This window comes from Sediminivirga luteola (assembly GCF_014639315.1).
In the GTDB taxonomy this organism is placed as follows: Bacteria; Actinomycetota; Actinomycetes; order Actinomycetales; family Brevibacteriaceae; genus Sediminivirga; species Sediminivirga luteola.
Map to the genome: position 1 here is coordinate 55,716 of NZ_BMFY01000003.1, position 56,384 is coordinate 112,099.

49 protein-coding genes and 1 tRNA gene (1 of these 50 only partly in view) are annotated in these 56,384 nt (G+C 71.0%); 26 read left to right on the forward strand and 24 right to left on the reverse strand.

Features of this window, described 5'->3' with window-relative positions; translation table 11 throughout:
* The first annotated feature begins 37 nt into the window (after positions 1–37).
* Both adhP and IEW13_RS03715 read left to right on the forward strand, forming a co-directional pair.
* Positions 38–1,060 carry an alcohol dehydrogenase AdhP gene (gene adhP / locus IEW13_RS03710; protein WP_188549597.1) on the forward strand — a complete coding sequence of 341 codons (1,023 nt, stop codon included), beginning with the start codon at positions 38–40 and terminating at the stop codon, positions 1,058–1,060.
* A gap of 218 nt (positions 1,061–1,278) precedes the next feature.
* Positions 1,279–1,860 carry a GNAT family N-acetyltransferase gene (locus IEW13_RS03715; protein ID WP_188549598.1) on the forward strand — a complete coding sequence of 194 codons (582 nt, stop codon included), beginning with the start codon at positions 1,279–1,281 and terminating at the stop codon, positions 1,858–1,860.
* A gap of 41 nt (positions 1,861–1,901) precedes the next feature.
* Here the strand turns inward: IEW13_RS03715 and IEW13_RS03720 are convergent, their stop codons facing one another.
* Positions 1,902–2,540, reverse strand: coding sequence for an O-methyltransferase (locus IEW13_RS03720; protein ID WP_188549599.1), 639 nt, complete (start codon positions 2,538–2,540; stop codon positions 1,902–1,904).
* Between the two features lie 292 nt (positions 2,541–2,832).
* On the opposite strand from IEW13_RS03720, the gene IEW13_RS17750 reads away from it, so the two are divergent.
* The gene (locus IEW13_RS17750; RefSeq protein ID WP_188549600.1) at positions 2,833–3,606 is read left to right on the forward strand and encodes a twin-arginine translocase TatA/TatE family subunit; all 774 of its coding nucleotides are present in this window, start codon (positions 2,833–2,835) and stop codon (positions 3,604–3,606) included.
* Between the two features lie 10 nt (positions 3,607–3,616).
* Here IEW13_RS17750 and IEW13_RS03730 read toward each other — a convergent pair whose 3' ends face one another.
* Entirely contained in the window at positions 3,617–4,351 is a 735-nt protein-coding gene (locus tag IEW13_RS03730; RefSeq protein WP_188549601.1) for a maleylpyruvate isomerase family mycothiol-dependent enzyme, read from the reverse strand.
* Between the two features lie 80 nt (positions 4,352–4,431).
* Here IEW13_RS03730 and IEW13_RS03735 point away from each other — a divergent pair, with 80 nt between their 5' ends.
* Entirely contained in the window at positions 4,432–4,611 is a 180-nt protein-coding gene (locus tag IEW13_RS03735) for a glycine zipper domain-containing protein (protein WP_188549602.1), read from the forward strand.
* 59 nt (positions 4,612–4,670) lie between these two features.
* On the opposite strand, the gene IEW13_RS03740 is transcribed toward IEW13_RS03735, so the two are convergent.
* The 3 genes from IEW13_RS03740 to IEW13_RS03750 are packed head-to-tail and all read right to left on the reverse strand — an operon-like array spanning position 4,671 to position 7,632.
* Positions 4,671–5,792: an Mrp/NBP35 family ATP-binding protein gene (locus tag IEW13_RS03740; RefSeq protein WP_188549603.1), complete on the reverse strand. Its 1,122-nt coding sequence runs from the start codon at positions 5,790–5,792 to the stop codon at positions 4,671–4,673.
* Positions 5,789–6,355, reverse strand: coding sequence for a DUF1003 domain-containing protein (locus IEW13_RS03745; protein ID WP_188549604.1), 567 nt, complete (start codon positions 6,353–6,355; stop codon positions 5,789–5,791). Before IEW13_RS03745 ends, IEW13_RS03740 begins: the two co-directional genes overlap by 4 nt.
* Entirely contained in the window at positions 6,355–7,632 is a 1,278-nt protein-coding gene (locus tag IEW13_RS03750) for a magnesium transporter MgtE N-terminal domain-containing protein (protein ID WP_188549605.1), read from the reverse strand. Before IEW13_RS03750 ends, IEW13_RS03745 begins: the two co-directional genes overlap by 1 nt.
* Positions 7,633–7,674: 42 nt before the next feature.
* On the opposite strand from IEW13_RS03750, the gene IEW13_RS03755 reads away from it, so the two are divergent.
* Positions 7,675–8,157, forward strand: coding sequence for a YflT domain-containing protein (locus IEW13_RS03755; RefSeq protein WP_188549606.1), 483 nt, complete (start codon positions 7,675–7,677; stop codon positions 8,155–8,157).
* Between the two features lie 4 nt (positions 8,158–8,161).
* On the opposite strand, the gene IEW13_RS03760 is transcribed toward IEW13_RS03755, so the two are convergent.
* Entirely contained in the window at positions 8,162–9,718 is a 1,557-nt protein-coding gene (locus IEW13_RS03760) for an aminopeptidase P family protein (protein ID WP_188549607.1), read from the reverse strand.
* 70 nt (positions 9,719–9,788) lie between these two features.
* Between IEW13_RS03760 and IEW13_RS03765 the strand changes: the two genes are divergently transcribed.
* Entirely contained in the window at positions 9,789–10,631 is an 843-nt protein-coding gene (locus tag IEW13_RS03765) for a PHP domain-containing protein (RefSeq protein WP_188549608.1), read from the forward strand.
* Positions 10,632–10,723: 92 nt separating this feature from the next.
* Here the strand turns inward: IEW13_RS03765 and IEW13_RS03770 are convergent, their stop codons facing one another.
* A complete protein-coding gene (locus tag IEW13_RS03770) occupies positions 10,724–12,367 on the reverse strand; it encodes a DEAD/DEAH box helicase (protein ID WP_229744916.1) in 1,644 nt (547 codons plus the stop codon).
* 256 nt (positions 12,368–12,623) lie between these two features.
* Between IEW13_RS03770 and IEW13_RS03775 the strand changes: the two genes are divergently transcribed.
* Positions 12,624–13,313 (forward strand): ferritin-like fold-containing protein, encoded by a 690-nt coding sequence (locus IEW13_RS03775; RefSeq protein ID WP_188549609.1) that lies wholly within the window; start codon positions 12,624–12,626, stop codon positions 13,311–13,313.
* 70 nt (positions 13,314–13,383) lie between these two features.
* Here the strand turns inward: IEW13_RS03775 and IEW13_RS03780 are convergent, their stop codons facing one another.
* Positions 13,384–13,605, reverse strand: coding sequence for a DUF3107 domain-containing protein (locus IEW13_RS03780; protein ID WP_188549610.1), 222 nt, complete (start codon positions 13,603–13,605; stop codon positions 13,384–13,386).
* Between the two features lie 32 nt (positions 13,606–13,637).
* Here IEW13_RS03780 and IEW13_RS03785 point away from each other — a divergent pair, with 32 nt between their 5' ends.
* Genes IEW13_RS03785 through IEW13_RS03795 form a run of 3 tightly spaced genes read left to right on the forward strand, consistent with a single transcriptional unit; the run spans position 13,638 to position 20,730 of the window.
* Positions 13,638–14,054, forward strand: a complete 417-nt coding sequence (locus IEW13_RS03785; RefSeq protein WP_188549611.1) for an MGMT family protein — start codon at positions 13,638–13,640, stop codon at positions 14,052–14,054.
* On the forward strand, positions 14,051–17,464 hold the full coding sequence (locus IEW13_RS03790; protein WP_188549612.1) for a UrvD/REP family ATP-dependent DNA helicase: 3,414 nt from the start codon (positions 14,051–14,053) through the stop codon (positions 17,462–17,464). Before IEW13_RS03785 ends, IEW13_RS03790 begins: the two co-directional genes overlap by 4 nt.
* 2 nt (positions 17,465–17,466) lie before the next feature.
* Positions 17,467–20,730, forward strand: a complete 3,264-nt coding sequence (locus tag IEW13_RS03795; protein WP_188549613.1) for an ATP-dependent helicase — start codon at positions 17,467–17,469, stop codon at positions 20,728–20,730.
* Here IEW13_RS03795 and IEW13_RS03800 read toward each other — a convergent pair.
* Positions 20,714–22,027, reverse strand: a complete 1,314-nt coding sequence (locus IEW13_RS03800; protein ID WP_188549614.1) for a phosphotransferase — start codon at positions 22,025–22,027, stop codon at positions 20,714–20,716. The two genes, IEW13_RS03795 and IEW13_RS03800, sit on opposite strands and share 17 nt — an antisense overlap.
* Positions 22,028–22,211: 184 nt before the next feature.
* Between IEW13_RS03800 and nudC the strand changes: the two genes are divergently transcribed.
* Entirely contained in the window at positions 22,212–23,210 is a 999-nt protein-coding gene (gene nudC / locus IEW13_RS03805) for an NAD(+) diphosphatase (protein WP_188549615.1), read from the forward strand.
* A 49-nt stretch (positions 23,211–23,259) separates the two neighbouring features.
* Positions 23,260–25,359, forward strand: coding sequence for an ATP-dependent DNA helicase UvrD2 (locus IEW13_RS03810; RefSeq protein ID WP_188549616.1), 2,100 nt, complete (start codon positions 23,260–23,262; stop codon positions 25,357–25,359).
* A gap of 24 nt (positions 25,360–25,383) precedes the next feature.
* On the opposite strand, the gene IEW13_RS03815 is transcribed toward IEW13_RS03810, so the two are convergent.
* A complete protein-coding gene (locus tag IEW13_RS03815; protein WP_188549617.1) occupies positions 25,384–26,301 on the reverse strand; it encodes a hypothetical protein in 918 nt (305 codons plus the stop codon).
* Positions 26,302–26,674: 373 nt separating this feature from the next.
* Between IEW13_RS03815 and IEW13_RS03820 the strand changes: the two genes are divergently transcribed.
* The gene (locus IEW13_RS03820) at positions 26,675–27,223 is read left to right on the forward strand and encodes a M48 metallopeptidase family protein (protein WP_188549618.1); all 549 of its coding nucleotides are present in this window, start codon (positions 26,675–26,677) and stop codon (positions 27,221–27,223) included.
* Here IEW13_RS03820 and IEW13_RS03825 read toward each other — a convergent pair.
* Both IEW13_RS03825 and IEW13_RS03830 read right to left on the reverse strand, forming a co-directional pair.
* Positions 27,190–27,774: an NUDIX hydrolase gene (locus IEW13_RS03825; protein WP_188549619.1), complete on the reverse strand. Its 585-nt coding sequence runs from the start codon at positions 27,772–27,774 to the stop codon at positions 27,190–27,192. The two genes, IEW13_RS03820 and IEW13_RS03825, sit on opposite strands and share 34 nt — an antisense overlap.
* Positions 27,758–29,290, reverse strand: a complete 1,533-nt coding sequence (locus IEW13_RS03830) for a zinc-dependent metalloprotease (protein WP_188549620.1) — start codon at positions 29,288–29,290, stop codon at positions 27,758–27,760. The genes IEW13_RS03825 and IEW13_RS03830 overlap by 17 nt, the downstream gene beginning before the upstream one ends.
* A 243-nt stretch (positions 29,291–29,533) precedes the next feature.
* On the opposite strand from IEW13_RS03830, the gene IEW13_RS03835 reads away from it, so the two are divergent.
* Both IEW13_RS03835 and IEW13_RS03840 read left to right on the forward strand, forming a co-directional pair.
* On the forward strand, positions 29,534–30,700 hold the full coding sequence (locus IEW13_RS03835; RefSeq protein ID WP_188549621.1) for a YlbL family protein: 1,167 nt from the start codon (positions 29,534–29,536) through the stop codon (positions 30,698–30,700).
* A gap of 22 nt (positions 30,701–30,722) precedes the next feature.
* The gene (locus IEW13_RS03840) at positions 30,723–33,794 is read left to right on the forward strand and encodes a UPF0182 family membrane protein (protein WP_188549622.1); all 3,072 of its coding nucleotides are present in this window, start codon (positions 30,723–30,725) and stop codon (positions 33,792–33,794) included.
* A gap of 87 nt (positions 33,795–33,881) precedes the next feature.
* Here the strand turns inward: IEW13_RS03840 and IEW13_RS03845 are convergent, their stop codons facing one another.
* On the reverse strand, positions 33,882–34,469 hold the full coding sequence (locus IEW13_RS03845; RefSeq protein WP_188549623.1) for a TetR/AcrR family transcriptional regulator: 588 nt from the start codon (positions 34,467–34,469) through the stop codon (positions 33,882–33,884).
* A 92-nt stretch (positions 34,470–34,561) separates the two neighbouring features.
* Between IEW13_RS03845 and IEW13_RS03850 the strand changes: the two genes are divergently transcribed.
* From IEW13_RS03850 to IEW13_RS03870, 5 genes are all read left to right on the forward strand, one after another.
* A complete protein-coding gene (locus IEW13_RS03850) occupies positions 34,562–35,350 on the forward strand; it encodes an SDR family NAD(P)-dependent oxidoreductase (protein WP_188549624.1) in 789 nt (262 codons plus the stop codon).
* 72 nt (positions 35,351–35,422) lie between these two features.
* A complete protein-coding gene (locus IEW13_RS03855) occupies positions 35,423–36,022 on the forward strand; it encodes a TetR/AcrR family transcriptional regulator (RefSeq protein ID WP_188549625.1) in 600 nt (199 codons plus the stop codon).
* Between the two features lie 92 nt (positions 36,023–36,114).
* Positions 36,115–36,840: a haloacid dehalogenase type II gene (locus tag IEW13_RS03860; protein WP_188549626.1), complete on the forward strand. Its 726-nt coding sequence runs from the start codon at positions 36,115–36,117 to the stop codon at positions 36,838–36,840.
* Positions 36,841–37,022: 182 nt separating this feature from the next.
* Positions 37,023–37,490: a GNAT family N-acetyltransferase gene (locus IEW13_RS03865; RefSeq protein WP_188549627.1), complete on the forward strand. Its 468-nt coding sequence runs from the start codon at positions 37,023–37,025 to the stop codon at positions 37,488–37,490.
* A gap of 20 nt (positions 37,491–37,510) precedes the next feature.
* The gene (locus IEW13_RS03870; protein WP_188549628.1) at positions 37,511–38,245 is read left to right on the forward strand and encodes a GNAT family N-acetyltransferase; all 735 of its coding nucleotides are present in this window, start codon (positions 37,511–37,513) and stop codon (positions 38,243–38,245) included.
* A gap of 119 nt (positions 38,246–38,364) precedes the next feature.
* Here the strand turns inward: IEW13_RS03870 and IEW13_RS03875 are convergent, their stop codons facing one another.
* From IEW13_RS03875 to IEW13_RS03885, 3 genes are read right to left on the reverse strand one after another with little or no spacing between them, the layout of a single operon-like run.
* The gene (locus tag IEW13_RS03875) at positions 38,365–40,482 is read right to left on the reverse strand and encodes a PTS fructose transporter subunit IIABC (RefSeq protein WP_188549841.1); all 2,118 of its coding nucleotides are present in this window, start codon (positions 40,480–40,482) and stop codon (positions 38,365–38,367) included.
* Positions 40,460–41,512 (reverse strand): 1-phosphofructokinase family hexose kinase, encoded by a 1,053-nt coding sequence (locus IEW13_RS03880; protein WP_188549629.1) that lies wholly within the window; start codon positions 41,510–41,512, stop codon positions 40,460–40,462. Before IEW13_RS03880 ends, IEW13_RS03875 begins: the two co-directional genes overlap by 23 nt.
* Positions 41,509–42,318 (reverse strand): DeoR/GlpR family DNA-binding transcription regulator, encoded by an 810-nt coding sequence (locus IEW13_RS03885; protein WP_229744917.1) that lies wholly within the window; start codon positions 42,316–42,318, stop codon positions 41,509–41,511. The genes IEW13_RS03880 and IEW13_RS03885 overlap by 4 nt, the downstream gene beginning before the upstream one ends.
* Positions 42,319–42,721: 403 nt before the next feature.
* On the opposite strand from IEW13_RS03885, the gene IEW13_RS03890 reads away from it, so the two are divergent.
* A complete protein-coding gene (locus tag IEW13_RS03890; protein ID WP_188549631.1) occupies positions 42,722–43,261 on the forward strand; it encodes a DUF1990 domain-containing protein in 540 nt (179 codons plus the stop codon).
* Positions 43,262–43,398: 137 nt separating this feature from the next.
* Here IEW13_RS03890 and IEW13_RS03895 read toward each other — a convergent pair.
* From IEW13_RS03895 to IEW13_RS03920, 6 genes are all read right to left on the reverse strand, one after another.
* Positions 43,399–43,475: transfer RNA gene (locus IEW13_RS03895), tRNA-Met, on the reverse strand.
* 116 nt (positions 43,476–43,591) lie between these two features.
* Positions 43,592–44,800: an aminotransferase class I/II-fold pyridoxal phosphate-dependent enzyme gene (locus tag IEW13_RS03900; RefSeq protein WP_188549632.1), complete on the reverse strand. Its 1,209-nt coding sequence runs from the start codon at positions 44,798–44,800 to the stop codon at positions 43,592–43,594.
* Positions 44,797–45,582, reverse strand: a complete 786-nt coding sequence (hisN, locus tag IEW13_RS03905; RefSeq protein ID WP_188549633.1) for a histidinol-phosphatase — start codon at positions 45,580–45,582, stop codon at positions 44,797–44,799. The genes IEW13_RS03900 and hisN overlap by 4 nt, the downstream gene beginning before the upstream one ends.
* Positions 45,583–45,755: 173 nt before the next feature.
* Complete coding sequence (rsgA, locus tag IEW13_RS03910; RefSeq protein ID WP_188549634.1) at positions 45,756–46,799, reverse strand: ribosome small subunit-dependent GTPase A; 1,044 nt, start codon at positions 46,797–46,799, stop codon at positions 45,756–45,758.
* Positions 46,800–46,809: 10 nt separating this feature from the next.
* On the reverse strand, positions 46,810–48,108 hold the full coding sequence (gene aroA, locus IEW13_RS03915; protein WP_188549635.1) for a 3-phosphoshikimate 1-carboxyvinyltransferase: 1,299 nt from the start codon (positions 48,106–48,108) through the stop codon (positions 46,810–46,812).
* A complete protein-coding gene (locus IEW13_RS03920) occupies positions 48,098–48,640 on the reverse strand; it encodes a DoxX family protein (protein ID WP_229744918.1) in 543 nt (180 codons plus the stop codon). The genes aroA and IEW13_RS03920 overlap by 11 nt, the downstream gene beginning before the upstream one ends.
* 234 nt (positions 48,641–48,874) lie before the next feature.
* On the opposite strand from IEW13_RS03920, the gene IEW13_RS03925 reads away from it, so the two are divergent.
* The 3 genes from IEW13_RS03925 to IEW13_RS17800 all read left to right on the forward strand — a co-directional run bounded on the left by IEW13_RS03925 (position 48,875) and on the right by IEW13_RS17800 (position 49,976).
* Entirely contained in the window at positions 48,875–49,522 is a 648-nt protein-coding gene (locus IEW13_RS03925; protein WP_188549843.1) for a sigma-70 family RNA polymerase sigma factor, read from the forward strand.
* Positions 49,519–49,806 (forward strand): mycothiol system anti-sigma-R factor, encoded by a 288-nt coding sequence (gene rsrA, locus IEW13_RS03930; protein WP_188549636.1) that lies wholly within the window; start codon positions 49,519–49,521, stop codon positions 49,804–49,806. Before IEW13_RS03925 ends, rsrA begins: the two co-directional genes overlap by 4 nt.
* A 95-nt stretch (positions 49,807–49,901) precedes the next feature.
* Positions 49,902–49,976 (forward strand): 50S ribosomal protein bL37, encoded by a 75-nt coding sequence (locus IEW13_RS17800; RefSeq protein ID WP_145493031.1) that lies wholly within the window; start codon positions 49,902–49,904, stop codon positions 49,974–49,976.
* A gap of 90 nt (positions 49,977–50,066) precedes the next feature.
* Here the strand turns inward: IEW13_RS17800 and IEW13_RS03935 are convergent, their stop codons facing one another.
* Together IEW13_RS03935 and IEW13_RS03940 are read right to left on the reverse strand one after the other, a co-directional pair.
* Positions 50,067–50,666, reverse strand: coding sequence for a GDSL-type esterase/lipase family protein (locus IEW13_RS03935; protein ID WP_188549637.1), 600 nt, complete (start codon positions 50,664–50,666; stop codon positions 50,067–50,069).
* A gap of 3 nt (positions 50,667–50,669) precedes the next feature.
* Positions 50,670–54,458: a multifunctional oxoglutarate decarboxylase/oxoglutarate dehydrogenase thiamine pyrophosphate-binding subunit/dihydrolipoyllysine-residue succinyltransferase subunit gene (locus IEW13_RS03940; RefSeq protein WP_373283541.1), complete on the reverse strand. Its 3,789-nt coding sequence runs from the start codon at positions 54,456–54,458 to the stop codon at positions 50,670–50,672.
* A gap of 223 nt (positions 54,459–54,681) precedes the next feature.
* On the opposite strand from IEW13_RS03940, the gene guaB1 reads away from it, so the two are divergent.
* Together guaB1 and IEW13_RS03950 are read left to right on the forward strand one after the other, a co-directional pair.
* Positions 54,682–56,151, forward strand: coding sequence for a GMP reductase (gene guaB1 / locus IEW13_RS03945; protein ID WP_188549639.1), 1,470 nt, complete (start codon positions 54,682–54,684; stop codon positions 56,149–56,151).
* Positions 56,152–56,348: 197 nt separating this feature from the next.
* Positions 56,349–56,384: the 5' portion of a hemolysin family protein gene (locus tag IEW13_RS03950; protein ID WP_188549640.1), read on the forward strand. Its footprint extends 1,278 nt past the window's final position; only the first 36 of its 1,314 coding nucleotides appear in the window; it begins with the start codon at positions 56,349–56,351; its stop codon lies beyond the right edge, outside the window.

Sequence of the window (56,384 nt, forward strand, 5' to 3'; positions counted from 1 at the left end):
CGGTCAGGAATGCTCGAGGAAAGGAGAGGATGACGTTATGGCTGCGATGAAAGCCGCGGTGGTGGAGGAGTTCGGGAACCCGCTCAGAGTGACCGCCGATGTGCCGGTCCCGGAGCCGGGGGAGGGACAGCTGCTGGTGAAGCTGGTCTCCAGCGGCGTGTGCCACACGGATCTGCATGCCGCGGAGGGCGATTGGCCGGTCAAGCCCAGTCCGCCGTTCATTCCCGGCCATGAGGGCGTCGGCCGGGTGGAGAAGGTGGGACCGGGAGTCTCCGGGTACGCCGAGGGCGATCTCGTCGGCAATGCCTGGTTGTGGTCCGCCTGCGGGCAGTGCGAGTACTGCCGCACCGGCTGGGAGACGCTGTGCGAGTCCCAGCAGAACGGCGGGTACTCGGTGGACGGCTCCTTCGGGGAGTACATGCTGGTGGACGCCGGCTATGCCGCCCGGATCCCCGAGGGCGCGGACCCGTACGAGGTCGCGCCGGTGCTGTGCGCCGGGGTGACGGTGTACAAGGGCCTGAAGCAGACCGAGGTGCGGCCCGGGCAGTGGGTGGCGATCTCCGGCATCGGCGGCCTCGGGCACGTCGCGGTGCAGTACGCGGTCGCGATGGGCATGCGGGTCGTCGCGGTCGATGTCGCCGACGACAAGCTGGCCCTGGCGCGCCGGCACGGCGCCGAGGTCACCGTCAACGCGTTCGGCCAGGACCCGGCCGAGGCGGTGCAGGAGGCGACGGGCGGCGTGCACGGGGTCCTCGTGACGGCGGTGCATCCGGCGGCCTTCGGCCAGGCGATCGGGATGACCCGGCGCGGGGCGACCATCGTGTTCAACGGTCTGCCGCCCGGCGATTTCCCGGCACCGATCTTCGACATCGTGCTGCGCGGTCTGACGATCCGCGGTTCGATCGTCGGGACGCGGCAGGACATGGTGGAGGCGCTGGAGTTCTACGCCGAGGGGAAGATCCACCCGACGGTCTCCACTCGTCCGCTGGAGGACATCAACGCGGTGTTCGACGAGATGCGCCACGGCAAGATCGACGGCCGGGTGGTGATCGAGTACTGAGGGCCGCAGGCGGCCCGCACCTGCCGCGGCGGTGCAACGTGGCAGCACGCGGTGCCTGGAGTTGAGGACGTGGCGCCGCCTTCCACCCGGGAAGGCGGCGCCACGTCGTGCGGGCCTGAAGGGAGGCCGAACTGCGGGGCGCGCGGGAGCTGGCCGCACCCTTCAAGTTCAGCGGACTGATTGTAAAGCCTCGCGGCGGCTGTGGAAGAGTGCCGTGTATGAAGGTCGTCACATGGTCCCTGCAGATGCTCGAACGGCCCCTAGCGCCTGCGCGTCCGTTCCCGGAGGGGGCGCGACTGGAACGCGCCACGGGGATCGGTCCGGAGTACGCGCGGTTCCTCTACGGACTCGTCGGCGGTCCCTGGCGCTGGACGGATCGCCTGCATTGGAGCCGTGAGCAGTGGGCCGAGGAGCTCGCGGTGCCGGGCACCGAGTTCCACGTCCTCTACGCGGAGGGCGTTCCACGCGGTTATGTCCAGTTATACCCCCAGCCGGGAGGCGACGGCGGCACGGACGTCGAGATCCGGTACTTCGGGCTCGCCGAAGAAGCGCTCGGGCGCGGGTTCGGCGGACGCCTCCTGGAGCACGGCATCCAGGCGGCCTGGACGCTGCCGGAGCGATTCGATCTGCCCGCCGTCGCGCGGGTGTGGGTGCACACCTGCTCACTCGACGGCCCGGCAGCCCTGGCGAACTACCGGGCCCGGGGCCTCGTCGTTTACAAGACCGAGGAGACGGAAGAACAGGTGCCTGAGGAGCCCCTCGGCGCCTGGTGTTCCACCGGTGGGCCGGTGCCGCGCTGAATCCTCCGCCGGGCTGGGGCAGGCTGCGTGCGTGCAGGGCCTCAGGTCGTGGTGCGCCGGGCGACGAGCAGGCCGTCCCCGGCCGGGAGCAGCACCCGGCTCAGGCCGTCCTGCCGCGCGATCCACTTGAGCGTGGCGCGCACCGCCTGAGCGCGCGGATCGCGGTTCGCCGGGTTCGCGACGGCACCGCGCAGCAGCGCCTGGTGGACGATCAGCAGTCCGCCCGGCGCCAGCAGGGGGACGGCCCGGCGGACGGTGAGCTCCAGCCGCAGCGGCTCGGTGTCGATGAACGCCAATTCATAGCCGTTCGGCGCCAGCCGCGTCAGCACGTCCTCGCCGGGGCCGCAGATGGTGCGGAAACGATGCGACTTGATCCGGGCCACGGTGATCAGATCCTTGGCGGCGGCCTGCCGGTCCGGGTCCACGTCGATGCTGGTGAGCACTCCCAGCGGAGACATGCCCCGCAGCAGGGCGAGTGAAGAGACCCCCACCCCGGTGCCGACCTCCACCGCCTGCCGCACGCCGGCCGAGCCGGCCAGGATCTCCAGCAGCCCGGCGACGGAGCGGGGCACCGGCACCGCGGAGTACTCCGAGGCGAGCGTGCGAGCGGCGTCCATCACCGGGTCGCTGGCGAAGTAGCTCTCGGCGAAGGTCGCGGCGCGCGCGTGATCGTCGCTCATCGGGCCGCTCGCCTCTCCTTCGCCTCGCCGGTCGTCTGCTGGGGTGCGCCGCGCTGCTTTGCGGCGCGGACATGCTGCTTGGAGCATCCTATCGCCGTGGGCTGGATACTGCCGCCTGGCCGGATCCTTGTGCGCAGTGGCAGGTGAGGTGGCCGCGGATCCTCGCCACCGGTTTCCGCGCCGGCCGGCTGATACCCTGGGAGAGCGCGACTTTACGGACCGGTTCTGGCCGATCCGGCGGACGCGATTCTCCTTTCATCTCATCGGGCGGCAGGCGAGGTCAGCACGGCACATGTTCGGCATCAACGGCGCGGAGATGATCATCCTGATCGTCGTGGCGCTGCTTGTCATCGGCCCGCAGCGCCTGCCCGAGTACGCCGCTCAGCTACGTGACTTCGTCCGCTCGGCCCGGCGGATGGCAGAGGGCGCCCGCAAGCAGGTCCGCGAGGACTTCGGCGAGGAGATGGCCGATATCGACTGGCGCAAGCTGGACCCGCGCCAATACGACCCCCGTCGGATCGTGAAGGAAGCACTCGCCGAGGAAGACGCCGCCCTGCGTGAGGAGGAACGCCGCAAGGCCGCGGAAGAGCGCCGGCGCCGGCTCAAGGAACGCACCGCGGCCCAGACCGGAGCGCAGGACGGTGAGCCGCAGGCAGAGCCCGCTGGCACGGGCGCGCAGAACGCCTCACCCGCGCATGCCACGGATGAACCCGCCATGGGTGGACCTGCCACGGATGGGCGGGGCGAGCGCACCGCCGGGGAGGGCGCTGCCGCACCCATGACGCAGCCCGCCGGGGGAGACCCCGTCGACGGCGCCCAGCGGCCCGGCACGGGCGAGGGCGCCGGTCAGGCTGCTGACGAGGCAGAGGACCGCGGCGGCACCGAGGACGCGGATCAGGCCCCCACCGCACCCGGGCAGCCCGCGGTAGAGGCAGTCGCCGCACCGCCGGAGGAGCCCGAACGGGACGAGGACGGCCGGATCCGCAATCCCATGGAGCGGTACGTGGAGCAGGCGCGCAAGCGCATCGCCGGCCGCACCGCCCCGTTCGACCCCGAAGCCACCTGAGCGGAACAGGTCAGGGCACGAGCGGCAGAGCGAGCAGTTCAGCCGCGCGTGACGTCCCTTGAGCTCCGGCGCGTAGCGCGTCCGCCCAGGAGATCCGGTGCCATAGCAGGAGCAGCAGCACCCCGGCCGGGCCCGTCACCTCGATCATGTCTCCCTCGCCGAGCACCACCGGATCGCCCCGGAGATCAGAAGGGCGCAGCACCAGGGACTGTGGCAGCGGTCGCAGCCGTTCGCGGCGGAGCTGGCGCGGATAGAACACCTCTGCCACCTCGGCCACGCCGTCCCACGCCAGCTGCGGGTCCAGCGGCGCGGGGAGGTCCAGCGCCGTGCGCGCGTCCCAGAGGTGCACCAGCGTCTCGTGGACCTGCCGGCGCCACCAGAACTGCGTGGTGCGCGGTGGCGCCATGGTCCAGCACTCCCGGTCCGCACCCGCTTCCGTGAGCGCGGTCAGCAGATTCTCCGCCTGTCGCGCGTACCAGGTTCCGAGCGCCGGAGCGTCCCGGGACTCGGGACGCTCCACCGGATTGTCACGGGGATCGCCGCCGTCGACGATATGCGCAGCCCAGCCGTGCACCTCGCCCAGATGCCCCGCCAGCTCCCGCAGGGTCCAACCCGGGCAGGCGGCGACGGGGGCCGCCAGTCCCGCAGTGCCGGCCGTGCCGAGCACACCGGCGAACTCCCCGGTGGCCGCCGTGAGCGCCTCCGGCCAGCGGTTCTGCACCGCGGCAGTCGTCGTGAACGTCATGGCGCCCATCACATCCCATGCCCGCACCGGCGTCAAGACCGGTCCTATGCAGACCTCTGTCCGCTGAGTACGGTGGACCTATGGCGAAGAACGACGGAAGCCAGAATGCGGCCTATGGCGGCGGGATCGGCATCGGGCTCGCGCTCGGCGCGGGGTTCGGCCTGCTCATGGACAATCTGGCGATCGGCATCGGAATGGGCATTGCGATCGGCGTGGCCATCGGTGCGGGCATCGCCGAGAACAAGGGCAAGGAGAAATGACCTCGCAGGCCTGAGCCCGCGGCCGGCACGCGCCTTACAGGTCGTGCGGCGGGCGGGTCTCACAGCGGGCTGAGCCCGAGGGAGCGGCCCGCCAGACCGCGCTCGCGCCGGCTCAGGGCGGTGGCGATGTCCCGCAGCGCCGCCGCCGCCGGCGACTCCGGCTCAGAGAGCACCACCGGCACGCCGGCATCGGCGCCCTCCCGCAGCCGCGGATCGAGCGGCACCTGCCCCAGCAAGGGCACCCGCGCATCCACGGCCTGGGCCAGCCGCCCGGCCACACGGGCCCCGCCGCCGGAACCGAAGACGTCCATGCGCTCCCCGTCGGGGAGCTCGAGCCACGACATGTTCTCCACCACCCCGGCGATCCGCTGCTTCGTCTTGACCGCCATCGAGCCGGCCCGCTCGGCGACCTCGGCGGCGGCCTGCTGGGGTGTCGTCACCACCAGGAGCTCGGCGTCGGGCAGCAGCTGCGCCACGGAGATCGCGATGTCGCCCGTTCCCGGCGGCAGATCCAGCAGCAGGACGTCCAGGTCGCCGAAGAACACGTCCGTGAGGAACTGCTCCAGAGCACGGTGCAGCATCGGCCCCCGCCACACCACCGGCTGGCCCGGCGGGACGAACATGCCGATGCTGATCACCTTCACCTCATGGGCCACGCAGGGCAGGATCATATCGTCCACCTTGGTGGGCGCCTCGGTGACGCCGAGCATCCCGGGGATGGAGAAACCGTGCACGTCCGCGTCCACCAGCCCCACCTTCAGCCCCTCGGCGGCCATCGCGGCGGCCAGATTCGCCGCGACGCTGGACTTCCCGACGCCGCCCTTGCCCGAGGCCACCGCGTACACCCGGGTGAGCGAGCCGGGCTGGGCGAACGGGATCACCCGCTGGGAGCCGCGCAGGCGCTCGCGCAGCTCGGTGCGCTGCTGCGGCGTCATCGGCGTCAGCCGCACGATTACCTCCCGGGTGCCCGGGACCGCCTCCACCGCGGCGCGCACGTCCTCGGTGATGCGGCCCTTCATCGGGCAGCCGGCGATGGTGATCAGCACATCCACCGTGACGGTGCCGTCCGGGGACGTCTCGACGCCGCCGACCATGCCCAGCTCCGTGAGCGGCTTGCGGATCTCCGGGTCGATGACGGCGGCGAGCGCCTGCATGACGGCCTCGCGGTCAGGGGCGCTCATCCTTGCGTCCTGCTCTCCTCGTGCGGCCGGTCCCGCGGCGGGTCCGCCGCGTCCCGGTCTCCGGCAGCATCGTCGCCGCGCCGCTGCTCCTCCATCTCCTCGATCAGACTGCGCAGCTCCGAGCGGATGAAGTCACGGGTGGCCACGTCCCGCATCGCGATGCGCAGGCTGGCGACCTCGCGGGTCAGGAACTCCGTGTCGGCCAGCGCCCGCTCCGCCCGCTGGCGGTCGGCCTGGAACTCCACCCGGTCCCGGTCCGCGCTGCGGTTCTCCGCCAGCAGGATGAGCGGAGCGGCGTAGGAGGCCTGCAGCGAGAGGATGAGCGTGAGCAGCGTGAAGTTCAGCGCCTTCGGATCGAACTGCAGGCTCTCCGGGACGAGCGAGTTCCACGCCAGCCACACCGCGCAGAAGACGGTCATGCCCAGCAGGAACTGCGGGGTGCCCATCACCCGGGCGAAGCGCTCGGCCCAGATCCCGAACGTCTCATTGCTCATCCACAGCCGGGGGAGACGGCGGCGTGCGCGCCGCGGCGTGTCCAGTGCCCCCTGCCGGTGCTCAGCCATCAGCTCCCTCCCGTCGTCAGCACGTCGTCGGTGTTCCGGCGCCAGTCGTCCGGCAGCATCTCGTCCAGGACGCTGTCGACCGTCACCACGCCGATGAGCCGGTCGGCCTCATCGGTGATGGGCACCGAGACCAGGTTGTAGGCGGCCAGCACGCGGGTGACGGCGGCGATGTCCGCATCCGGCCGCAGCGGCTCCACCTCCGTGTCGAGGAACGCGCCGACCGCCTCATGGGGCGGATGCCGGAGCATCTCCTGGAAGTGCACGAGGCCCAGATAGCGTCCCGTCGGCGGTTCCAGCGGCGGGCGCGTGACGAAGACGGCGCTGGCCAGAGCCGGGTGCAGTTCCGCGCGCCGGACCTGTGCGAGCGCCTCGGCGATGGAGGTCTCGGGGGAGAGGATCACCGGCTCGGTCGTCATCAGGCCGCCGGCGGTGCCCTCCTCGAAGCTCAGCAGCTGCCGCACGCCGCGGGCCTCATCGGGCTCCATCAGCTGCAGCAGCCGCTCGGCCTGCTCATCGGAGAGGGCATCCAGGAGATCGGCGGCGTCGTTGGGCTGCATGCGCTCGAGCACATCCGCGGCGCGCTCGGGCTCGAACCGGGACAGCAGTTCCACCTGCACGTCCTCAGGGAGTTCCTCCAGCACGTCGGCCAGGCGCTCATCGTCCAGGGACTCGGCGACCTCGAAGCGCCGCTTGGCGGCCATGTCCAGCATCGCGTCGGCGAGATCGGCCGGCTTGGCGTCCTGGTAGGCGGCGATCAGCTGGGCCGCGCCCTGCTCGATGTCGCTGCGCTGCGGATGGTCGACCTGCGCCCAGTCCGCCAGCAGGGTCTCGCCCCGTCGGCGCAGCCGGGCGAGGGGGCCGCGGGCATCGGTGGCGCGGCGCAGGAACAGCCGCGTCAGGAGCCAGTCGCGGTTGCGCTGCTGCTCGATCGCCACATCCTCGATGACCGCCTCGCCGCCGTCCTCACGCAGCACGACGGGGCGGTCGAGCATATCGTTGAGCACCAGCACCTCCGAGCGGCGCTGTTCGAACCGGCGCATGTTCACCAGGCCTGTGGTGATGACCTGACCGGGCTGGATTGCGGTGACCCGCGTCATCGGCACGAACACCCGCCGCCGGCCCGGGACCTCCACCACCAGCCCGATCGCCTTGGGCGGCTGGCGCATGGTGGCGCGGTACATCACGACCAGGTCGCGGACCTTGCCGACCTGGTCGCCCAGCGGGTCGAACACGGCGGTGCCGGCCAGCCGCGCCGCGAAAACGCGCTCCACACTCATGCCCTCCAGCCTATCGCCAGGCTTTGGGAGAATAATGGAACCATGTCGAGTCCCTTCGCCTCCCGGCCGTCCCGCGATCAGATCCCCCACGGGGAGGTCATCGGGCGCTACCGGAACCACACCGCGGCCACCGAGGCGGTGCAGTACCTCGCGTCCAAGGACTTCGAGGTGTCCAAGCTCACCATCGTCGGCACCGACCTGCGTCTCGTCGAGCCCGTCTACGGCATCCTCACCTGGGCCCGGGCGGCGCTGCGAGGATCCATCGGGGGTGCCTGGCTGGGCATGATCGTGGTGCTCGTGCTCTCGCTCGTCGGCGGGGGCGCCTTCGACACCGGCATGCTGGTCGCCGGTCTGCTGCTGGGCACCGGTCTGGGCATGGCCTGGGGCGTGGCCGCCAAGGCGCTGTTCCGCAGACGCGGTCAGCTCATGTCGCAGCCGCAGATCATCGCCAGCGGATTCGAGGTCATCTGCCCGCCCGATCTGGTGCCGCAGGCGCAGTCCCTGCTGCAGAACCGGCCCGACTGAACCCTCAGGGCTTGAGCCAGGCCTCGATCTGCTCCACAGTCCGCGGGAAGGCAGCCGAGAGGTTCTCCACGCCGTCCTCGGTGACCAGGACGTCGTCCTCGATGCGCACGCCCGTGCCGCGGAAGTCCTCCGGCACGAGCAGGTCGTCGGACTTGAAGTACAGCCCCGGCTCGATCGTGAACACCATGCCGGGCTCCAGTTCGGCGTCCAGGTACATCTGCGCCCGCGCGAGCGCGCAGTCGTGCACGTCCAGGCCCAGGTGATGGCTCGTGCCGTGCACCATCCACCTGCGGTGCTGCTGCCCCTGCGGTGAGAGCGCCTCCTGCGCGGAGACGGGCAGCAGTCCCCAGGACTCCAGGCGTTCGGCGATGACCCGCATGGCCGCCTCGTGCACGTCCCGGAACAGCACCGGGCGGCGATGGTGCTCCCCGGCCACCGAGAATGCCGCGTCCGCCGCGTCGAGCACCGCCTGGTAGATCTCCCGTTGCCTGGGCGTGAAGCGCCCCGAGACCGGCAGGGTGCGGGTGATGTCCGCGGTGTAGAGGGAGTCGTGCTCGGCGCCGGCATCGACGAGGATCAGCTCCCCGGGCCGCACCGCGCCGTCGTTCACGATCCAGTGCAGGGTGCAGGCGTGATCGCCACTGGCGGCGATCGTGTCGTAGCCGACCCCGTTGCCGTCCTGCCGGGCGGCCAGCTCGAACGCGGTCTCCACCACGCGCTCCCCGCGGTGGTGCGCCACGGCGGACGGCAGGCTGGAGACGACTTCCTCGAAACCGCGGCGGGTGATGGCCACGGCATCGCGGATCCGGGCGATCTCGTACTCGTCCTTGACCAGCCGCAGTTCCGAGAGCGCCTGGGCAAGGGCATCGTCGGCCGCCGTGGCCTGCTCGACGTCGATGCCCTGCTGCTGGCGGGCCTGGGCGATCAGCTCGTCATAGACCGGATCGGCCTGCCGGACCAGCCGCAGCTGGGTGCTGGCCAGATCCTTCGTGATCTCATCGGCGGCCTGGGAGATGTGGCGGGTTTCGAACCCCAGCTCGGCGGCGAGCTCCGCGAGCTCCGGCCGGCGGCCGACCCAGAACTCCCCGTAGCGGGAATCGGCGAAGAACTCCTCGGTATCGGCACCGGCGCGCGGCCGGAAGTAGAGGATCGCGCGATGCCCGCCATCGGGTCCGTTCTCCTCCGGCTCGAGCACGAGCACCGCATCGGGTTCCTCGTCCTGCTGCATGCCGCTCAGGTGGGCGAACGCCGAATGGGGCCGGAACCGGTAGTCGGTGTCATTGGAACGCACCTTCAAGCCGCCTGCCGGCAGGACGAGCCGTTCGCCGGGGAACAGCGCGCTGATCCGCCGGCGCCGTTCGGCGGCGTAGGGCGCCACCTCGCGCAGCGGGCGTTCCGGGGGTGCCGTCTCGGCCCAGCCGGAGGCGATGAATTCCCGGAACGCCTTGGACCTGGGCCGGTGGGAGCGCTGGGAACCGGCGTCGGCGGGCGCGGCGCCGGCTTCGTGCCCGGCGCTCCGGGGGGAGGGGGACTCTGGAACGGGTGTCTGATCGGCGTGCATGCCGCCATTCTCGCATCCGTGGTCCGGGGACGGCCCTGTGATGGCGTGGCCATCTCCTAGGCTTGGGCACATGCTGATCGACTTGCACGCGCACAGCCTCGCCTCGGACGGCACCCAGACACCGGCGGAGCTGGTCGCCGATGCCGCAGACCACGGTGTTCAGGTGCTGGGACTGACCGACCACGACACGGTCCGCGGCTGGGACGAGGCCGCCATCGCGGCCGTGGAACACGGCGTGACGCTGGTCCGCGGCATCGAGGTCTCCTGCCGGTACGAGGGCATCAGCGTGCACGTCCTGGCCTACCTTCCGGCGGCGGACGGCAGCGAGCTGCTGGCCACGCTGGAGGAGACGCGCCGGGTCCGGGTGGCTCGCGGCAGGCGCATCGCCGAACGGCTCTCGGAGGACTTCCCGGTCAGCTGGGAGCAGATCACCGCGCGAGCGGCGGGCGGCACGGTGGGCCGGCCGCACATCGCCGACGCCCTGGTCGACGCGGGCGTCGTGCCGGACCGCAGCGCCGCGTTCGCCACTCTGCTGGCCAAGGGCTCGCCCTATCATGTCTCGCTGCCGGTGCAGAGCCCGCTGACGGCGATCAGGCTCATCCGGGAGGCAGAGGGAGCATCGGTGTTCGCGCATCCGGCTGCCTCGGCGCGCGGCCGGGTGGTGCCCGATGCGGGGATCAGGGCGATGATCGAGGCAGGCCTGGACGGCCTGGAGGTCGATCACCGGGACAATCCGCCCGAGGCGCGGCGAGCCCTACGTGAGCGCGCCGCAGCGCACGGGCTGATCGTGACCGGGTCGAGCGACTACCACGGCAGCGGCAAGCCCAACCGGCTCGGGGAGCACGACACGGACCCGGGCCAGCTGGCCAGGATCGTCGACCGCGCCACCGGCATCGGCCTGGTGGGCGGGTAACACCGCTGGACCGGCGGTGCCGTCCGCAGGGGTGCCCGGGCGCCCGCCCCGCTGGGGCATCGCCCCGCCCTGGCAGGCGCCGGGATGACGCGTCAGTCGGACTGCGCGCCGGACCCGCCGGTCCCGCGCCCGGAACCACCGCGGCGACGACGGCGGCGCGGACGCGACGGCGCATCGCCGGTCTCGGCGTGCTCCTGATTCCGGCTGACGCCGGGGCCGGTCTCGGCACTGCCGCCTGAATCCGCCGGTCCGCTATCCCGGCGAGTGCGACGGCGCGGTCCGCGGTCGCCCCGGCCGCGGCGTTCCGCTCGCTGAGGTTCCTGCGGCGCGTTCTTGCGTCCCGTCTCGCCGAGGTCCTCGATCTCCTCGGCCTCCAGGCCCGGCTTGGTGCGCTTGCTGCGCGGGAGCTTGCCCTTGGTGCCGGCCGGGATGTTCAGATCGGAGAACAGGTGCGGCGAGGTGGAGTAGGTCTCCACCGGCTCGTCGAAGCCCAGGTCGAGAGCCCGGCTGATGAGCTTCCACTGCGGCACATCGTCCCAATCGACGAAGGTCACGGCCGTACCGCGGTTCCCGGCACGTCCGGTGCGGCCGATCCGGTGCAGATAGGTCTTCTCGTTCTCCGGGCACTGGTAGTTGATCACGTGGGTCACATCGTCGACGTCAATGCCGCGGGCGGCGACATCGGTGGCGACCAGGATGTCGATCTTGCTGGAGCGGAAGGCGCGCAGCGCCTGCTCGCGGGCGCCCTGACCCAGATCGCCATGCAGCGCGCCCGCCGCGAATCCGCGGTCGACGAGTTCATCGGCGAGCTTGGCCGCGGTGCGCTTGGTCCGCGTGAAGACGATCGTCCTGCCCCGGCCCTCGGCCTGCAGGATCCGCCCGACGACCTCGGCCTTGTCCATCGCGTGGGCGCGGTAGACGAACTGGGTGGTGTTCTTCACCGTCGCGCCCTCGTCGTCCGGCTCGGCAGCGCGGATGTGGGTCGGCTGCGTCATGTACCGGCGTGCCAGCGTGATCACGGCACCGGGCATCGTGGCGGAGAACAGCATGGTCTGCCGCACTGGCGGGACGGCCGCGATGATCTTCTCGACGTCCGGCAGGAAGCCCAGGTCGAGCATCTCGTCGGCTTCGTCCAGGATCACGGTGTGCACATGAGACAGATCGAGGATCCGCTGGCGGTGCAGGTCGAGCAGCCGGCCGGGAGTGCCGACGACCACATCGACGCCGTCCTGGAGCTGCTTGATCTGGGGTTCGAAGGCGCGGCCGCCGTAGATGGTGGCGATCTTGGTGCCGCGGCGCGCCGCCGCGACCGAAAGGTCCTGAGCCACCTGCACGGCGAGTTCGCGGGTGGGCACCACGACGAGCGACTGGATGGCGCCGCCGTGCGGGCGCTCGTCGATCCGGGTGCGCATGAGCAGCGGGAGCCCGAACCCGAGGGTCTTGCCGGTGCCGGTCTTGGCCTGGCCGATGATGTCCGCTCCGGTGAGTGCCACCGGGAGCGTCATGGCCTGGATGGGGAACGGCGTGGTGATGCCGCGGGCGGCGAGGGAGGCGACGATGTCCTCGGCTACGCCGAAGTCCGCGAAGGTGCGGGTTTCCTCGGCCGCTGCGGCCGCCTCCGGCGCGGAGTCTGCGGGTGCTCCGGCGTTCTCCGCGGGCGCGTTCCCGCTGGCCGTGCTGGTCGTGGTCTCTTCGACGTTCTGTTCGGCGTTCTCTGTGGTGATGGTCTCGGACACGTACTGCTCCTAGGTCGCAATCGTTCCGGCGGCGTGATCGTCGTGGGTCTTCCACGCGAATGGGTGCACGCTCGTACCGGGCGTCTCACGGCGGCGGGGGTGACAAGCCGGCGCCGCCGGGGATATCAAGAGAGCCGATCGCGGAATACCTCTCACGACGCAGCCGCTGCGGGGCGTCGGAGGCGTGGGGCATCTGGTCTCATGAGCGACCGGGCACAAAGGATACCGTCACCCAGTGTACCGGTAGTCTGGCCTTATGAGCCATGATCACGACACGAACGCCTCTGAACAGGGCATTCAACGTCCTGGACACCCGCGGCCGGCAGCAGCGCAAGACCATGAAGCAGCGCCCGCGGCGCGGATCCTGGCGTTCCTCGCACTGGCCGAGCTGTCATCCTTCGAGCGGTTCTCCACCGATGCGCAGTTCGCACCGAACCTGGAGGACAAGGTCGCCCTGGGCGGCCTCGCCGTCGCCGAGTACCGGCTCTTCGAGGTGCTGCGGCAGCGGCTCGCGGCGCTCGGCTTCGAAGCGGTCGCGCTGATGGAGGAGATGCAGGGGCCGTTGCAGGCGTTCACCAGGCAGACCCGGCCGGGGGACTGGTACGAGTCGCTGATGAAGAGCTATGTCGTGGACAGCATCTTCCGGGATGTGCACCGCGAGGTGATCACGCGACTGGATGAAGAGTCCCGCACGGTCGCCCTGGCGGTCGTCGACCACACCGCGCCGGCGGAGTACCTGCACGAGCGCCTCGGCGAGGCGGTCGCCGAGGACGAGCTTCTGGCCGGCCGGCTGGCGCTGTGGGGCCGGCGGCTGGTGGCAGAGTCCATCCGGCGCGGGCGTGAGACCCTGCTGCAAGCGGATCCGGAGGCGCCCGCGGCGCAGATCATGAGTTCCGTGACCGAGGCGCACTCCAAGCGGATGGCTTCCCTGGGCCTGGTGGCCTGAGCCCAAGGCCGGGGCACAGGCGACCGGAGCCCGGGCCGGCGGAGAGCTTCCGGCGGCCCGGGCGGCGCGTTCAGACCGTGAAGCCCACCCGGTGGACGGTCTCGGCACCGGTCTCCACATAGGCGAGCGCCGCGGCGGGCACCGCGATGCGCCGGCCCTTGGCGTCGCCGAGCACCAGGGTGGAGCCCTTGGCGAGCGCCTCATCGACGAGCGCGACCAGTTCGTCGGCGCTGAGCTCCGACTCGATGCTGAGTTCCCGGGCCGCGTTCTGCACGCCGATCTTGATTTCCATTCCGACTCCTGCCGTGGATTAGATTTCGATGCATGACCAGCTTAGAGCAGCCGCCTGACAGTGCCCCCGGACGCGACCCGGCGGGCTTCGGCGGGCTTGTGGCCGCGGTGGTGCGCGCCATCCCCGCCGGCCGTGTGCTCAGCTACGGCGACATTGCCGAACTGCTTGAACGCGGCGGCCCCCGCCAGGTCGCCGCCGTCATGGCGGCCGGGGCTCCCGGGACCGCCGGGTGGCCCTGGTGGCGCGTGGTCCGCGCCGATGGTTCCCTGCCGGAGCGGCTGCGGCCGGCGGCGCTGGCGGAGTACCGGGCCGAGGGCACGCCGCTGCGCGCTGCGGCCGACCGCCCCGATATGCGCCGGGCCCGCTGGACCCCGGACGCCGGGGAGCTCGGAGAACTGGACCGGCTGCACGCCGCGTTGTCCGTGCGCCGTGATCCCATGGACGCATGACCGATCCCATCGACCCCGCCGCTGCGGGACCCGCGGCCGATCCGCTCGACGCCGTGTCCGGCGTGCTCGCCGTCGGCGGCACGGCCACCGTGGTCGGAGCGCCGGGAACGGGGAAGACCACGCTGCTGGAGGAACTGTTCTGCCGGCTGGACGCCCGCAGCACCCTCGTGCTCTGCCCGTCTCGTGACGAAGCCGACCAGCTCCGTGACCGGTTGGCGCGGCGCGTACCGGGCCTGCGGCCGGGTGCTCTGGCCCGTACCCCGCAGAGCCTCGCCTTCGGACTGGTCTCGGCTGCCGTCCGGCTGGCCGGGGAAGAAGACGTCCGTTATCTCTCCGGGGCGGATCAGGACGCCTACCTGGCGGACATCCTGGCCGGGCACGAGCGCGGCGAGGGACGGATGCCGCAGTGGCCGGCGGAGCTGAACGCGCAGGTCCGGGCCACCGCGGCGTTCCGGGTCGAACTGCGCGACGTGATCAGCCGGGTCACCGAGCACGGCATCTCCACGGCGGAACTCCGCGCCGCGGCGGCACGGGGCCGCCGGGCATGGGCGGCCTGCGCGGAGGTGCTCGCGGAGTACGAGGCCGTCACCGCCCTGGACCAGGCGCCCCGCTACGATTCCGCCGCCCTGCTGGTGGAAGCCGCGGGCGTGATCGCCGAGGAGACCCTGCCACCGGCCACCTGGACTCCGCCGTCCGTGGTCCTGGTGGACAACGCCCAGGACCTCACCGAAGGCGCCGCGCGGCTGCTGGACGCGCTGGCGGCGCGCGGCGCGAAGATCGTGCTCTTCGGGTGCCCCGAGGCGATCACGCAGGGGTTCCGCGGCGTGACCGGCCACGTGCTGCGGGACGCCTGCCGCACCGCCGCTCCGAGGTTCGCCGCAGGCCGGCCGCACCGCGTGATCACCCTGGAGGCCGTCTACCGGCACGGGGCGGCACTGGCATCGTTCTCCTCGGACTGGGCGCGCCGGATCTCCGTCTTCGGCGCACACGGGCGCCCCCACTGGGCGGCAGTCCCGGCCGCCCGGGCGCGCGATCGCGGCAGCATCGGGGTGGCCCGCGCCGAGTCGCCCTCGGAGGAGGCGGTGCTGATCGCGCGGCGCCTGCGCGAGCGGTACCGGGCTCTCATCGAGTCCGGGACGCAGCGGCCCTGGTCCACCATGGCCATCGTCTGCCGCTCCGCTGCCGTGCTCCCACCCATCCGGAGAGAGCTCCTCTCGCAGGGGATCCCGCTCGGCGACCGGCTGCCGGACCGGCCGTTGCGCGACCACCCCGCGACGCGCCCGCTGCTGGAGGTCATGCACTGGCCGGAGCACGAACCGGACGCGGAGCAGATCGAAGACGTGCTGCTGTCCCCCTACGGCGGCCTGGACACCATGAGCCTGCGCCGGCTGCGCCGCAAGTTGCTCCTCCTGGACGAGGTCCGCGCCCGGACTGAGGCCGCGCCCGGCGGCGATCCGTATTCCCCAGCGGCGCGCGCCGCCGCGGACGGCAAGGTGGACGGCGCCCCCCGTGACCCTCGCGAACGCATCGGCGAGGTGATGCGCCGCGCCGTCCTTGATCCCGGCGATTCCCTGACCGCAGCGCATCCGGCGCTGCAACGGGTGGCTGCGATGGCGCGCGCCGCCCGGACGCATCAGGACAAGGACGTGCTCGAGGCGCTGTGGGCGGTGTGGGAGGCCTCCGGCCGCGCGGAACCCTGGCGGCGCCAGGCGCTCGGCCGTGACGGGGCGAGCGTGGAGGACCAGGACGCCGCGCACGAGCGCCTGGATTCGGTAATGCGCCTGTTCGCCTTGGCCGAGAAGCTCTGGGAACGGGATCCCGGGCTCGGAGTCGAAGCGTTCGTGGCGCGCGTCGCGCAGCAGGAGATCGCCCAGGATTCACTTGCGAAGGCGGGGACCCATGAGGACGCGGTGACCCTCACGACGGTGGCCGCAGTCGGCAACCGGGAATGGGACCACGTCGTCGTTCCGCACGTGCAGGAGGGGCAGTGGCCGAACCTCACGGTGCGCGGCAGCCTGCTGGGCGCTGAGGAACTGGTGGAGGCGGTACGAGGCGGTCAGCCGGCTCCCGCCCCCTCCGGCGGCAGCGCGGCGCAAGCCGGCCTGCTCGCGGAACGCCTGGCCGCCGCGCGGCGGCGGGTGTTCCGGGATGAGGCGGGCATGTTCCTGGCCGCCGTCAGCCGGGGACGCGAGTCCGTGCTCGTCACGGCCGTCGAATCGGAAGAGGAGGCCCCGAGCCCGTTCCTCACCGTGCTCGCGGAACGGGTTCCGGCCCCGGCGACCGGTGAGGCCGCCCGGCGGGATACGGCCGCCGGGGCCGGTTCCCCGGGTGCGCCGAGGCCGGAAGCGGGCGCGGAAGACCCCGCGCAGGACGCCGGCGAGCCCGGTGCCGATGAGCCGGAGACCGATGAAACGGCACGGCAGTATCCCCTGACCCTGCGCGGTCTGGTGGGGCGGCTGCGGTCGGAGCTGGGGGAGTCCCACCTGCACGGCCGCCCGGCCGGCGCCGCCGCCCCGGTGCTCGCCGCGCTGGCTGAGGCGGGAGTCCCCGGTGCCGCGCCGTCCGACTGGGCGGGCACGGCGGAACGGACGAGGGCAGAGCGGCTCGCCGATGAGGCGGTGCCGGTGTCGCCTTCGGCGATCGACCTATTCGAGTCCTGCCCGCTGCGCTGGTTCCTCGAACGGCACGGCGGGACCGCACCCGCTGACGGGCCGGCCCAGGAGATCGGGACGATGGCGCACGCCATCGCCGAGGCGCACCCGAACGCACCGGAAGACGAGCTGCGGCGTGCATTCGAGCAGGGACTGGAGCGGCTGGAGTTCCCCACCGAGTGGGAGCGTGCCCTGGCACGTGAACGTGGAGCGGCGATGATGGCGAACCTCGCCCGCTACCAGCACGCCCGTGCCGACCGCCTGGCCGGCAGCGAGGTCCCCGTGGACGTGACGCTCCGAGCGGAGGGGGAACTGATCCGGATCCGCGGCGTGATCGACCGTCTCGACCTTACCCCCGAGGGATACCGGATCATCGATTACAAGACCGGCAGGCAGGCGCTCAGCAAGGACCGCGCCGCCGGCTCGGGCCAGTTGCTGGCCTATCAGGTCGCACTGGGCTCGGGCCGGCTGAGCGAGGAGGAGGGTGGACTGCGGGTGACCGGAGACCCGGCCGACGACGACGCGGGGCTTCCGGTGGCCGGTGCCGAACTGGTCTACCTGGCCGCCGGCCCTACATCGGCGCTGGCCACCCGTGAGCAGGAACCGCTACGGGATGAAGAGAGCCGGGTCCGTGCGCACGAGCGCCTGGCGGCCGTCGCCAGGGGGATGCGCGGCCCGCACTACCCGGCGACTCCCTCCTCCGACTGCCGTACCTGCCCGGTCCGGGCCGCCTGCCCGGCCATGAGCACGCAAGGATGAGAATGCTGAGCCCGCTCGAACTCGCTACGGAACTGGGGGTGCGGCCGCCCACCGAAGAACAGGCGCGGGTGATCGGCGCGCCGCTGGAACCGGCACTCGTGGTCGCCGGCGCCGGTGCCGGCAAGACCGCCACCATGGCATTGCGCGTGGCCTGGCTCATCGCCACCGGGCACGTCGCCCCCGGGGAGGTCCTCGGCCTCACCTTCACGCGCAAGGCCGCGGGGGAGCTCGCAGAACGGATCCACGGGTACGTCGCCCGGCTCGAGGTGCTGGGACTGATACCGCAACGCGAGGACGACGCGCCCGAGACGCTGCCGATGCCCGGCGCGGACCGGCCTGAGGTCTCCACCTACAACTCCTACGCCGCCGCCATCGTCCGGGACTATGGGATCCTCGCCGGGCTGGATCCGGAGGCGCGGCTGCTCGGCGAAGCCAGCAGGCACCTGCTCGCGGAGCAGGTGCTCGACGAGGCGGAGGACCTGCCGCTCGACCGTCTCGGCCGTTCCCGCAGTGCGCTCATCGACGCCGTCGTCACCCTCTCGGACGCCTGCAATGAGCATCTCGTCGACCCGGACCGTCTCGCCGAGGAACTCGGGCGGCTCGCCCGGCCCCTTCACGACCTGCCGTCCAAACGGCGCGGCGCCGCCTACACCGGAGAAGGACCGACCAACGCCACGGGCCGCGTCATCCTGGCCGGCCTGGAAGGCACCCGGCTGCTGGCCCCGCTGGTCCGCAGATTCGCCGACGCCAAGGCGGCGCTGGGCGCCATCGACTTCGGCGACCAGGTGGCCGGCGCCGCCCGGCTGGCCGCCGAGCTGCCGGCGGTCGCCGTAGCCGAGCGGCAGCGCTGGCGGGTGGTGCTGCTGGACGAATACCAGGACACCTCGTACTCCCAGTACACGTTGCTGCGCCGCCTCTTCGCCGGGCACCCGGTCACCGCCGTCGGGGACCCCCGCCAGTCCATCTACGGCTGGCGCGGCGCCAGCGCCGGGAACATGCGCGACTTCGCCACCGGCTTCCCCCGCGCAGACGGACGCGCGGCGCAGACGCACCAGCTCACGATCGGGTTCCGGAACGACGAGGCCATCCTCCGCGCCGCCAATGCCATCGCGGGCAGACTCCCCTCGGCCGGCAGCGAGCGGCCGCTGATGCCACGGCCGGACGCGGGCCCGGGGACCGTTCGCATCGACTTCCCGCCGGCCAGGTCCCCGGAGGACGGCAGCCAGGACGCCGCCGCGAGCACCGCCGAAGCACAGTACGCCCGGCTCGCGGACTGGGCCGCGGACCAGCGCGGGCAGGGCCGCAGCTGCGCTGTCCTATGCCGGACCCGCGGCCAGTTCGCCGGCGTGGAGGCGGCGCTGCGTTCCCGCGGCGTACCGGCCCATACGGTCGGCACCGCGGGCCTGCTGGCGATGCCCGAGGTGCAGGACATCGTCGCGGTGCTGCACGCCCTCGCCGATCCCGACGCCGGGACCGCGGCCGCGCGGCTCCTGACCAGCGAACGCGCTGGACTGGCGGCCGCCGACATCGCCGCGCTGCACGCCTGGCACCGTCAGCGGCGCCGGGAACGCGAGCGAGGACGGGACGCCGGCCCCGCTGCCGACCACCCGAGCCTGCTGGAAGCGCTCGACGACCTGCGCGTGCACCACGAAGCGCCAGGCGGCCTTTCCGCCGAGGCGCTTGCCCGGCTGCGCGCCCTGGCGGCCGCGCTCCATCGGTTGCGGCAGCGCGCCTCCGGGGGACTGGTCGACCTCATCCGCGCGGTGATCGCCGAGTTCCTGCTCGACGTGGAGCTCTACGCCGATCCGCTCAGCCCACCGCAGGTCGCGCGGCTGCACGTGGACGCGTTCATGCAGTACGCAGCGGAGTTCGAGGAGGCCGAACCGCGCGCCACCCTCGGTGCTTTCCTCGCCTGGCTCGAATCCGCCCGCCAGCGCGACCGGGGGCTCGCCCGCGGTCAGGTGGCGCCAGGCACCGACGCCGTCCTCCTGATGACGGTTCACGCCTCGAAGGGCCTGGAATTCGACGCCGTGGCCGTGCCGGACTGCGTCAGCACGAAGATCCCCGGCACCACCTCATCCCGGTACGGCTGGCTCCAGCCCGGCCAGCTGCCCTACCCGCTCCGCGGCGACCGCGCGCATCTGCCCGAGATCGAACTCGCCCAGGAGACCTGGCAGGAACTGCAGAAGCACGCCGAGCAGGAGTACGCCGCCGAGGTCGAGGAGCATCGCCTCGCGGAGGAACGCCGGCTCTTCTACGTCGCGGTGACCCGGGCGGCGCGTTCACTCTGGCTCGGCGGCTCGTGGTGGGGTGCTGGTACGCGCCCCCAGAAGCCCTCGCCGTTCCTCCTGGACCTGGTGGAAGACCTCGGGATCGATGCCCCCGGACTCCACCGGCCGCCGGCGGAGGACGATGAGAAGCCGGGCGTGCACCGGGAGCCCCTGTCCTGGCCGCCGCAGGACCCGGCGCCGGAGTGGCTCACGGCCGCCGCCGAGGAGGTGGAGAGCGCGATGCGCCGCCGGCCGCGAAGCGGCGGGCCGCCGGATGTCCTGGCGGAACTGGACGCGCTCGGGACCCCCGAGGCCCGGGAAGCGGCTTTCCTGCTCCGGGAGCGTCAGGCGCGGGAACTCCAGCGGGAGAGCCTCGCGCGCGTGTTCCCCGCACGGATCTCGCCCACCGCCATGGTGCGGCTGCACGCGGACCGGTCACGCTTCGAGGAAGACCTCGTGCGGCCGATGCCGCGGCCCAGCTCCCACGCAGCCAGGGTCGGGACCGCTTTCCATGCCTGGATCGAGGGCCGCTACGGCCAGGCCGCGCTCTACGAGCTCGACGAGCTCACCGGTGCCGCGGAGGACCGGGCGGGGGGACATGTCGGCGAGGCCGAGCTCGCCCCGTTGAAGGACGCCTTCCTCGCCTCACGGTTCGCCGATCTGACCCCGCTGGTGACGGAACTGCCCTTCGAGCTGTCCCTGGGAGGCGTGGCGGTGCCCGGGACGATCGACGCGGTGTTCGATCACGGGCCGGAAGCCGGCGTCGCCCGCTACGAGGTGGTCGACTGGAAGACCGGGCGCATGCCCGCCCCGGATCGCCTCGCGGTGCTGCGGTTGCAGCTGGCGGTGTACCGCATCGCCTTCGCCCGCTGGCACGGCATCGACGACCTGGAGCAGATCACGGGCACCTTCGCCTATCTCGCCGAAGGCAAGGAAGTCACCTACCGGGACCTGCCCGGAGAGGAAGAACTCACGACGCTCATCCGCGGGCAGTGAGGCCGTCCGGGCCGCCTTCATCGTCCTCGCCGGACGCGGGATGCCCCGGCCCGTTGTGGGGTTCGGAAGCACGGCGATCGTCGGGTGCCTGGGACGCCTCGTCCGCGCCGATGTCGTCCGCGTCGGCGGCGCCGGCGTCGATGGTGTCCGGACCTATGTCGTCCGCGCCGATGTCCGCTCCGTCGATCGGGTCCTCCCCGAGCGGCGCCAGATCCTCGGGGTCCCCGGGCCGCTCAGCTTCGTCGTCGATGAACCCGTCGTCGGTGAACCCGCTCCCGGATCGCGCGCTCTCGCTGGAACCGCCGCCGGCCGGCGCGCCGGTCACGCTGCCGCCGGCCGGTCCGCCGGAGCCGCTCGCAGCTGAGACGTCCGGCGGGACGGGCTCATCGCCCGCCAGCATGTCCGCCAGCTCCCGCAGCAGGTCGCGCGCGTCGTCCGTGATCGCCTGGTCGCCGGTGTCGAGTCCGTGCAGCAGCCAGCCCAGGAGGTCCAGCTCGGCCAGCAGCTCGGCACGCAGCCGCAGCTCGGCCGTCATGGCGGATTCGGCGCCGCCCAGCTGCGAGGCGTAGGTCTCGTACAGCAGATCGGCCTGCTCGGGGGTCAGCGTGCTCGCGACCCACAGCAGATCCTGCGCCGGGTCGCCCACGCGCAGTTCATGCCAGTGCCGCACCGCCACGACGCGGGAACCCTCGACCAGGACGCATCGCTCGGAGAACCCGCCGTGCACCACATGCGGCAGGAACCGCCACAGCCGGACGTCCTCCAGGTCGTGCTCCCAGCGCGCCAGCAGCGCAGGGGGCACCAGGCCGCTCGCCGCGGCGCGGTCCAGATCGTCGAGGTGGCGCTGCTTCAGCGTCTCCGCCTCATAGACCGGAAGGCCGGCCTCCTCGGCCGGTTCGGCGGGAAGGCAGTGGATCGCGGCCAGCGTGCGGGCGACATCGCGGAGCAGATCCTCATCGGCCAGATGCCCGGGCTCGACCGGGCTGCCCGGAAGCGGGCGACGCAGCATCAGCCGCGCCTCGCCGTACGGCACATCGGCCAGGATCTCCGGGAGCGCGATTCCGGCCTCGGCCAGCGGAGCGCGCACCACCTTGAGCGCCTCCGCTTGTGCGTGCTCGGCCGCCGCGCGGGAGTCGTCCTCGATCACCTCGGCGATGACGGTGGCGTCCTGGGCGGAGTCGTGAATGCGGAGCCGCACGGCGCCACCGGAGTCCTCCAGCCGGACCGCGCCGTCGGGGCTGAAACCCTCGATGGCATCGACCGAGGCGGCGACTGCTTTGAGCTCATGCGTGTCCACGGCTTCACGTTATGCAACCTGGCTCGTCAAGACCATCACCACGGCTGCCGTGTCGCGGTCCGCGGGATCCTGCGCCGGCTCCCGTCGCGTCCTTGCGGTCCCCGCGGCCGCACCGGATCTCCCGGCCCCGCGCCCGGGAGATCCGCGCTCCGCGGCGTCCGCGCGGAGGGGTATCGTCGCAGGCATGAACGCATTCCCTCAGCTTCCCCTGGCGAGGCTCTCCCGCAGCGGCTCCGACCGGAACTACCTCCAGCGCGGCACGGACGCCGATCTGAGCGCGGTCTGGGAACGGCCCGGCACCACCGCCATCGTCACCCACCGCGGGGAGACGCTCGCCTCCCAGGGCAGCCTGGTGCGGCTGCACCGGGATGAGCTGCCCGCCGAGCGCATCGACGTCTACCTCGGGCGGATCAAGGACTCCGGGCACGATGTCATCGGCGCCATCCTCGACGACGCGGGCCGTTCCTGGCTGGACTCACGGCTGGAGGAGGCCACGGTGCGGGCAGGCACCGGCGGACTGGACGACGACATCGGCGGCCTCGACGCGCTGGGGCCCGTCTGGCTGCATCTCCGGGAGATCGGCGCCGAGCTGCCGGACACCGATGTCGGCCTGCTCACGCCGCTCGTGGCGCTTGCCAACTGGCACGCCTCCTACGGCCATTCCCCGCGCACCGGCCGTCCCACCGAGATCCGTGCAGGCGGCTGGGCCAGGCGAGACCCCGAAGACGGTTCGGAGTACTTTCCGCGCACGGACCCCGCCGTGATCGTGGCGGTCCTGGCGACCGGCGATGACGGCGAGGAACGGCTCCTGCTGGCGCACAACGCGCTCTGGGACAGCAAGCGCTACTCGGTCCTGGCCGGCTTCATCGAGGCCGGGGAGAGCGCGGAAGGGGCGGTGGTGCGCGAGATCCACGAGGAGGTCGGCGTCGAGGTCCTCGAGCAGGCTTACGCGGGATCCCAGCCCTGGCCCTTCCCGGCCTCGCTCATGCTGGCCTTCTACGCCCGCGCCGCGCACGCCGAGGTGAAGGTCGACGGCACGGAGATCCTTCACGCCCGCTGGTTCACCCGCGCAGAGCTGCGCGCCGGCATGGAGGCCGGGGAGATCCACGTGCCCTCGCCGGTGTCCATCGCCCGGGCACTCATCGACGCCTGGCTGGCCGCGGGGGAGGACTCGCAGCGGTGAGAGGCATCGGCACGGCGGCACGCGGGAAGGCGGCCGGGGAGGAACGCCGGTGAGGCCGGAGGACATCCTGGCTGCGCTGGATCCCGAGCAGCAGCAGGCCGCACGGGCACTGGAGGGCCCAGTCGTGGTGCTGGCGGGAGCTGGAACGGGCAAGACGCGCGCGATGACGCACCGCATCGCCTACGGTGTCGCCACGGGGGCGTTCGCGCCCACGGAACTGCTGGCGCTCACCTTCACCACCAAGGCCGCCGGCGAGATGCGGTCCCGGTTGCGCGCCCTCGGCGTCGGGACGGTGCCGGCGCGGACCTTCCACTCCGCGGCGCTGCGGCAGCTGCGGTACTTCTGGCCCCGGGCCGTGGGCGGAGGCGCCCCCGAGCCGGTGGCGCACAAGGCCGCGCTCACCGCCGAGGCGGCCCGCCGGGTCGGCATCGGCGTCGACAAGGCCACGATCAGGGACTTATCGGCGGAGATCGAATGGGCCAAGGTCAATCTGATCCCGCCGGAGGAGTACGCCCGGCTGGCAGCCGGGCGCCCGGAGATCCCCGGTGTGCCGGCCGGTGAGGTCACCCGGCTGCTGAACAGCTACGAGGAGGTCAAGGGGGAGCGGAACGTCATCGACTTCGAGGACATCCTGCTCATCCTGTGCGGGATCCTGGAACAGCACCCGGACATCGCCGCGGAGGTCCGGCGCCAGTACCGCCACTTCGTCGTGGACGAGTTCCAGGACGTCTCGCCGCTGCAGCACCGGCTGCTGCGCAACTGGCTGGGAGAGCGGGAGAACCTCTGCGTCGTCGGCGACGCCAGCCAGACCATCTACACCTTTGCCGGTGCCGATCCGCGGTACCTGCTCGGCTTCACCACGACCTACCCGAACGCCACCGAGGTGCGCCTGATCAGGGACTACCGCTCCACTCCCCAGATCGTGGAGCTCGCCAACCGGATCTTGCAGCTGGGCCCGCCGGAGGGCCGCTTGGAACTGGTGTCGGGCCGGGCCGGCGGCCCGAAGCCTGTGTTCCGCGAATTCCCCGACGACATCGCCGAGGCGGATGCCCTCGCGGAGGAGATCGCGGCCCGCATCGCTGCCGGGCGGCCGGCTCGGGACTTCGCCGTGCTCTACCGCACCAACGGCCAGAGCCAGGTCATCGAGGAGGCGCTCTCAGCGCGCGGCGTGCCCTTCGTGGTCCAGGGGGGCGAACGTTTCTTCAGCCGCGAGGAGGTGCGCGCCGCCCTCACGACTCTGCGTGCTGCAGCCCGGACGATCCCGGCCGGGGACAGCCTCAGTGCACAGGTGAAAGACCTGCTGAGCAGTCATGGCTGGACGTCCACGCCACCCGAGCGCGGCGGCGCGGTGCGATCCCGCTGGGAGTCCCTGCAGGCGATCGTCGCGCTCGCCGAGCAACTGGAGACGGCGGCCGGGGAGCTCCCCGCCTCCCTGGCCTCGCTCGTCACGGAGCTGGAAGACCGCGCCGAGCACCAGAACGCCCCGACCGTCGCAGGCGTCACGCTCGCGTCCCTGCACGCTGCGAAGGGCCTGGAGTGGCCCAGCGTCTATCTGATCGGGCTCAGTGAGGGACTGCTTCCGATCACCTATGCCAAGACCGATGAGACCATCGCCGAGGAACGTCGGCTCTTCTACGTCGGGGTGACCCGGGCGGAGACCTCGTTGCAGCTGAGCTGGGCACTGGCGCGCGCGCCCGGGGCGCGGGCCCGGCGCAGCCCGAGCAGATTCATCACGCAGTTGCGCGCCCGTGCCGAGCAGGTGCAGGCACCGGGTCCCGGCCGGGTCCGGCGCAAGCGCCGCGAGACCCGGCTGCGGTTCACCCGGTGTCGGATCTGCGAACGCCCCCTGCACGAGCGCACCGCTCAGCAGCTGGGCCGCTGCGAGGACTGCCCGCCCCGCTACGACGAGACGGTCTTCGACGCGCTCGTGGCCTGGCGGCAGCAGACCAGCCTTCAGGAGCAGATCCCCGCGTTCATGGTGCTCACCAACACCACCTTGACCGCGGTGGCGGAACTGCTGCCCGGGAGCAAGGAGGAACTCGGTCTGGTCCCCGGGATCGGACCGGCCAAGCTGGAACGCTACGGCGACGGGGTGCTGAGCGTGCTCCGCCAGAACGCCACCGCCCCACGGGGCGCGGCCGGGCGCTAGGACGCCGGACCTGGACCGCCGGCATTAGGTCGCAAGGCGGCTCCGGTCCGGCGGGGGTACGGAGTCCGCGCCGGCGTCCTGCCGGAGCGGCGCGGGTCCGCGGCAGTCGCAGCCGGGGTGGAAATCGAAGGGGAACGGCTCAGGCCGGCACTCCGGCAGCTCGACGAGCAGAGCCTGGCTGGCGGCGCCGTCCGCGTCGTAGCGGCGCAGCGCGGCGATCACGAGGGCGGCCGTCAGATGCGAGACCGCCGCATCCACGGCAGGCAGTGCGGTGTTCAGCAGCTGACGGTAGGTCTGCGGCCAGCCCGGATCTGCCTCCCGCCGATGCCGCCACCCGCACCCGGTACACGGGACCGCGCCGGGCACGACGAGCGGACCGACTTGCGCCCCGGCGTCGGTGAAGACGACCGGAAGATGCACGCGGTCGTCCAGGGTCAGCCTGGCCAGCTGGCCGGCGTCGGCGACGAAGTCCGAGGTGACCACGGTGACTCCGTCGGAGGGGCCGTCCTCGATGCCGTGCGGCAGAACGGGACGGAACCCCGCCTCCCGGAGGCAGACGGCGAGGTGGCCGGCGTGCGGTCCGTGGAGTTGCAGGGGGAGTGCCTCCCAGCCGGCCGCGGCCGCATCGGGATCCAGGCCGTGCCGCCACGCCCATGTCTGTGCTCCCGGTGCCTCCGGGTGCCAGAGGCGATCCTCCCCGGCGGGGATGAGCAGACCGGCTTCGGAAAGTGCCGCCAGCATGGCCTCGGCCTCGGGGACCGGCAGGGCCGCGCGCGCCGCGGCCTCCTCCAGACCGGAACCGGGAACCCCTTCTCGCAACCGGAGCAGGAACTCCCCGGCAGCGGGGGAGAGGCCCTCGAGTATCGCCAGCGTGCCGGCGCCGAACACGGCTGATCCGTCAGCGCGCCAGGTGATGACAGCAGCGGGATGGAGACGATGCATGGCACCACGTTAGGGGCCGCCCACAGGGAGGGAAAGTCATCCACAGATCCTGTGGAAAAGGGTCCGGAACCGGTCGTTCCGGCCAGTGTCCGCGCGGATCCGACCCGCTGCGCGAGTCGCCGTCCGGCCCCCGGGTGTTCACCCCGGGTTCACTCGCCGCTCGGCTTGAAACCGGGTCTGACCTGCAATAACAGAGTATGACGCGGAAGCGGCGCGGCGAGGTGGCCGGAACGGCGCGGGATCCGCTGTGCAGAAGTGCCGGCCGCCTGTGGACGGTACTTGTGGAAAACACCTGGGAACCGCGGAAAACGGGGGTGCGTGCGGCGGGAGGCGGCGCCTGCCGCTGTCCGTCCCCTCGCCTAGGGTTGGGGGCATGGACATCGAAGGACTCCGGGAGGCGATCGGCGCCGGCCGGGTGGAGATCCGCCGCTCTAAACGGCGCAGCAAGACCATCGGCTCGCTCCTGGAGGGGGAGACCATCGTGCTGGTGCTGCCGTGGCGGTATCCCGTGCGCGGCAACGAGGCGCAGCTGGCCTCTCTGATCACCCGGCTGGAGAAGAAGATCGGCTCTGTGCGGGCCGGGGCCCTGGACCTGGAACAGCGCTGCCGGGACCTCACCGCACGTTACTTCGCCGATGACGTCCTGCCGGCGAGCGTGCGATGGGTGGGCAACCAGCACACGCTGTGGGGCTCGACCACGAGCGTGACCCGGGAGATACGCATCTCCGACCGCCTGCGGTTCGCTCCGCCCTGGGTGCTCGACGCGGTCCTCGTGCACGAGCTGGCGCATCTGCGCGTTCTGGACCACGGGCCGCGGTTCCGGGCGCTCGTGGCGGCGTACCCGCAGTACGATCGCGCGCAGGACTTCCTGGCCGGTTTCTCCGCCGGTCAGGAGTGGTCGCGCAGCGCGCGCACCGCCTGAGCGAGCATGGGCACGCGAGCGGGAAGATCAGGCATGATCCGCTCAGGGAGCGCCGAGACAGGGAACCACGCCAGCTCCACGCTCTCGTCGCTCGCCCGGAAGGCCGCCGAGGGGTCGGCGACGCCGGTGAAGACGACGTCGAGGTGCCGCTGGCACCGGGAGAAACCAGAACCCAGATCGTGGGCGTGCACCTCCGCGATGGCTCCGGTCGCGCTGCGCACCGTGAGTCCGGACTCCTCGGCGCATTCGCGCTGCGCTGCCTCCCGCAGGGAACCGTCCGCCGGTTCCAGATGCCCGCCGAAGTGACCCCAGGCATCGGCCTTCCGGTGGAAATTGAGCAGCACCGTATCTCCTGCGGGACTGAACACCACGAAGCTCGCCGTCAGATGTTCTGGCGGTCCGTCCTTGCGCAGGGCGGACTCTCCGTGCGTATTCAGGGTCGTCAGGAATGCGCCAGCGAGCTCCCGCTGCGTCCCCGCCGCGCGACCGGCGTAATCTGCCAGTTCGGTGCGCGCGGATCGCAGCAGCGAGCTCTCAGCCGGCAGAGCCACGTCCCTCGGGCTCGTCGCCGGGATCCTCGTCCGCAGCTGTGTCGGCACCGGTCCCGTCCGTATCCTCAGCCACGACATCGGCGGCGTTGCCGGACTCGCCGGGAGTCCCGGCATCGCCGCCGGAATCCACGGCATCGGCGGAACCCCCGGTGCCGGCTGCCTCCGCGTCCAGCAACCGGTAGAGCGCCTCGTCGACCTCGGCGCTCTGCTCATCGGCGGCCTTGCGGCGTTCCCGGTAACCGAGCGGATCGTCCAGGTCCTCCGTGCCGGGAAGGAGATCGGGGTGCGACCACACGGCGTCACGTGCCTCGGCGGACTCGGACTGTTCCAGCGCGCCGAACAGCGCGGCGGCGTCGCGGAGGCGGCGCGGGCGCAGCTCAAGTCCCACCAGCGCGGCGAAGGTGCGCTCGGCCGGACCGCCGGCGGCCCGGCGGCGGCGGATCGACTCCCGGATGCGCTCCCGCTCGGGGAGCTGACCGGCGGCGGCGTGGCTGACGACGTCCACCCACCCCTCGATCAGGGCCAGCAGGGTTTCCAGGCGCTCCAGGGCGTGCTTCTGGGCTTCGCTCGTGGCGGGGGCGAAGACCCCCTCCTTGAGCTTCTCCTGAATCGCCTCCAGGTTGCCGGGGTCGATCTGCGCGGCGACCTCGTTGATGCGGTCGGTGTCGAAGCGCTGCCCGCGGGCGTACTCCTGCAGGACGGTCTCCACGTGGGCGCGGAGCCACGGCGCGCGGTGGAACAGGCGCAGCACCGCCAGTTCGCGCAGCGCGAGGTAGATGCGCAGCTGCTGCGGATCGAGTTCGCTCTCCTCCGCGAAGGTCTGCACCGACGAGGTGATCAGGCCGCAGTCGGGTTCCTTGAAGAGGGGGAAGCCGAGCTCGGTGCTGGAGAGCACGGACTCGGACAGGGTGCCCACCGCCTCGCCGATCTGCATCGTGAACATCGACGAGGACAGTGCCTTGAGCATCGGCGTCGCTCCCGAGAGCATCGCACGGAACTCCGGCGGGACCTGCTCGGTGAGCGCTTCGGAGACCGCACCGTCCATGCCGTCCTGGATCGGCTCGACCAGGCGCCGCCACGGCCCGATGGTCTCCTCGATCCAGTCCCGCTTGCGCAGGGCGCGGGGCTGATGGGGGACCGTGTCCAGCTCGGTGACCTGATCGAGCCAGAGATCCGCCACGCGGAACGCGTCCCGCAGGGCCGCCGAATCCTGTTCGGACGGCGCCGGGTCCGCACCGACTTTGCTCAGCGCACGCGTCAACGAGGTCCGGGCCGCGGCCTCGGGCGACTGGGCGTTGGACATCATCGCTGTCATCTGCTGCATGATCGGGCCGAAGGCGGCCATGTCGAAGCCGCCGCCGCCCATCATCCGTCCCAGGTCCGGCGCCTGGCCGCCCGGGATCTGGCCCTGCCCGGGTTCGCCGCCGAACAGCTGGCGGAAGATCTCCGCGAAGGGATTCTGCTCGCCTCCCGGATCCCCGCCGTGGCCTGGGTTCTTGTCGTCATCGGAAGTCATGGTGCCCCTCGCGTCGATCGGATGCGACAGTGGTGGATTCCACCACTGTATTCCCACGGTAACGACCGGACTCCGGGAAACGTTCCCCGCCGGGCCGCCCGGATGGGCCGGAACGGGGCGGTATCGCTCTCGGCTGAACGCTGCTCCTCCGCCTGGCGGCCCGGGCTGCGCAGGCCCTTAGCCCGATTCGTTCCCGGTACCGAAGACACCGTAAGCTTGTACGGGATCGAAAGGACCTCGTCAGTGCCGCATCGACACACCGCCGAAGCCAACGGGACGGCGTTCGGTGTGCCCGGAAACGGCCGGCCGCGGCAGCGGCGGCGGATGAGCCTGAACCGCCTGGCGGACCTGAGCCTGGTGACTGTGCTGGCCGTGCTGGTGCTCATGGTCTTCCTGCCGGTCCCGTACCTGGTGCAGACCCCCGGGCCGACCGTGGACGTGCTCGGCGAGATCGACGGCGAGCCGGCCATGTCCGTGACCGCGACCGACGACGCCGCCGCCGAGGACCATCCGCCGCAGGCCGGCAGCCTGGAGCTGCTGACCGTGGGCGTCTCCGGCGGGCCGGGACGTGAACTCGGTGCCGTGCCCGTGCTGACCTCGTGGATCAGCTCTCAGAACACGGTCGTGCCGACGGAGATGTATTACCCGGTGGGTACGACCCGGGACACCGTCTCCGCGGAGAACGCCGCGCAGATGTCGTCGTCGCAGGAGGTCGCCGTGGCCGCGGCGCTGACCGGACTGGACATCCCCTTCGAACGCCGCACCGTCATCACCGGCGTGGAAGCCGGTATGCCCGCCGACGGCGCCCTGCGCGAGGGCGACCGCGTGCTGGCGGTGGACGGTCAGCACCCCGCGCAGGCGGGCGACGTCGTGGCGGCCGTCCAGGCCTGGGACGGCGAGGCGCCGCTGCGCTTCGAGGTGGACCGCGCAGGAGACTCCGAGGAGGTCGAGGTCACTCCGCAGACAGGGGAGGCCGGACCGCGGATCGGCGCCCTGCTGGCGGACGATTTCGACTTCCCGGTCCAGGTGGACTTCCACGTGGGGGACATCGGCGGGCCCTCGGCCGGGCTCATCTTCTCCCTGGCCGTGATCGATCACCTGACGCCAGGCGACCTCACCGGCGGGGCGCATCTGGCCGGCACCGGGGAGATCACGGTCGACGGGCAGGTGGGCGCCATCGGCGGCGCCCGGCAGAAGGCCTTCGCCGCGCACGCGCGCGGCGCCGAATACTTCCTGAGCCCGGCGGGCAACTGCCAGGAGGTCATCCAGGCGGTGGACGAGGGCTCATTGGACGGAATGAGGGTGATCCGCGTGGACACCCTCGACGATGCGGTCTCCGCACTGGAGGACATCGCCGCATCCGACGCAGGGGAACCTGCGGGGCTTCCGGAGTGCCAGGGCACTCCATGAGCGAGTAACTGAAAGGGACACCATGACATTTCCTCCGACCGCCGGCCCGCGAGGCGGGTCGCCGCAGGCCGGGCAGAACCGGCGTCCGTCGCCGCTGTGGCTGACGCTGCTCATCGTGGGTGCGCTGCTGGGCGCCTTCGTGATCGCCACGCAGATCTACACCGAGGTGCAGTGGTACGACCAGCTGGGCGCGCTCAGCGTCTTCACCACGGAATGGTTCACCCGGGGCGTGCTCTTCCTGGCCACCGCGATCGTGATGGCCGGTGGCGTGTGGGCTTCGCTGCACTTCGCGTACCGCAACCGGCCGGTGTACGCGCCGACGACGCCGCAGCAGGAGAACCTGGACCGCTACCGCGAGGCCATCGAGCCGCTGCGCAAGGTCGCCATGTTCGCGGTGCCGGCGGTACTGGGCCTGTTCGCCGGGCTCTCCGCCTCGACGCAGTGGCAGACGGTGCAGCTGTGGCTCAACCGGGTGCCCTTCGGAGAGTCCGATCCGCAGTTCGGCCGTGACGTCGGTTTCTACGTCTTCGAGCTGCCGTTCTACCAGTTCCTCATCGACACGCTGGGCTTCGTGGCGCTCATCGCCCTGATCGCCTCCGTCGTGATGCACTATCTCTACGGCGGCATCCGCACCGGCGAGGGCCGGGGCTTCTCGCTGACCAAGGGCGCCCAGGTGCAGATCGGCGTGCTCGTGGCGGTGCTCGTCATCGTCCAGGGCCTGCGGATGTGGTTCCAGCGGTACGCGATCCTCACGGACTCCACGGGCATCGTCGCCGGCGCCACCTACACCGACGTCAACGCCCGTATCCCCGCGCTGACCATCGTCGCCATCGCCGCGGGCATCGTGGCACTCCTGTTCATCGCCGCCGCGGCCACCGGACGCTGGCGTTTCCCGGTCGTGGCGACCGGCGTGCTGGTGGTGCTGTCCCTGGTGGCGCTGCTCGCGTACCCGTACGGCATCCAGCAGTTCCGGGTGCAGCCCTCGCAGCAGTCCATGGAGCGGGAGTACATCGAACGGAACATCGAGGCGACCAGAACGGCGTACGGCATCGACGATGTCGAGGTCTCGCCCTACCAGCCGACCGCAGCCGGTGAGCCCGGAGCGCTGCGGGAGGACGCGGTGACCGCGGCCTCCATCCGCCTGCTGGATCCGAACCTGGTCTCGGATTCGTTCCGTCAGCTGCAGCAGATCAGGCAGTACTACGGCTTCCCCGAGCAGCTGGACGTGGACCGCTACGAGATCAACGGCGAGGTCCAGGACACCGTGATCGCCGTGCGCGAGCTGGACCAGTCCGGTCTGGACAGCGCCACCTGGTACAACCAGCGCATCGTCTACACGCACGGCTTCGGCGTGGTCGCCGCCTACGGCAACCGGCGCGCCGACGACGGCCGTCCGGTGTTCTCCGAGGCCGGCATCCCGCCGGTCGGCGAGCTGGGGGAGTACGAGCCGCGGATCTACTTCGGCGAACGGTCCCCGCTGTACTCCATCGTCGGCGCTCCCGACGGGGCACCGCCGCTGGAGCTGGACTACCCCTCCGACGGCGACGCCCAGGAGGCCATGGCCGAGGTCGAGGTGACCCAGGACGGCGAGCCCGTGCAGGCGGTCCCGGAGGTCGACGAGGACGCCGACATCGACGAGAGCACCGGTCAGGTGAACTACACCTACACCGGTGACGGCGGTCCTTCCGTCGGTTCGTTCTTCAACCGGCTGGCCTACGCGATCAAGTTCCAGGACGAGGAGATCGTCCTGTCCGACGCGATCAACGAGGAATCCCAGATCCTCTACAACCGGAACCCACGGGACCGGGTCGAAGCGGTCGCGCCCTTCCTGACCCTTGACGGGGACCCGTACCCGGCGGTCGTCGACGGCCGGGTGAAGTGGATCGTCGACGCCTACACGACGTCGTCGGAGTACCCGTACTCGCGCCCGGAGGCGCTCGACTCCATCACCGAGGACTCCAACACGCAGCAGGGCGCCGTGCCGCTGCCGACCGACCGGATCAACTACATCCGGAACTCGGTGAAGGCGACGGTGGACGCCTATGACGGGTCCGTGGACCTGTACGCCTGGGATGAGGAGGATCCGGTCTTGCAGGCCTGGCGTCAGGTGTTCCCGGGCATCATCCAGGACGTCTCCGAGATGTCCGGCGATCTGATGAGCCATGTGCGGTACCCAGAGGACCTGTTCAAGGTGCAGCGGTCGCTGCTCACGCAGTACCACGTCACCAATGCGGATGCGTTCTACTCCGGCCAGGACTTCTGGACGCTGCCGAACGATCCGACCATGAGCCAGCAGAACGCGGTGGCCCAGCCGCCGTACTTCCTCACCCTGCAGATGCCGAACCAGGACGAACCGTCGTTCTCCCTGACCAGCTCGTTCATTCCGCGACGCAGCGCGGAGGGTCAGACCCGCAACGTGCTCACCGGCTTCCTGGCGGCGTCCGCTGATGCCGGCAACGAGCCGGGTCAGCCCAGCGAGGAGTACGGCAAGCTCCGGCTGCTGCAGCTGCCCCGGAACACCTCGGTGCCCGGTCCCGGTCAGGCGCAGAACAACTTCAACGCCGAACCGAGCATCCAGGAGAGCCTCAACCTGCTGCGCCAGGGCGAGTCCGATGTGCAGAACGGCAATATGCTCACCCTCCCGGTCGCGGGCGGCCTGCTGTACGTGCAGCCGGTCTTCGTCCGTTCGGCCGGCGAGACCTCCTACCCGGTGCTTCAGCGCGTGCTGGTGGCGTTCGGTGAGGAGATCGGCTTCGCGCCGACGCTGGACGAAGCGCTGGACCAGGTGTTCGGCGGCGATTCCGGCGCTCAGGCCGGCGATGCCGGTTCCGGCGGGGAACAGCCGGAGGAGGCCTCCGGCGAGGACGAGGGCACCGAAGAGGGCGCCGGTACCGAGGACGAAGCCGCTGCGGAGGCCCCGGCATCCGGCGGCGACGATCTGACGCAGGCGCTGGAGGATGCCCGCCAGGCGATCCAGGACTCCGAGCAGGCGCTGGAGGAGGGCGACTTCGCCGCCTACGGCGAGGCGCAGGAGCGCTTGAAGGACGCTGTGGAGCGGGCCGCCCGCGCCGAGGCGGCAGCCGAAGGCGAGTGAGCCGCATCGCGGTGTGCTGATCGCCGAGAGCACATAGAGGCCGGTACCGGGGAGGGAACCCCGGTACCGGCCTCTTGGCGTCGGCGCCTAGGCCAGGAACCAGGCGTCCAGGATCCGCCGTGCGCGCCTGGCCGTGGCGCCCCGCTCACCAGCGGGTGATCTGGCGACGCTCAGGGCGAGCATCGGGATCGCGGTGAGGAGTTCGTCAGCGGACGAACGGGGGGAGAGCTCTCCGGTAGAGATCCCTCGGGCGTGGACGTGGCCGACCAGTTCGCTCAGCTGGGCGCTCAGTGCGCCGCCTCGCTGGCGGCTCTTTGCCGAGGACACCAGCTCGATCATGGCGGCGGCCTCGGACGCTCGCGCCTCGATGCTGTCCAGCAGGGCGGTATAGGGCCGGTCTGTCGCACCGGTCCTGAGGGCGGCATCGCGCAGGTCCTGTTCGAAGACGGCGGCGGCGAGGTCCGCGCGGTCGCTGAAGTGCCGGTAGAGGCTTCCCTGGCCCACGCCGGCCCGGCGCGCGATGCGGCTCAGTGGTACGGCGGCGCCGCTGCTGGCGAACTCCGCGCGGGCCGCCTCCAGCAGGGCGCGGCGGTTCTCCGCCGCGGCGGAGGGGCCGCGGTTCGTCTTGGTTCCGTGGAGCTGCTGTGCGGGGTCGTTCTGCGGGGAAGGAGCCATAGCGGTATCCTAGACCTACCGGACAGTAGTGTCCGGTAGGGGCGGCGCCTCGCCGTTCCTGACGGCGCCGCGGGCGCGGGGAGGAGTACGGCATGGAACTCAAGGACAAGGTCTTCGCGGTCACTGGCGCTGGCGCCGGCATCGGCCGGGCGACTGCGCTCGAGCTGATCGCACGCGGGTCGAAGGTGGCAGCGGTAGACCTCAGCGAGGAGGGACTCCGGGGTACCGAGCGACTGGCCGGCGGTACCCTCTCCGTTCACCCCCTCGACATCACCGACCGCGACGCCGTGCTCGCGCTGCCGGATCAGGTGATCGCGGCGCACGGGCAGATCGACGGCCTGGTGAACATCGCGGGGATCATCCAGCCGTTCGTGCACCTGAAGGATCTCGAGTTCGAGCGGATCGAACGGGTGATGGACGTGAACTTCTGGGGGACCGTCAACACCGTCAAGGCGTTCCTGCCCGGACTGCTGACGCGCCCCGAGGCCAGCCTGGTCAACGTCTCCAGCATGGGGGCGATTCTGCCGGTGCCCGGCCAGACCGCCTACGGCGCGTCGAAAGCCGCCGTCCGGCTGCTGACGGAGGGCCTGTACGCCGAACTCCAGGGCACGGGGGTGCATGTCACGGAGGTCTTCCCCGGTGCGGTCGGCACCGAGATCACCAAGAACTCCGGCGTGGAACTGGCCGGAGCAGGCAGGGGCGAGGCTGCCGCCAAGACGACCTCCCCGGCGGAGGCGGCACGGGTCATCGCCGATGCCATCGCGCAGAACCGGTTCCGGGTTCACATCGGCAAGGACGCGAAGCTCTTCGACCGGCTCAGCAGGCTGATCCCGCAACGGGCGATCCGGATGATCGCCGAGCGGATGAAAGACATCGCCTGACGGCACTTGCCCTTGAGATGGCGGCGGTATAGTCTTCTAGGTAGACCGGTCTACCTACTCTGAAGGTTCGCTATGGCTCCATCTACCGCCCGTCCCGCCCGCGCTCGTCTGCTGGAGGCGGCCTCCAGGCTGTTCTATGCGCACGGAATGAACGCCACCGGCATCGACGCGGTCGTCGCGGAGGCGGACGTGGCGAAGAAGAGCCTCTACAACAACTTCTCCTCCAAGGAGGAGCTCATGCTGGCCTATATCGAGGCCCGGCATGAGGAGTGGCTTCAGCTCTACCGGGAACGTGAAGAGCTGGCGAGTTCGGCCACCGCCCGCGTGCTGGCGGTCTTCGACGCGTACATCGACCATGCCTCCCAGGCGTACGAGCACGGATTCCGGGGGTGCGGCCTGCTGAACGCCGCAGCGGAGCTTCCCGCCGGTGCCGCCGGCAGGACCGCGGTCAGGCAGCACAAGGAGCAGGTGGAGGCGATCCTCGCCGAGCACCTGCGGAGCCTGACCGCGGAAGCGGACGAGGGTGAGCGCGTCGCCGTGGCGACCGCGGAGCATCTGTCGTTCCTGCTCGAAGGCGCGATCAGCCGCGCCGGGCTGGAAGGCGGCCCGGACCGGCTCAGGCATGCGCGCGCCCTGGCTGCATCTCTGCTGGAGACGCTCGCAGCGCGCTGATGCTGGGCCCCACGACGTGACCACTCACTCGCCAGCCAGCCCGCTTGTCCATGCCGTCATCCAGGCATGCCGTCATCGAGAGGAATCACCCCATGAAAGACCTCACCGAGTACAGAGTCCTGAGCTTCGACTGCTACGGCACGCTGATCGACTGGGAGTCCGGCATCGCCGCCGTGCTCGAGCCGTGGGCGGAGGAGGCGGGTCTGGCGCTCGACCGCGAGCAGCTGCTCCTGGCCTACGCCGGTAACGAAGCGGACGTTGCCCGGGAGCGGCCGGCGGCGCTCTACCCTCGGGTCCTCGCAGAGGCTTTCACCCGCACGGGCAGGGACCTCGGCACGCCGGTGAGCGAGTCGTGGGCCGCGCGCCTGGCCGCCTCGTTGCCGGAATGGCCCGCCTTCCCGGACTCCGCCGCGGCGCTCGAGGTGCTGGCGCGCCACTACGACCTCGTCATCCTCTCCAATGTGCACCGGGAGGGGTTCGCGGCCAGCAACCGGCATCTGCACGGTCGCTTCGCTGCGATCATCACAGCCGAGGACGTGGGCGCGTACAAGCCCGCCGGCGCGCACTTCGACGCCCTCCACGCATGGCTGGACGAGCGCGGAACCGGCCGCGGCGATCTCCTGCACGTGGCGCAGAGCCTGTTCCACGATCACGTGCCCGCCCGCACCTTCGGCCTGGACTCGGTCTGGATCAACCGCCGGCACGACCGGCCCGGCTGGGGTGCGACGCCCGAGCCGGACGGTGCGTGGACGTACGATGCGGAGTTCCGCTCGATGGAGGAACTCGCCCGCGCTGTCACCGAAGCGTTCGGGGACTGAGCCCGCGCCGGGGGGACCGCCGGCGCGGGATTCTCCTTACTGGCCTTGCGAAACCGGCGGATTCTGGCATGCTTCGGAGACCGGAATGATCCTATCGTGGGAGGTACCAGCGCGAAGGGCCCGTTGAGGGGCCGATCGCTCACGGTAGTCAGCCACCGTTCGTCCGGAAAGTTTGGCCCCCCATGACTCATGCTTCGTCCGTCCTCGTCCGCCCGCTCGACCTCGCCGATGAGACGCGGTGGCGCGACCTCTTCCGTCAGTACCGCGAGTTCTACCGCCTGCCGGAGGACGAGGACGTGGTCTCCCGCGTCTGGGGCTGGCTCATGGACCCGCGGCACGAGTGCTGTGCGCTGGTGGCCGAGACCGCCGGAGACGGCATCGTGGCGCTCGGCCACTACCGCCGGTTCGCGCGTCCCTCCACCGGCACCGTCGGCATCTGGCTCGACGACCTGTTCACCAGCCCGGAAGCACGGGGCAGGGGTGCCGCGCGGGCCCTCATCGGCCGGCTGGCGGAGATCGCCGGAGCGGAGGGCCGCTCCGTGGTGCGATGGATCACCGCGGAGGACAACCATCGGGCCCAGGCGCTCTACGACACCGTGGCCACCCGCACCAGCTGGGTCACCTACGATGCCGCCCCGGTGCACGGATGACCCGCCGGGACGGAGACGAGATGCCCAGGCAGAACGCGTTCGGCCAGCCCGTCGGCATTCCGGTCCCGGACTGGGAGCCCGCGAAACCGCCCGGAGCGCAGCGTCTAGCCGGGCGCTATGGCGCGCTGGAACCGCTCGACCCCGCCCGGCATGCGGCGGAACTCTATGCCGCTTATGCAGCCGCCCCGGACGGGCGGGACTGGACGTATATGCCGGTCGGACCGTTCGCCGACGAAGAGTCCTATCGCGGCTGGGCCGACGAGGCTGCCAAGAGTCGCGACCCCAGGCACTACGCGGTCATCGACGGGGCAACGGGACGTCCCCTCGGGACGCTCGCGCTGATGCGCCAGGATCCGGCCAACGGCGTCATCGAAGTGGGGTCCGTGGCGTACTCCCGTGCGCTGCAGCGCACTCCGCTTGCCACTGAAGCGCAGTTCCTGCTCATGCGGTATGCCTTCGACGAGCTCGGGTACCGGCGGTACGAGTGGAAGTGCGACAGTCTCAACCAGCCGTCCCGCCGCGCCGCGCAGCGGCTCGGTTTCAGCTACGAGGGCACCTTCCGGCAGGCCGTGGTGTACAAGGGGCGCAACCGTGACACCGCGTGGTTCTCACTCACCGACAGGGAGTGGCCGCAAGTGAGGGAGCGGATCCGGGCATGGCTGGCGCCGTCGAACTTCGGCGCCGAGGGACGCCAGCGGCATTCCCTCCGGGCCGGTCCCGCACTGCCGGTGGACGAGACCGCTGCCGGAAGGTGACGTGCCGTAGCGTGTTCGCCGCGCGGAACTTCGCCGCGCGGAAGGCCTCGGCTTTGTCGGCCGGCGGCCAAGCGGAGCACGACGTGCCCCGGTCGCCAGGTGACCGGGGCACGCGTTCGTCACGCCGCGGCGACTGTTTCCGCCGGCGCGGCGCGACCTGGCCGCGGGGTCTTGCGGGCCCAGCGCTTGAGTGCGATCACGCTGAGCGCGGTGACCGCGGACCCGGCGATCACGGCCAGCAGGAACAACCCGAAGTTGTCGATGGCGAATCCCACGAAGACGCCGCCGTGCGGGGCATAGGACGTCACGCCGAAGGCCATGCTGAGCGCGCCGGTGACCGCGCCGCCCAGCATGGAGGCCGGGAGCACCCGCAGCGGATCGGCCGCGGCGAAGGGAATGGCGCCCTCTGAGATGAAGGCGGCACCCAGCAGCACCGCGGTCTTGCCGTTCTCCCGCTCCGCCACGGTGAACAGGCTCCGGTCCAGGAAGGTGGCCAGGGCAAGTCCCAGCGGCGGGACCATTCCCGCGGCCATCACGGTCGCCATGATCATCAGCGGGCCGGTGTTGTCCGCTGCCACGGCGGCGGAGACGCCCGCCACGGCGAACGAGTAGGCGACCTTGTTGACCGGACCGCCCAGATCGAAGCACATCATCAGACCCAGGACGATGCCCAGGACGACGGCCGCGGACCCGGTCATACCCGCCAGCCAGCCTTCGAGGGCCGCGGTCAGCTGCGCGATCGGCCCGCCCAGGACGAGCATCATCAGGCCGGCGGCGACGATGGTGCCCAGCAGCGGGATGATCACCACCGGCATCAGGCCTGCCAGCCAACGGGGGACGTCCAGGCGGCGCAGCCAGTACGCCACCGCGCCGGCCAGGACACCGCCGACGATGCCGCCGATGAATCCCGCGTCCATGGACAGCGCCACCGCACCGGCGGTGAAACCGGGAGCGATGCCGGGACGATCGGCCATGCCGAAGGCGATGTAACCGGCCAGCGCAGGCACCAGGAAGCCCATCGCCGCGCCGCCGATGGTGAAGAACACGGCGCCCAGGTAGGCGCCCAGCGCGCCCCAGCCGTGGAAGTCCGCGGGGAGATCGGCGGTGGTGGGCAGGTTCCACAGAGTGTTGCCGTAGGCGATATCGTCCGCGACGTCGGTGATGTTGTAACCGCCGAGGAGGAAACCGAGGGCGATCAGCAGGCCGCCGGCGGCGACGAAGGGGATCATGTAGCTCACGCCGGTCATCAACACCCGCTGGGTCTTGCGGCCGAAGCTCTCACCCTCCTCCGCCTGACCGCCCTCGCCCGGTCCCTCATCGGCGGAGACGAGGGGCGCGGCCGGATCGGAAGCGGCGGCCAGGGCTTGGTCGATCAGCGTTCCGGGTTCGTCGATGCCGCGTTTGACCCGCACCGCGACGACGGGCTTGCCGGCGAAGCGGTGCTTCTCGCGGACATCGACGTCCACCGCGAAGATGACCGCCTCCGCCTCGGCGATGGCGGCGGGGGACAGCGGCGTGGAGCCCGCCGATCCCTGCGTCTCCACCTGCAGCGCGACGCCGCGTTCCTGCGCTGCCTGGGCGAGGGCATCGGCGGCCATATAGGTGTGGGCGATGCCGGTGGGGCAGGCGGTGACGGCGACCAGCTTCCGCACAGCGCTGCCCGCATCGCCGGCATTGCCTCCGTCGTCCGGGGCGTCCTGGTGGCCCGACGTGCCGGCTCGCGTGTGAGCATCCTGGCCGGTCTGGGACTCCGGCTCCGCTGGCTGGTTCGCTGCCGTCGGTTCCGCCGGGGCCACCGCCGCGGATACCAGATCGACCACCTGCTGGGCGCTGCCGGCCCTCCGCAGTGACTCGGTGAAGTCCTTTTTCATCAGGGATTGCGCCAGGGCGGAGAGGATCGCCAGGTGCGCTTTGTCGGCGCCCTCGGGTGCGGCGATGAAGAACACCAGATCGGCCGGGCCGTCCTTGGCGCCGAAGTCCACCGGTCCGGCCAGCCGCGCGAATCCGAGGGTCGCCTCGGTGACGGCTGAGGTGCGGCAGTGGGGGATGGCCAGGCCCCCGGGCATGCCGGTGCTGGAGGTCTGTTCCCGGGCCCAGGCGTCCTCGGCGAGGGCATCAGGGTCCTGGGTGCGGCCGGCATCGGCGATCAGCTGGGCGAGAGCCTGGATCACCTCGCGCGGCTGCTGCGCGGACAGCGAGTCCAGGCTGACGAGATCAGTGGTGATGATGCTCATGATGGTGTCTTTCTGAATCGGGGTGGAACGCCTCGACGACGACGTCGGAGGGCGTGAGGTCGCCCGGGGCGGGCATGGTCGAGCCGGGCAGAGAGGCAGCGGCGCGTCCTTGAGCGGTGGCCTGGCGCAGGCAGTCTTCTGCTGTGCCGCCGGCCTGGTGGGCGGCCAGATAGCCGGCCAGTGAGGCATCGCCGGCGCCCACCGTGCTGCGTGCGGTCAGCGGCGGCCCGTAGGCGCAGAGCACGGGGTCGGCCGATCCGGCCGGCGGTATGAGCAGCGCTCCCCGGGCGCCGAGGGTCACCAGCGCGGTGCGAACGCCCGCGGGCTGGAGGTCACGGAGCAGATCGACCACGAGGTCCGGGTGCCGCTCCAGCTCGGCGGGCGCCGGCTGCGGCGCCCCGGCCCGGGCAGGCGCCCCGGCCCGGGCAGGCGCCCCGGCCACGCGGCGATGCAGGTCGAGCAGCTCCTCAGCGTTCGGTTTGATGAGGTCGGGGCGTGCGGCGACCGCGGCAGCCAGGGCGGGACCTGAGGCGTCCACGGCGATCCGGGGTGCCTGCGTCCCGTAGCGGGAACGCAGCTGCCCGGCGACGCGGGCATAGAAGTCGTCGGGCACACCCGGCGGAAGGGAGCCGGCGAGCACCACCCAGGAAGCGCCCTCGGCGGCGTGCAGGATCAGTTCCTCCAGCGCCGCCGTCAGCTGGTGCCCGAACCGGGGTCCGGCCTCGTTGATCTTGGTGGTGGTGCCCTGCGGATCCGTGATGGTGATGTTGGTGCGCAGCGGAGCGCCGAGGGGCAGGGACCGGAACGGCACCTGGATCTCGGCGAGTCCGACAAGCACGGGATCGGAGGGATCCCCCGGCAGGACGGCGAGGTTCCCGGCCCCGGCGGCGGACAGCGCGCGGGACACGTTGACGCCTTTGCCGCCCGATTCCACGGACTGGCCGGCGGCGCGCTGGAGTTCACCCGGGATGAGCGGGCCGGGCAACTCGATGGTCCGGTCCAGGCTGGGGTTCGGAGTGACGGTCACGATCATGACGGCTCCGCCACGATCACGCGGACATCGGCCTCGTCGAGTGCTGCCTGCAACTGCGGAGGCGGGGCCTGATCGGTGATGAGCACCGAAAGGTCCGCGAGGGTGGCGAACTGGACCAGCGAAGCCTCGCCGAGCTTGGAGGAGTCCGCCAGCAGCACGGCGCGCCGGGCCGCGCGGATGAGGGCGGACTTGACCGCCGCCTCGGCCGGGTCGGGGGTGCTGAGACCGAAAGTGGCGTCGACGCCATTGGTGCCGATGAAGGCGATGTCGGCGCGGCGGCGGGCCAGGGTGCCCAGTGCCTGGTCGCCGATGACGGCGCCGGTGAGGCCGCGGACCTGCCCGCCGAGGATCTCCACGTCGATGGCGGCGGCATCGCTGAGTTTCTGCGCGATCGGCACGGCGTTGGTCAGCAGGAAGCGGGAAGAGCCGTGGGTGCCGTGCTGGAGCGCCTGCGCGGCCAGGAGATCGGCGAGGGCCTCCGTGGTGGTGCCGGCGTCGACGATCATGGACCCGCTCTCGGCGGGCGGGACGAACTGCAAGGCTGCCTGGGCGATGGCCTGCTTGGCGGCGGAATGCCTGTGCCGTCGTTCGTGCCAGGAGGTTTCGGCGCGGGACGAGGAGCCGGCGGGCACGGCACCGCCGTGGACCCGCTGGACGGAGCCGGTCTCCTCGAGCTGGTCGAGGTCCCGGCGGATGGTCTCCCGGGTGACGTTCAGTTCCTCGGCGAGACCCTGGACGCTGACCGTGCCGTTCTCCGCCAGGCGGGCCAGGATCCGCTCGCGACGTTCCGGGGCCAGAAGCGGCACGGAATGCTCCTCTCGCGTCTTCGGGAGAGCAGGTCCGGTGTGCTCAGCTCTGGGCGCGTCGGATCTGCGTGCTCTCCACATTTCTGTGGGAATGCCCCGACTTTATCTGTGTTTTTCTGTGATGGCAACAGACGGCGGAGCGTGGTTCATGCGAGTCGCGGGGTGCGGGTCGCGGGGTGCGCCGGAGCGTGCAGCGTCGAGATCTGCGGGCTGCGGATCAGGCCGGTGTCTGGCCGGGGGCGACGTCGACCCGGATGGTCTGGCGCTTGCCCCCGGTGCGGATCGCTGCCTCGTAGCCTTCCCACACTATGGACCACGCGATATCACCCCGCATCAAAGCTGCGCCTCTTCGCCATGGACTCGCCGCCGAGCATTACTGCTCGGCGGCGAGGACAATGGTGGCATGAGTGTCGGGCACCTGCCTTCGGAATACCTGGAGTCCCTGCGCCGGCAGCCGGTGACATGTCCGGTCGGGCCAGCGGACACCGTACCCTTCGGTTATGCGCCGCTGCGCGCTACCGCGCGGCTGATCCGCAAGGACTTCGACGCGGCCGTGACGGAGCTCTGGGAGTGGCGGATGCACGAGGCCGCCGGCCTGACGGTCCGGGCTTCGGAGCTTCGGGTGCGCAGCGGAAGCGTCGTCGTGCTCGGCCTGCGCGTAGGACCGCTGACTGTGCAAGCGCCGTGCAGAGTTGTGGAGGTCGTGGACGAGCCCGGACGCAAGGGCTTCACATACGGCACGCTGCCCGGGCATCCGGAATCCGGAATCGAACGATTCATCCTTGAGCGTTCGCGTGACGGAGGTATCTGGATCGGCATCCAGGGATACTCGCGGCCCGCTGCACCTCTCGCCCGCCTCGCAGCCCCATTGGCTCGCCGTGCCCAGCGCGTGGTGACGGCCCGTTATCTGTACGCGCTCGATCACGCCGCTCGGGGCGGCTGAACGGACACCGGGCGGCGCCCTCTTCCGCGAACGCCGAGGCTGCGGGAGCGGAACGGGGATCATCGATTCCAAGCAGGCCCGGAGCAAGGCAAAAGGCCCTCTGATCCGGTGTTTCACCTGATCAGAGGGCCTTTCCTTGGTGGCGGGGGAGGGATTTGAACCCTCGACCTCCGGGTTATGAGCCCGGCGAGCTACCGAACTGCTCCACCCCGCGTCGCACCGTTAAATATACGGGGTCGTTACCCGCAGTTCAACTCGGGGACCCCCTATGTGGGGTGACTCACACCCGCCACTCACGACAGCCACGCACGCCCGCGGCCGGTCTCGCGATCACAACCGGCTCGGGTCGAGGCCCGCCAGCCGTTCCGCCGCTTCGGCCATGTCCGCGTGGCTCTGGCAGAACGAGAACCGCACATGGCCGCGCAACTGCTCCTGCACCACCGAGCCGGGGGCGCACAGCGCGGGCACCGGTACCGCCACGATGCCGATCAGCTCGGCCATCCGCGCGATGATGCTCCGGGCGTCCAGATCGGTCACCTCCGAGAAGTCCGCGATGGCGAAGTACCCCGCACCTGGCACGCCGGTCCGCAGACCCGGGATCCGTGCCAGTCCAGCCAGCAGCAGATCACGGCGATGCTGGAGGGACTCCGCCCGTGCCGCATAGGACGCATCGTCGCCGGCCAGGCCCGCCGCGACAGCGGGCTGGAACGGCCCGGCGGAGACGAAGGTGGTGTACTGCTTGATCGACTGGATGGCGGCCCGGACCTCTGCCGGGGCGATGGCCCAGCCGACCTTCCAGCCGGTGACGTTGAAGGTCTTACCGGCTGAGGAGATCGTCACGGTGCGTTCGGCGGCACCCGGGAGGGTGGCGACGGGCACATGCGCCAGATCGTCGAACACCAGATGCTCGTACACCTCATCGGTCACGATCCACGCGTCGTGGGCCTGCGCGGCGGCGACGATCAGCTCCAGCTCCTCCCGGCGGAAGACCTTGCCGGTGGGATTGTGCGGATCGTTGACCACGATCACGCTGGTCCGCTCGCTCACCGCCGCCTCAAGCGCGGCCGGATCGAAGCCGAAGCCGACGGGGTCCAGCGGCACCGTGCGCACGCTTGCCCCGGCGGCAGCCGCAGCGGCGGCGTACGAGTCGTAGTACGGCTCGAAGACCACCACTTCGCTGCCGGCCGGTGCCAGTGCGAGGATCGCGCTGAACAGCGCCTCCGTCGCTCCGGTGGTCACGACGATCTCCTCGGTAGCCACCTGCCGGCCGTAGAACCTCTGCTGGTGCACCTGCACCGCCTCCAGCAGCACCGGATTGCCCTGGACGGGCGGATACTGGTTGACCCCACCCTGGATCGCCTCGATCGCGGCCTGCGCCACCAGCGGATCAGCCGGCGTCCCCGGTGCGCCCTGACCGAGGTTGATCGCCCCGGTGCGCTGCGCCAGCGCCGTCATCTCCGCGAAGATCGTGGCACCCGGGCGTCCGTCCTCGCCCAGGACCCCGGCGGCGCGGGCGATGTCCTGCCACAGCGCGCTCATCGCAGCGCCTCCAATGCGGCCTCGTGCAGCAGTCCGTTGCTGGCCAGGCCGTTGGCGCCCCAGGGGCCGTCGGCACCGGACAGATCGGTGAAGCGGCCGCCTGCCTCGGTGATGATCGGGACCACCGCGGCCATATCGTGCAAGGCGAGCTCGGGCTCGGCAGCCAGGTCCACCGCTCCCTCGGCCAGGAGCATGTACGACCAGAAATCGCCGTACGCCCGGGTACGCCACACCGCATCGGTCAGCCCGATGAACTGCTCCCGGATGCCGAGCTTGGCCCAGCCGGTGAGGGAGGAGTAGGACAGCGAGGCGTCCTCCAGGCTGCGCACCGCGGACACGGAGAGTCGCCGGGCATCTTCGTGCACAGCCGGCGAGAGCACCCAGGCGCCCGCACCGCGAACGGCGTACCAGCGCCGTCCCAGCGCCGGAGCGGAGACCACGCCGAGCAGAGGAGAACGGCCGTCGTAGAGGGCGATCAGAGTGGCCCAGACCGGCGTGCCGCGCACGAAGTTCTTGGTGCCGTCGATCGGGTCGATGATCCACCGCCTGCCGTCCTCGGCCTCCCGGTCGGCGCCGTATTCTTCGCCGAGGAGTGCGTCCTCGGGCCGTTCGCGCTGCAGCACCTCGCGCAGCCGTTGTTCGACCTCCAGATCCGCGTCCGTCACCGGCGACAGGTCGGGCTTGGCGTCCACCTTGAGATCGGCGGCCTGGAAGCGGGGGAGACTCAGGGAATCGGCGAGATCCGCAAGCGACAGTGCAAGCGTCAGATCGGGGTTGCTCATGCGCCCCACTCTACTTCGGCGCCGGCTGCGGGACGGGCCCCTGCCGTCACATGGCCGCGCTGACCGCGTGTGCGCCGATGCGGGGGCCGTAGCGATGATCGTGACACGGGGAAGGCATAGACCCCCGGTATGCGGGCCACCGGCGCGCAGGCACCAGGTGAGTCGCGGCGCTGTTACCGGACGGCGCCGGCGGCGATGCTCGCCAGCAGCCGGCGGTAGGACCGCAGCCGGGCCGGACCGCGTTCCCCGGCCCCGCCCGAGGCGACCCATTCGTCCAGGCGGCACCCGGCGGAGTCCTCCTGGTGGAGGCAGGCCTTGGGGCACTGCGCGGCGGCGGGCGCCAGATCGGGGAATGCCGCCAGCAGGCTCTCCGGGGAGACGTGCGCCAGGCCGAAGCTGCGGATCCCCGGTGTGTCGATCGCCCAGCCGCCGGCGTCCCCGGGCAACGGCAGCATGATCGCGGAGGAGGAGGTGTGCCGTCCGCGTCCGGTGACCTCGTTGACGCTGCCCGTGGCGCGTCCTGCCTCGGGAACGAGGGCGTTGATCAGCGTCGATTTGCCCACGCCGGAGTGCCCCAGCAGCACGGTCGTGCGGCCGGCCAGCTTCTCCCGCAGCGCTTCCAGGCCATGGACCTCGGGCGGGTCCTCCCGCTGGTCGGATGCTCCTGGCTCCGTGCGGGTCTCCAGCACCGGCACATCGATGACCCGGTACAGCTCCCGCAACGGTTCGGCTGTGGCCAGATCGGTCTTGGTGACGACGATGACCGCGTCCAGGCCGGCGTCGAACGCCGCCGTCAGCGCCCGGTCGATCAGCCGGGGCCGGGGCTCCGGATCCGCCGCCGCGGTGACGATCGCCACCTGATCGGCGTTGGCGACCAGGACCCGTTCGGAGGCGTCGCCGTCGTCGGCGCTGCGGCGCAGCAGCGTCGTACGCGGCAGGACCTCCACGATGCGCGCCATCGTGCCGTCGCTGCCGCTGGTGTCACCGGTGAGCTTCACGCGGTCACCCGGCACGATCGCCGTACGACGGAGCCGGGAGGCGCGCACGCACACGATTTCGCGGCCGTCCTCGTCGAGCACCCCGATCAGACGTCCTCTGCCGACGGTCACGATGGTCGCCTCCGGCGCATCGCTGTAGTCCGGCCGGCGTTTGGTCCGCGGCCGGGAGCCCCGCGGGTTGGGCCGCGGGCGGTAATCGGACTCGTCCCAGTCGCGCACGCGTGCCCTTCTACGCCGCCGCGCCGGAGAGCAGCTGGGCCCAGAGTTCGGGGAACTGCGGCAGGGTCTTCCCGGTGGTGGCGATGTCGACCACGTCGACCCCGGGCACGGCCAGGCCGAGGATCGCTCCCGCATGCGCCATCCGGTGGTCGTGGTAGGTCTCGAACCGTCCGCCGCGCAGTGCCCGCGGCCGGATCAGCAGCCCGTCGGCGGTCTCCTCGGCGTCACCGCCGAGACGGTTGATCTCGGTGGTGAGGGCCATGAGACGGTCGGTTTCGTGACCGCGCAGATGGGCGATGCCCCGCAGCCTGCTCGGGCCGTCGGCCAGCGCGGCCAGGGCCGCGACGGTGGGGGTCAGCTCCCCGACATCGCCCAGATCCAGATCGACGCCGTTCAGCGCGCCGGGGCCGGTGACGTGCAGGCCGTCGCGGTCGAGTTCCGCGGTGCCCCCGAACGCCTCGGCGATCCACCGGAACGCGTCGCCGGCCTGGTGCGTGTGCGCCGGCCAGTCCGGGACGGTCACCCGCCCGCCGGTGACCAGCGCCGCCGCGAGGAAGGGAGTCGCGTTCGACAGATCAGGCTCGATGAGCACGTCGAAGGACCGCGGCCTGCCCGGGTCGACCTCCCACACGCCGGGCTGGGGTTCGCTGTGCACGACCCCCACATCGGAGAGCGTCTCCAGCGTCATGTCGATGTGAGGCCGGCTCGGCAGCGTCTGGCCGGTGTGCCGCACGGTCACGCCCAGATCGAAGCCGCCACCGGAGAGCAGCAGGGCGGAGACGAACTGGCTGCTGGCCGAGGCGTCGATGGCGATGTCGCCGCCGCGCACCCCCTCGGGAGCGCTCAAGCGCAGGGGCAGGTAACCGTCGGCGGACCGGGTCTTCACGCCCAGGCCGGTCAGCGCGTCGATGAGCGCCGCCATCGGCCGGGTGCGTGCGCCGGGATCTCCGTCCAGGACCACATCACGCCGGCTCAGCGCCGCAACCGGTGGGATGAAACGCATCACGGTGCCGGCCAGGCCGCAGTCGACGCGTGCCTCACCTGCGGCGGGGGAATCGGGGAGCGGGACGACGGTCCAGGAGTCATCGTCCTTGTGCACCTGTGCGCCGAGGGCTTCCAGCGCACCGGCCATGAGAGCGGTGTCCCTGGAGCGCAACGGGCGGCGCAGCCGGCTGGGAGCCTCGGCGAGGGCGGCGAGGATCAGATAGCGGTTGGTGAGCGACTTGGACCCCGGCACTGCGATCCGCGCCCGGACCGGGCCGCCTGCGAGGGGTGCGGGCCAGAGGTCCTGGGGTCGTTCAGAGGCCAACGGACTTCTTGGCCTGCTTGGCCAGGCGCTCGGCGTCCTTCGCCCCGCGGCCGGCCTCCCGGCGGGCCTGCTGGGAGGTACGCTGCACGGTCTTGCCCGCCGCTGCCAGGGCGTGCTGGGCCCGCCAGGACAGACCCGGCTTGCCGGCGGTGTCCACGGCGGCCAGGAGCGCACCGCCGAGCAGGGAAGCCTTGGTGACCACCCGCTTGCGGGACTCGCGCCGCTCCTGCGGATCGGATTCGCGCCAGAACCGTTCCCCGGCCGCGTCGATCAGGAACGTGGCCACGAGGATGGCCGAGGACAGCCGCGGCATCCGGCCCAGGGCCAGCATCCCGCCGGCCGCCACCTGGGCTGCACCCGTCGCCCGAGCCAGGCCGCGTGCGCTGATCGGCACGTCGTAGTGCTTCTGCACCTGGCGCAGCACCGGCTCCAGGGTCTTCGCGGACGCATCGGGATCCTTGACCCTTGCCGCGCCGTTGCTGATGTAGGCGGCGGAAAGCAGCGGCCTGGCGATCGCACGGACTGCACTCACGGGTGTCCTCCTCGCATTGACGGTCGTAGCAGCCAGCATATCGGGGAATACCTCGCGCCGCGCAGGGTGTTGACCTGGCGAAGGATGCTCCGGCGGCCACGGCAGCCGGGAATCCCGCCAGCCGGTGCGCCGGCGACGGGCCTTCATCAGCTGATGAGGAGGACGATGCTCAGGACGATCGACGAGGTGGCCGGCCCTGCGGAGCGTGAGGACCGCGGCGTAGAATGGGAGTCGATGACGAAGATCTCAGCTCCCGATCCCGCCGAGGTCGGCCCGGAGACGGAAACCCAGGAGCAGCGCACCGCCCGGTTCGAGCGGGATGCCCTGGAATACGTCAACCAGCTGTACGCGGCGGCGCTACGCATGACGCGCAACTCCGCCGACGCCGAGGACCTGGTCCAGGAGGCGTACGCGAAGGCCTTCGCGGCGTTCCACCAGTACACCCCGGGAACCAACCTGAAGGCCTGGCTGTATCGCATCTTGACGAACACCTTCATCAACAGCTACCGCAAGAAGCAGCGGCAGCCGAAGGAGTCCGGTGCCGAGCAGATCGAGGACTGGCAGATCGCCAGGGCGGATTCGCACAGTTCGTCCGGTGGCCGCTCCGCCGAACTCGAAGCGCTCGATCATCTGCCGGACTCGGATGTGATCAACGCGCTGCACGCGCTTCCCGAGGACTTCCGCATGGTGGTCTACTACGCCGATGTGGAGGGATTCCCGTACAAGGAGATCTCCGAGATCATGGACACGCCCATCGGCACCGTCATGTCGCGGCTGCATCGCGGCCGCCGGCAGCTGCGGGAGATGCTCGCCGACTACGCGAAGGAGCGTGGCATCGGCGTGGGCTCCGGCGCGCCGGGGCGAAAGGAGAAGGGAGCATGAACGGCAAGCCCGAGGAATGCTGCGAAGAGGTCCGGCGCGAGCATCTCGTGCGGATCTATCACTACCTGGACGGCGAGGTGACGCAGACGGAGATCACTGAGATCGAGACGCATCTGCGCCACTGCAGTGCTTGCGGCTTCGAATACGAGGTCGAGTCGATGCTCAAGGAACTCGTCCGCCGTTGCTGCCTGGGCGACGCCCCGGCCCCGGAGGGACTGCGGGAGCGGATCCGCTCCAGGATCCTGGTCTCCGTCGAGGACCCCCAGGGTTCTCCCCGTCGCTGAGAGCCGTCACCGGCCGGTGGCCGTGCCGCATGCAACTGGCACAGCCTGCGCCTTTCTGGAAGACTGGACTGGTTGTATGAGCGAAGGAGGCCATCATGAGCAAACGCGGACGCAAGCGCCGTGATCGCAGGAAGAAGGGCGCCAACCACGGGAAGCGCCCCAACGCCTGAGCACAGCGCATAAGGTTCGAGGCCGGTGACAGTCGATGTCACCGGCCTCGTTGTATTCCCGGGTGTTGTTGTCCGGGGAAGGCGGAGCGCTCAGACCTGTTCCGGCAGCCCGAGCCAGGAATGCCAGCCCCGGTGCAGGACCAGCCAGGCGAGCAGGCCGTACCCCTCCTGGCCCGGCACGCCCGGTGTGCCGGTGCGTACATCCCGCAGCCACGCCTCGTGACGCTGCAGCGGCCGGAACGCATCGACGTAGGGAACGCCCCGGCGGGTGGCGACGTCCGCGAAGCCCGATGAGAGCGTGCCGATCTGCTCGTTGAGCACATCGTCGCCCACCGGCGCAGGACCGACCACGAAGGTGGAGATCTCCAGTGCCAGGGCCTCGTCGAGCACGTTGGCGAGGTTCAGCCGTGACCGCGCCAGGCTCGCCTGGGTGCGGACGTCCCCGGCGCCGGGCGCCAGGACGAGGAGGTTCCTGCGTTCCGGGTCGAGCCGGCGCTGGACCTCCGGCATGCACCGTTTGGCCAGCTGCTGGCTGGTCTCACCGGGCACCGCAAGCGTGAGGAAACGCGCCTCGGGCAGGAGCGGCAAGGTGCGGGCCTGCACCCTGCCGGTCCAGCCCAGCGCACGTGGATCGCCTTCGCCGGCGACGAGCTCGTCGCCGGCGATGACGATGGTGGCAGGCTGCGTCATCGCTTAGAACAGCTTGCCGATGAGCTGCTCCTGCTCAATGTCGTGCACCCGCTTCATTCCGGTGGCGGGGGACGCCGAAGCCGGCCGCGCGATGACGGAGATCTCCCGGCCGCCGATCAGCGGCGGCAGGCTCAGTGCCATGAACGGCCAGGCGCCCTGGTTCTCCGGTTCCTCCTGGGCCCAGAAGAACTCCACGTCCGGGCCGTATTCGCCCAGCGCCTGCTCGATCGACTCCTCGTGCAGCGGGTAGAGCTGCTCGAAGCGCACGATCGCGGTGGTCTCGTCGCCAGCCTTGGTGCGGGCCGCCAGCAGCTCCCAGTAGAGCTTTCCGGTCACCATCACGACGCGCTTGGCCTTGCCTGCCGGCACCTCCGGGTCGCCGATGACCGGCTGGAAGGTGCCGGTGGTGAAGTCCTCCACCGCCGAGGCGGCCGCCCGCAGCCGCAGCATCGACTTCGGCGTGAACTCGATCAGCGGGCGGCGGGGGCGGGCGTAGGCCTGGCGGCGCAGCAGATGGAAGTGCGATGCCGGGGTGGTCGGGTAGGCGACCGTCATGTTGTCCTCGGCGCACAGCTGCAGGTAACGCTCGATCCGCGCCGAGGAGTGGTCCGGGCCCTGACCCTCGAAGCCGTGCGGCAGCAGCAGTACCACGGAGGAGTTCTGCTGCCACTTCTGCTCGGAGGAGGAGATGAACTCGTCGATGATGGTCTGGGCGCCCTGGGCGAAGTCGCCGAACTGGGCCTCCCAGAGCACGAGAGCCTCGGGACGCTCCACCGAGTAGCCGTATTCGAAGCCCATGGCCGCGTACTCGCTCAGCAGCGAGTCGTAGACCCAGAACTTGGCCTGGTCCTCGCTGAGGTTCTCCAGCGGGGTCCATTCCTCGGCGGTCTTGTTGTCGATCAGCACCGAGTGCCGCTGGACGAAGGTGCCGCGGCGGCTGTCCTGGCCGGCGAGCCGGACCGGGACGCCCTCCATCAGCAGCGAGCCGAAGGCCAGGAGTTCTCCGAAGCCCCAGTCGATGCCGCCCTCGCGGGACATCTGCTCGCGCTTCTCCAGCAGGGACTTGAGCTTCTTGTGCACCGTGAAGCCCTCGGGCACCTCGGTGTAGGCCCGGCCGATCCGCTCCACGACCTTGGCGTCCACCGCGGTGGTGATCTCGCCGGGCTGCCAGTTGCCCTGATCGTCGCGCTGGGCGTAGGGCCGGTCCAGGCCCGCGACGGGGGACTCGTCCTCCGTCTGGACCCGGGACGGGTTCGAGTCGTGCGTCTCGGCGAAGGCGGACTCCAGTTTCGACTGGTAGTCCTTCAGCGCCTCCTGCGCCTCTTCCTCAGTCAGGTGGCCGCGGCCGATGAGGGAGGAGGTGTAGAGCTTGCGGACGCTGCCCTTCTTCTCGATCAGGCTGTACATGCGCGGCTGCGTCATCGAGGGATCGTCGCCCTCGTTGTGGCCGCGGCGGCGGTAGCAGACCAGGTCGATGACGATGTCCCGGGCGAACTCCTGGCGGTAGGCGAAGGCCAGCCGCGCTGCCCGGATCACCGCTTCGGGGTCGTCGCCGTTGACGTGCAGCACCGGCGCGTTGATGATCTTCGCCGCGTCCGTGCAGTAGAACGACGAACGCGAGGAACTGGGCGGGGTGGTGAAGCCGACCTGGTTGTTGATCACCACGTGGATGGTGCCGCCGGTGCGGTAGCCGCGCAGCTCAGAGAGGTTGAGCGTCTCGGCCACCACGCCCTGACCGGCGAAGGCGGCGTCACCGTGCACCAGCACCGGCAGCACCGGATAGAAGGAGCTGCCCTGGTCGAGGCGGTCCTGCTTGGCGCGGGTGATGCCTTCCAGGACGGGGTTGACCGTCTCGAGGTGACTGGGGTTGGCCGCGACGTACACCTTGGTGGAGTTGCCGTGCCGGGAGGTGAACGACCCCTCGGTGCCGAGGTGGTACTTCACATCGCCGGAGCCCTGCACCGACTCGCGGGACTGGGCGCCCTCGAACTCGCGGAAGATCTGCGCGTAGCTCTTCCCGGCCAGGTTCGCCAGGACGTTCAGCCGGCCGCGGTGGGCCATGCCGATGGTGACCTCGTCGATCTGGGAGTCGGCCGCCAGGGTGAGGACCTCGTCGAGCATGACGATGGTCGACTCGCCGCCTTCCAGGCTGAACCGCTTCTGGCCGACGTACTTGGTCTGCAGGAAGGTCTCAAAGGCCTCCGCCGCGTTGAGCCGGCGCAGCACGTGGCCCTGCTCCTCGCGGGTGAGGTCCACGTGCGGGCGCTCCAGGCGCTCCTGGAACCAGCGGCGCTGCACCGGGTCGGAGATGTGCATGTACTCGATGCCGGTGGTGCGGCAGTACGAGTCCCGCAGCACTCCCAGGATGTCCCGCAGGGGCATCATCGGCCGGCCAGAGAAACCGCCGGTGGGGAACTCGCGATCGAGATCCCACAGCGTCAGGCCGTGCGACTGCACGTCCAGGTCCGGATGCTTCAGCTGCCGGTACTCCAGCGGATCCGTATTGGCCATCAGGTGGCCGCGGGTGCGGTAGGCGTCGATCAGTTCCTGGACGCGCGCGGTCTTGTTGACGTCGTCCTGATCGTCGGCGTGGATGTCCGGCACCCAGCGCACCGGTTCGTACGGCAGCCGGAGGGACTCGAAGACCTCGTCGTAGAAGCCGTCCTCGCCCAGCAGCAGGTTGTGCACGAGCTTGAGGAACTCACCGGAGCCGGCGCCCTGAATGACGCGGTGGTCGTAGGTGGAGGTGAGGGTCAGCACCTTCGAGACGGCCAGCTTGGTGATCGTCTCCTGGCTGGCGCCCTGGAACTCGGCCGGATAGTCGAGCGCTCCGACGCCGATGATGCAGCCCTGGCCCTTGGTCAGGCGGGGGACCGAGTGCACGGTGCCGATGCCGCCCGGGTTGGTCAGGGAGACCGTCGTGCCGGCGAAGTCGTCGGCGGTGAGCTTGCCGGCCCGCGCCTTCTTCACCAGTGCCTCGTACTCGCGCACGAAGCCGCGGAAGTCGAGTTCCTCGGCGCGCTTGATGTTGGGCACCAGCAGCGAGCGGGTGCCGTCCTTCTTGGGGATATCGATGGCCAGCCCGAAGTTCACATGCGCCGGGCGGACCATGAACGGCTTGCCGTCCTTGACCTCGTAGTAGACGTTCTGCGAGGGGAACTTCGCCAGCGCGCGGATCATCGCGAAGCCGATGAGGTGGGTGAACGAGACCTTGCCGCCGAGGGTGCGGCGCAGGTGCGAGTTGATCACGATCCGGTTGTCGATGAGTGCCTTGGCCGGCAGCGAGCGCACGCTGGTGGCGGTGGGCACTTCGAGGCTGGCGTCCATGTTCTGGGCGATCAGCTTGGCGGGGCCGCGCAGCGGGACGTACTCGTCCTTGGGTCCGTCCTCGGCGGCGTTGTTCGGCGTGCTCCGGGGGGCGGGATTGTTCTCCGCGGGGGTGGGCTGGGTCGCCTTCGACTCGGCCTTCGCGGTCTCACCGCTGTGCTCGCCCTGCTGGGCGTCCTTCTTCGCCTCGGATCCGGCGGTGCGGGGCTTCGCGGGCTCCTTCGCCTTCGCGGGCTCCTCCGTCTTCTCCGTCTTCGCAGGCTTGGCGGGCTTGGCCGTTGACGGCCGGGCCTCGGAGCCGTTCCGCTGGTCGCCGTTGCTGCCCGGCTGGTAGTTCTCGAAAAACTCCCACCAGGAGGAGTCGACGAGGTTCTTGTCCTTCTTGTACTGCTCGTAGAGCTCCTCCACGAACCACTCATTAGATCCGAAATCTTCAGCAGCGGTCGGAGATGTCTGCTCGGACACGGCGGGGATCGCCCTCTTCCATTGATATCGATATGCGCATGGTGGACGGGGTGGATTCCTCATCTCCACCCCCAGGCTTCTGGTATCAAGACTATGACATCTGCGGGACGGATCATAAGGCAACGCCGCGCCGGTCTCGGCGGATCGGCACGAGGACGGCGCGGCACCGGCGTGCGCCAGGACGCGCGGGAACGAGGCCACGCGGGAGTGAGACAATGGGAGCATGCGTTTCATCTCCTCCTCCGAGTCCGCCGCAGCCACCCAGGACCTGACCTACTCCGATGTCTTCCTCGTGCCGTCCCGCTCGGGGGTGTCATCCCGTTTCGACGTGGATCTCTCCCCTCAGGACGGCACCGGTGGCAGCCTGCCCATCGTGGTGGCGAACATGACGGCCGTCTCCGGTCGCCGCATGTCCGAGACGGTGGCACGCCGCGGCGCGATCGCGGTGCTTCCGCAGGACATCCCGATGGACGCCGCGGCCGCCTCGATCCGCTGGGTGAAGGAACGGCACACCGTGTTCGAGACGCCGGTGCGGCTGGGGCCCGATGACACCGTCGGGCAGGCGCTCGGCCTGATCGGCAAGCGCGCTCACGGCGCCGCGGTCGTGGTGGACGAGGATCGCACGGTACTCGGCGTGGTCTCCGCGCGTGATCTGGAGGGCGCGGACCGTTTCACCGCGGTCGGCTCGCGGATGAACGCCCGCCCCCTGGTGCTGGACACCGACCAGATCGGGGAGCAGCCGGATCAGGAGGGGCTGCGCCGCGCCTTCGACTTCCTCGCCGAGCATCACATCACCTACGCCCCGGTGGTGACCGGGGGCAGGCTGCGGGGTGCTCTCACCCGTGCCGGGGCGGTCCGTTCGGGGATCTACCGTCCCAACGCCGACGCCCAGGGCCGGCTGCGCATCGCGGCCGCAGTCGGGGTCAACGGCGCGGCCGCTGAGCGGGCCTCGCAACTCGTGGCCGCAGGCGCCGATGTGATCGTGGTCGATACGGCGCACGGGCACCAGGAGAAGATGCTCGACGTGCTGCGCCAGGTGCGCGCACGCGACCTCGGCGTACCGCTGGTCGCCGGCAACGTCGTCACCGCCGCCGGCGTGGAGGACCTCGTCGAGGCGGGCGCCGACATCGTGAAGGTCGGCGTGGGTCCCGGGGCCATGTGCACCACCAGGATGATGACCGCGGTGGGCCGTCCGCAGTTCTCCGCCGTGCTCGAATGCGCCCGGGCCGCCCGGGCACTCGGCAAGCACGTCTGGGCCGACGGCGGTGTGCGCTATCCGCGGGACGTCGCGCTCGCGCTGGCCGCCGGGGGTGCGCAGGTGATGATCGGAAGCTGGTTCGCCGGCACGCACGAGAGCCCCGGCGAGCTGCTGCACGACAGCGAGGGACGTCCCTACAAGGAGAGCTTCGGCATGGCCTCGGCCAGGGCGGTGGCGGCCCGGACAGCAGGGGAGTCGCCGTTCGAGCAGGCGCGCAAGGCGCTCTACGAGGAGGGCATCTCCTCCTCGCGGATGCTGATCGATCCCGCCCGCCCGGGGGTGGAGGATCTGCTGGACCAGATCACCGCGGGCGTGCGGTCGTCCTGCACCTACGCCGGTGCCGCGGACCTGGCTGCCTTCGAGGAGCGGGCCGTCGTGGGCATCCAGTCCCAGGCCGGTTACGAGGAGGGGCGCCCGCTGCACGGCACCTGGTGAGCGGGCCGCGGCGGCGTCGTGCGCCATGGCGCCGCCATGCGGTAGCATCACCGCATGGAAAGTGACAGTTCCGGCCGGCTAGATGCCGGCGCCCCCGATTCCCCTTCCTCTCATCCCACTCACCCAGCTCCGCGAGCCAGGGAGCCGCGTCTGCGGCTGGCTCCGGGTGGATCCCATCGAGAACGAGCAGCCCGCTGATGGAGTGGCTCCTTCTCGGTCTGGCTTTTCTGCTC

Excerpts from the sequence above, each read along its gene's own strand:
- IEW13_RS03865 (WP_188549627.1), top strand. The coding sequence starts at position 37,023 with ATGACTCATGCTTCGTCCGTCCTCGTCCGCCCGCTCGACCTCGCCGAT.
- IEW13_RS03735 (WP_188549602.1), top strand. The coding sequence starts at position 4,432 with ATGGCGAAGAACGACGGAAGCCAGAATGCGGCCTATGGCGGCGGGATC.
- IEW13_RS03790 (WP_188549612.1), top strand. The coding sequence starts at position 14,051 with ATGACCGATCCCATCGACCCCGCCGCTGCGGGACCCGCGGCCGATCCG.
- IEW13_RS03935 (WP_188549637.1), bottom strand. The coding sequence starts at position 50,666 with ATGACGCAGCCTGCCACCATCGTCATCGCCGGCGACGAGCTCGTCGCC.
- IEW13_RS03880 (WP_188549629.1), bottom strand. The coding sequence starts at position 41,512 with ATGATCGTGACCGTCACTCCGAACCCCAGCCTGGACCGGACCATCGAG.
- IEW13_RS03845 (WP_188549623.1), bottom strand. The coding sequence starts at position 34,469 with ATGGCTCCTTCCCCGCAGAACGACCCCGCACAGCAGCTCCACGGAACC.
- IEW13_RS03890 (WP_188549631.1), top strand. The coding sequence starts at position 42,722 with ATGAGTGTCGGGCACCTGCCTTCGGAATACCTGGAGTCCCTGCGCCGG.
- IEW13_RS03870 (WP_188549628.1), top strand. The coding sequence starts at position 37,511 with ATGCCCAGGCAGAACGCGTTCGGCCAGCCCGTCGGCATTCCGGTCCCG.
- IEW13_RS03855 (WP_188549625.1), top strand. The coding sequence starts at position 35,423 with ATGGCTCCATCTACCGCCCGTCCCGCCCGCGCTCGTCTGCTGGAGGCG.
- hisN (WP_188549633.1), bottom strand. The coding sequence starts at position 45,582 with ATGAGCAACCCCGATCTGACGCTTGCACTGTCGCTTGCGGATCTCGCC.
- IEW13_RS03765 (WP_188549608.1), top strand. The coding sequence starts at position 9,789 with ATGCTGATCGACTTGCACGCGCACAGCCTCGCCTCGGACGGCACCCAG.
- nudC (WP_188549615.1), top strand. The coding sequence starts at position 22,212 with ATGAACGCATTCCCTCAGCTTCCCCTGGCGAGGCTCTCCCGCAGCGGC.
- IEW13_RS03820 (WP_188549618.1), top strand. The coding sequence starts at position 26,675 with ATGGACATCGAAGGACTCCGGGAGGCGATCGGCGCCGGCCGGGTGGAG.
- IEW13_RS03755 (WP_188549606.1), top strand. The coding sequence starts at position 7,675 with ATGTCGAGTCCCTTCGCCTCCCGGCCGTCCCGCGATCAGATCCCCCAC.
- guaB1 (WP_188549639.1), top strand. The coding sequence starts at position 54,682 with ATGCGTTTCATCTCCTCCTCCGAGTCCGCCGCAGCCACCCAGGACCTG.
- IEW13_RS03830 (WP_188549620.1), bottom strand. The coding sequence starts at position 29,290 with ATGACTTCCGATGACGACAAGAACCCAGGCCACGGCGGGGATCCGGGA.
- IEW13_RS03860 (WP_188549626.1), top strand. The coding sequence starts at position 36,115 with ATGAAAGACCTCACCGAGTACAGAGTCCTGAGCTTCGACTGCTACGGC.
- IEW13_RS03840 (WP_188549622.1), top strand. The coding sequence starts at position 30,723 with ATGACATTTCCTCCGACCGCCGGCCCGCGAGGCGGGTCGCCGCAGGCC.
- IEW13_RS03850 (WP_188549624.1), top strand. The coding sequence starts at position 34,562 with ATGGAACTCAAGGACAAGGTCTTCGCGGTCACTGGCGCTGGCGCCGGC.
- IEW13_RS03740 (WP_188549603.1), bottom strand. The coding sequence starts at position 5,792 with ATGAGCGCCCCTGACCGCGAGGCCGTCATGCAGGCGCTCGCCGCCGTC.
- IEW13_RS03715 (WP_188549598.1), top strand. The coding sequence starts at position 1,279 with ATGAAGGTCGTCACATGGTCCCTGCAGATGCTCGAACGGCCCCTAGCG.
- IEW13_RS03720 (WP_188549599.1), bottom strand. The coding sequence starts at position 2,540 with ATGAGCGACGATCACGCGCGCGCCGCGACCTTCGCCGAGAGCTACTTC.
- IEW13_RS03925 (WP_188549843.1), top strand. The coding sequence starts at position 48,875 with ATGACGAAGATCTCAGCTCCCGATCCCGCCGAGGTCGGCCCGGAGACG.
- adhP (WP_188549597.1), top strand. The coding sequence starts at position 38 with ATGGCTGCGATGAAAGCCGCGGTGGTGGAGGAGTTCGGGAACCCGCTC.
- IEW13_RS03750 (WP_188549605.1), bottom strand. The coding sequence starts at position 7,632 with ATGAGTGTGGAGCGCGTTTTCGCGGCGCGGCTGGCCGGCACCGCCGTG.
- IEW13_RS03785 (WP_188549611.1), top strand. The coding sequence starts at position 13,638 with ATGACCAGCTTAGAGCAGCCGCCTGACAGTGCCCCCGGACGCGACCCG.
- rsrA (WP_188549636.1), top strand. The coding sequence starts at position 49,519 with ATGAACGGCAAGCCCGAGGAATGCTGCGAAGAGGTCCGGCGCGAGCAT.
- IEW13_RS03730 (WP_188549601.1), bottom strand. The coding sequence starts at position 4,351 with ATGACGTTCACGACGACTGCCGCGGTGCAGAACCGCTGGCCGGAGGCG.
- IEW13_RS03815 (WP_188549617.1), bottom strand. The coding sequence starts at position 26,301 with ATGCATCGTCTCCATCCCGCTGCTGTCATCACCTGGCGCGCTGACGGA.
- IEW13_RS03780 (WP_188549610.1), bottom strand. The coding sequence starts at position 13,605 with ATGGAAATCAAGATCGGCGTGCAGAACGCGGCCCGGGAACTCAGCATC.
- IEW13_RS03745 (WP_188549604.1), bottom strand. The coding sequence starts at position 6,355 with ATGGCTGAGCACCGGCAGGGGGCACTGGACACGCCGCGGCGCGCACGC.
- IEW13_RS03775 (WP_188549609.1), top strand. The coding sequence starts at position 12,624 with ATGAGCCATGATCACGACACGAACGCCTCTGAACAGGGCATTCAACGT.
- IEW13_RS03760 (WP_188549607.1), bottom strand. The coding sequence starts at position 9,718 with ATGCACGCCGATCAGACACCCGTTCCAGAGTCCCCCTCCCCCCGGAGC.
- IEW13_RS03795 (WP_188549613.1), top strand. The coding sequence starts at position 17,467 with ATGCTGAGCCCGCTCGAACTCGCTACGGAACTGGGGGTGCGGCCGCCC.
- IEW13_RS17750 (WP_188549600.1), top strand. The coding sequence starts at position 2,833 with ATGTTCGGCATCAACGGCGCGGAGATGATCATCCTGATCGTCGTGGCG.
- IEW13_RS03900 (WP_188549632.1), bottom strand. The coding sequence starts at position 44,800 with ATGAGCGCGCTGTGGCAGGACATCGCCCGCGCCGCCGGGGTCCTGGGC.